The organism is Flavimaribacter sediminis, assembly GCF_019492055.1.
GTDB lineage: Bacteria > Pseudomonadota > Alphaproteobacteria > Rhizobiales > Rhizobiaceae > Flavimaribacter > Flavimaribacter sediminis.
This window is the reverse complement of the sequence record NZ_JAICBX010000002.1, coordinates 341,353-398,322: the sequence shown is the minus strand read 5'-3', so window position 1 is coordinate 398,322 and position 56,970 is coordinate 341,353. Positions and strand designations below refer to the sequence as shown.

General features: G+C 59.7%; 52 protein-coding genes and 1 pseudogene (2 of these 53 cut by a window edge). 29 read left to right on the top strand and 24 right to left on the bottom strand.

Going from position 1 to position 56,970, the window contains the following annotated elements:
- The 7 genes in view from K1W69_RS10075 to K1W69_RS10045 are tightly spaced (at most 34 nt apart) and all read left to right on the top strand, a layout consistent with a single transcriptional unit that may run on beyond the window.
- Positions 1-923, top strand: partial view of an ABC transporter ATP-binding protein gene (locus K1W69_RS10075; protein ID WP_220228235.1) — the 3' portion only. The gene continues 166 nt to the left of window position 1, outside the view; only the last 923 of its 1,089 coding nucleotides appear in the window; the start codon falls outside the window, past its left edge; the stop codon is at positions 921-923.
- Positions 920-2,026: an ABC transporter ATP-binding protein gene (locus K1W69_RS10070; protein WP_220228234.1), complete on the top strand. Its 1,107-nt coding sequence runs from the start codon at positions 920-922 to the stop codon at positions 2,024-2,026. Before K1W69_RS10075 ends, K1W69_RS10070 begins: the two co-directional genes overlap by 4 nt.
- A complete protein-coding gene (locus K1W69_RS10065; protein ID WP_220228233.1) occupies positions 2,026-2,226 on the top strand; it encodes a hypothetical protein in 201 nt (66 codons plus the stop codon). Before K1W69_RS10070 ends, K1W69_RS10065 begins: the two co-directional genes overlap by 1 nt.
- Positions 2,219-3,226, top strand: a complete 1,008-nt coding sequence (locus K1W69_RS10060; protein WP_370688225.1) for a dihydroxyacetone kinase subunit DhaK — start codon at positions 2,219-2,221, stop codon at positions 3,224-3,226. Before K1W69_RS10065 ends, K1W69_RS10060 begins: the two co-directional genes overlap by 8 nt.
- Before the next feature lie 10 nt (positions 3,227-3,236).
- Positions 3,237-3,872: a dihydroxyacetone kinase subunit DhaL gene (dhaL, locus tag K1W69_RS10055; RefSeq protein WP_220228232.1), complete on the top strand. Its 636-nt coding sequence runs from the start codon at positions 3,237-3,239 to the stop codon at positions 3,870-3,872.
- A 32-nt stretch (positions 3,873-3,904) separates the two neighbouring features.
- A complete protein-coding gene (gene lsrF / locus K1W69_RS10050; RefSeq protein ID WP_220228231.1) occupies positions 3,905-4,792 on the top strand; it encodes a 3-hydroxy-5-phosphonooxypentane-2,4-dione thiolase in 888 nt (295 codons plus the stop codon).
- Between the two features lie 34 nt (positions 4,793-4,826).
- Complete coding sequence (locus K1W69_RS10045; RefSeq protein WP_220228230.1) at positions 4,827-6,782, top strand: SDR family oxidoreductase; 1,956 nt, start codon at positions 4,827-4,829, stop codon at positions 6,780-6,782.
- Between the two features lie 123 nt (positions 6,783-6,905).
- Here the strand turns inward: K1W69_RS10045 and K1W69_RS10040 are convergent, their stop codons facing one another.
- The 10 genes from K1W69_RS10040 to K1W69_RS09995 all read right to left on the bottom strand — a co-directional run bounded on the left by K1W69_RS10040 (position 6,906) and on the right by K1W69_RS09995 (position 16,407).
- Positions 6,906-7,541 (bottom strand): flavin reductase family protein, encoded by a 636-nt coding sequence (locus tag K1W69_RS10040; protein WP_220228229.1) that lies wholly within the window; start codon positions 7,539-7,541, stop codon positions 6,906-6,908.
- Positions 7,535-8,533, bottom strand: coding sequence for a TIGR03619 family F420-dependent LLM class oxidoreductase (locus K1W69_RS10035; protein ID WP_220228228.1), 999 nt, complete (start codon positions 8,531-8,533; stop codon positions 7,535-7,537). The genes K1W69_RS10040 and K1W69_RS10035 overlap by 7 nt, the downstream gene beginning before the upstream one ends.
- Complete coding sequence (locus tag K1W69_RS10030; RefSeq protein WP_220228227.1) at positions 8,523-9,512, bottom strand: LLM class flavin-dependent oxidoreductase; 990 nt, start codon at positions 9,510-9,512, stop codon at positions 8,523-8,525. The genes K1W69_RS10035 and K1W69_RS10030 overlap by 11 nt, the downstream gene beginning before the upstream one ends.
- Entirely contained in the window at positions 9,496-9,963 is a 468-nt protein-coding gene (locus K1W69_RS10025) for a (2Fe-2S)-binding protein (protein WP_220228226.1), read from the bottom strand. Before K1W69_RS10025 ends, K1W69_RS10030 begins: the two co-directional genes overlap by 17 nt.
- Positions 9,963-10,814, bottom strand: a complete 852-nt coding sequence (locus K1W69_RS10020) for an FAD binding domain-containing protein (protein ID WP_220228225.1) — start codon at positions 10,812-10,814, stop codon at positions 9,963-9,965. The genes K1W69_RS10025 and K1W69_RS10020 overlap by 1 nt, the downstream gene beginning before the upstream one ends.
- On the bottom strand, positions 10,804-13,044 hold the full coding sequence (locus K1W69_RS10015) for a xanthine dehydrogenase family protein molybdopterin-binding subunit (protein ID WP_220228224.1): 2,241 nt from the start codon (positions 13,042-13,044) through the stop codon (positions 10,804-10,806). The genes K1W69_RS10020 and K1W69_RS10015 overlap by 11 nt, the downstream gene beginning before the upstream one ends.
- Before the next feature lie 65 nt (positions 13,045-13,109).
- Entirely contained in the window at positions 13,110-14,057 is a 948-nt protein-coding gene (locus K1W69_RS10010; protein WP_220228223.1) for a Bug family tripartite tricarboxylate transporter substrate binding protein, read from the bottom strand.
- 17 nt (positions 14,058-14,074) lie between these two features.
- On the bottom strand, positions 14,075-14,404 hold the full coding sequence (locus tag K1W69_RS10005; protein WP_220228222.1) for a hypothetical protein: 330 nt from the start codon (positions 14,402-14,404) through the stop codon (positions 14,075-14,077).
- Positions 14,401-15,609, bottom strand: coding sequence for a M24 family metallopeptidase (locus K1W69_RS10000; protein ID WP_220228221.1), 1,209 nt, complete (start codon positions 15,607-15,609; stop codon positions 14,401-14,403). The genes K1W69_RS10005 and K1W69_RS10000 overlap by 4 nt, the downstream gene beginning before the upstream one ends.
- A 3-nt stretch (positions 15,610-15,612) precedes the next feature.
- The gene (locus K1W69_RS09995; RefSeq protein WP_220228220.1) at positions 15,613-16,407 is read right to left on the bottom strand and encodes an IclR family transcriptional regulator; all 795 of its coding nucleotides are present in this window, start codon (positions 16,405-16,407) and stop codon (positions 15,613-15,615) included.
- A 116-nt stretch (positions 16,408-16,523) separates the two neighbouring features.
- On the opposite strand from K1W69_RS09995, the gene K1W69_RS09990 reads away from it, so the two are divergent.
- Complete coding sequence (locus K1W69_RS09990; RefSeq protein WP_258571071.1) at positions 16,524-17,024, top strand: tripartite tricarboxylate transporter TctB family protein; 501 nt, start codon at positions 16,524-16,526, stop codon at positions 17,022-17,024.
- A 34-nt stretch (positions 17,025-17,058) separates the two neighbouring features.
- Positions 17,059-18,570, top strand: coding sequence for a tripartite tricarboxylate transporter permease (locus K1W69_RS09985; protein WP_258570975.1), 1,512 nt, complete (start codon positions 17,059-17,061; stop codon positions 18,568-18,570).
- A gap of 62 nt (positions 18,571-18,632) precedes the next feature.
- Here the strand turns inward: K1W69_RS09985 and K1W69_RS09980 are convergent.
- Positions 18,633-19,642, bottom strand: a pseudogene (locus K1W69_RS09980) (IS3 family transposase).
- A 122-nt stretch (positions 19,643-19,764) separates the two neighbouring features.
- Positions 19,765-21,138, bottom strand: a complete 1,374-nt coding sequence (locus K1W69_RS09975; protein ID WP_220228218.1) for an aspartate aminotransferase family protein — start codon at positions 21,136-21,138, stop codon at positions 19,765-19,767.
- 117 nt (positions 21,139-21,255) lie between these two features.
- Here K1W69_RS09975 and K1W69_RS09970 point away from each other — a divergent pair, with 117 nt between their 5' ends.
- The 10 genes from K1W69_RS09970 to K1W69_RS09925 all read left to right on the top strand — a co-directional run bounded on the left by K1W69_RS09970 (position 21,256) and on the right by K1W69_RS09925 (position 30,211).
- Positions 21,256-22,002 carry an SDR family NAD(P)-dependent oxidoreductase gene (locus tag K1W69_RS09970; protein ID WP_220228217.1) on the top strand — a complete coding sequence of 249 codons (747 nt, stop codon included), beginning with the start codon at positions 21,256-21,258 and terminating at the stop codon, positions 22,000-22,002.
- A gap of 95 nt (positions 22,003-22,097) precedes the next feature.
- A complete protein-coding gene (locus tag K1W69_RS09965) occupies positions 22,098-23,138 on the top strand; it encodes an ABC transporter substrate-binding protein (RefSeq protein ID WP_220228216.1) in 1,041 nt (346 codons plus the stop codon).
- Positions 23,139-23,236: 98 nt separating this feature from the next.
- The gene (locus K1W69_RS09960; RefSeq protein ID WP_220228215.1) at positions 23,237-24,097 is read left to right on the top strand and encodes an ABC transporter permease; all 861 of its coding nucleotides are present in this window, start codon (positions 23,237-23,239) and stop codon (positions 24,095-24,097) included.
- The gene (locus K1W69_RS09955) at positions 24,087-24,923 is read left to right on the top strand and encodes an ABC transporter permease (RefSeq protein ID WP_220228214.1); all 837 of its coding nucleotides are present in this window, start codon (positions 24,087-24,089) and stop codon (positions 24,921-24,923) included. The genes K1W69_RS09960 and K1W69_RS09955 overlap by 11 nt, the downstream gene beginning before the upstream one ends.
- The gene (locus K1W69_RS09950) at positions 24,916-26,022 is read left to right on the top strand and encodes an ABC transporter ATP-binding protein (protein ID WP_220228213.1); all 1,107 of its coding nucleotides are present in this window, start codon (positions 24,916-24,918) and stop codon (positions 26,020-26,022) included. Before K1W69_RS09955 ends, K1W69_RS09950 begins: the two co-directional genes overlap by 8 nt.
- Positions 26,023-26,024: 2 nt before the next feature.
- Positions 26,025-26,780, top strand: coding sequence for an SDR family NAD(P)-dependent oxidoreductase (locus K1W69_RS09945; RefSeq protein WP_220228212.1), 756 nt, complete (start codon positions 26,025-26,027; stop codon positions 26,778-26,780).
- A 10-nt stretch (positions 26,781-26,790) separates the two neighbouring features.
- Positions 26,791-27,558, top strand: coding sequence for an SDR family NAD(P)-dependent oxidoreductase (locus K1W69_RS09940; RefSeq protein ID WP_220228211.1), 768 nt, complete (start codon positions 26,791-26,793; stop codon positions 27,556-27,558).
- Positions 27,559-27,584: 26 nt separating this feature from the next.
- Positions 27,585-28,691, top strand: a complete 1,107-nt coding sequence (locus K1W69_RS09935) for an LLM class flavin-dependent oxidoreductase (protein WP_220228210.1) — start codon at positions 27,585-27,587, stop codon at positions 28,689-28,691.
- Positions 28,692-28,694: 3 nt separating this feature from the next.
- Positions 28,695-29,273 carry an NADPH-dependent FMN reductase gene (locus K1W69_RS09930; RefSeq protein WP_220228209.1) on the top strand — a complete coding sequence of 193 codons (579 nt, stop codon included), beginning with the start codon at positions 28,695-28,697 and terminating at the stop codon, positions 29,271-29,273.
- Positions 29,274-29,302: 29 nt separating this feature from the next.
- The gene (locus tag K1W69_RS09925) at positions 29,303-30,211 is read left to right on the top strand and encodes a MurR/RpiR family transcriptional regulator (RefSeq protein WP_220228208.1); all 909 of its coding nucleotides are present in this window, start codon (positions 29,303-29,305) and stop codon (positions 30,209-30,211) included.
- On the opposite strand, the gene K1W69_RS27445 is transcribed toward K1W69_RS09925, so the two are convergent.
- From K1W69_RS27445 to cydD, 6 genes are all read right to left on the bottom strand, one after another.
- Positions 30,192-30,503, bottom strand: coding sequence for an IclR family transcriptional regulator domain-containing protein (locus K1W69_RS27445; protein ID WP_370688253.1), 312 nt, complete (start codon positions 30,501-30,503; stop codon positions 30,192-30,194). The genes K1W69_RS09925 and K1W69_RS27445 overlap by 20 nt on opposite strands.
- 119 nt (positions 30,504-30,622) lie before the next feature.
- Entirely contained in the window at positions 30,623-30,754 is a 132-nt protein-coding gene (gene cydX, locus K1W69_RS09915) for a cytochrome bd-I oxidase subunit CydX (protein WP_220228207.1), read from the bottom strand.
- A 15-nt stretch (positions 30,755-30,769) separates the two neighbouring features.
- Complete coding sequence (cydB, locus tag K1W69_RS09910; protein WP_220228206.1) at positions 30,770-31,933, bottom strand: cytochrome d ubiquinol oxidase subunit II; 1,164 nt, start codon at positions 31,931-31,933, stop codon at positions 30,770-30,772.
- A gap of 5 nt (positions 31,934-31,938) precedes the next feature.
- Entirely contained in the window at positions 31,939-33,549 is a 1,611-nt protein-coding gene (locus K1W69_RS09905; protein WP_220228205.1) for a cytochrome ubiquinol oxidase subunit I, read from the bottom strand.
- A 92-nt stretch (positions 33,550-33,641) separates the two neighbouring features.
- Positions 33,642-35,315: a thiol reductant ABC exporter subunit CydC gene (gene cydC, locus K1W69_RS09900; protein ID WP_220228204.1), complete on the bottom strand. Its 1,674-nt coding sequence runs from the start codon at positions 35,313-35,315 to the stop codon at positions 33,642-33,644.
- Positions 35,312-36,955: a thiol reductant ABC exporter subunit CydD gene (gene cydD / locus K1W69_RS09895; RefSeq protein ID WP_258570973.1), complete on the bottom strand. Its 1,644-nt coding sequence runs from the start codon at positions 36,953-36,955 to the stop codon at positions 35,312-35,314. The genes cydC and cydD overlap by 4 nt, the downstream gene beginning before the upstream one ends.
- 329 nt (positions 36,956-37,284) lie before the next feature.
- Here cydD and K1W69_RS09890 point away from each other — a divergent pair, with 329 nt between their 5' ends.
- A complete protein-coding gene (locus K1W69_RS09890; protein ID WP_220228202.1) occupies positions 37,285-38,958 on the top strand; it encodes a peroxidase family protein in 1,674 nt (557 codons plus the stop codon).
- Positions 38,959-38,976: 18 nt separating this feature from the next.
- Positions 38,977-39,465: a hypothetical protein gene (locus tag K1W69_RS09885; RefSeq protein ID WP_220228201.1), complete on the top strand. Its 489-nt coding sequence runs from the start codon at positions 38,977-38,979 to the stop codon at positions 39,463-39,465.
- A 9-nt stretch (positions 39,466-39,474) separates the two neighbouring features.
- On the opposite strand, the gene K1W69_RS09880 is transcribed toward K1W69_RS09885, so the two are convergent.
- Positions 39,475-41,955 (bottom strand): adenylate/guanylate cyclase domain-containing protein, encoded by a 2,481-nt coding sequence (locus K1W69_RS09880; protein ID WP_220228200.1) that lies wholly within the window; start codon positions 41,953-41,955, stop codon positions 39,475-39,477.
- Between the two features lie 191 nt (positions 41,956-42,146).
- Between K1W69_RS09880 and K1W69_RS09875 the strand changes: the two genes are divergently transcribed.
- Complete coding sequence (locus K1W69_RS09875; RefSeq protein WP_220228199.1) at positions 42,147-43,259, top strand: YcaO-like family protein; 1,113 nt, start codon at positions 42,147-42,149, stop codon at positions 43,257-43,259.
- A gap of 278 nt (positions 43,260-43,537) precedes the next feature.
- On the opposite strand, the gene K1W69_RS09870 is transcribed toward K1W69_RS09875, so the two are convergent.
- Positions 43,538-44,236, bottom strand: coding sequence for a Crp/Fnr family transcriptional regulator (locus K1W69_RS09870; RefSeq protein WP_220228198.1), 699 nt, complete (start codon positions 44,234-44,236; stop codon positions 43,538-43,540).
- 216 nt (positions 44,237-44,452) lie between these two features.
- Here K1W69_RS09870 and K1W69_RS09865 point away from each other — a divergent pair, with 216 nt between their 5' ends.
- Both K1W69_RS09865 and eutB read left to right on the top strand, forming a co-directional pair.
- The gene (locus K1W69_RS09865; protein ID WP_220228197.1) at positions 44,453-45,931 is read left to right on the top strand and encodes an NAD-dependent succinate-semialdehyde dehydrogenase; all 1,479 of its coding nucleotides are present in this window, start codon (positions 44,453-44,455) and stop codon (positions 45,929-45,931) included.
- A 27-nt stretch (positions 45,932-45,958) separates the two neighbouring features.
- A complete protein-coding gene (gene eutB / locus K1W69_RS09860) occupies positions 45,959-46,963 on the top strand; it encodes a hydroxyectoine utilization dehydratase EutB (RefSeq protein ID WP_220228196.1) in 1,005 nt (334 codons plus the stop codon).
- 23 nt (positions 46,964-46,986) lie between these two features.
- Here eutB and asnB read toward each other — a convergent pair whose 3' ends face one another.
- The 3 genes from asnB to K1W69_RS09845 form a co-directional block, all read right to left on the bottom strand.
- Positions 46,987-48,858, bottom strand: a complete 1,872-nt coding sequence (gene asnB, locus K1W69_RS09855; protein ID WP_220228195.1) for an asparagine synthase (glutamine-hydrolyzing) — start codon at positions 48,856-48,858, stop codon at positions 46,987-46,989.
- Between the two features lie 58 nt (positions 48,859-48,916).
- Positions 48,917-49,972 (bottom strand): sugar-transfer associated ATP-grasp domain-containing protein, encoded by a 1,056-nt coding sequence (locus tag K1W69_RS09850; RefSeq protein ID WP_220228194.1) that lies wholly within the window; start codon positions 49,970-49,972, stop codon positions 48,917-48,919.
- 80 nt (positions 49,973-50,052) lie between these two features.
- Positions 50,053-51,063: a glycosyltransferase family 2 protein gene (locus tag K1W69_RS09845; protein ID WP_220228193.1), complete on the bottom strand. Its 1,011-nt coding sequence runs from the start codon at positions 51,061-51,063 to the stop codon at positions 50,053-50,055.
- A 99-nt stretch (positions 51,064-51,162) separates the two neighbouring features.
- Here K1W69_RS09845 and K1W69_RS09840 point away from each other — a divergent pair, with 99 nt between their 5' ends.
- From K1W69_RS09840 to K1W69_RS09830, 3 genes are all read left to right on the top strand, one after another.
- Complete coding sequence (locus K1W69_RS09840) at positions 51,163-52,341, top strand: glycosyltransferase (protein ID WP_220228192.1); 1,179 nt, start codon at positions 51,163-51,165, stop codon at positions 52,339-52,341.
- A gap of 197 nt (positions 52,342-52,538) precedes the next feature.
- Positions 52,539-53,324 (top strand): WecB/TagA/CpsF family glycosyltransferase, encoded by a 786-nt coding sequence (locus K1W69_RS09835; RefSeq protein WP_220228191.1) that lies wholly within the window; start codon positions 52,539-52,541, stop codon positions 53,322-53,324.
- Positions 53,325-53,345: 21 nt separating this feature from the next.
- Positions 53,346-54,251 carry a DUF6492 family protein gene (locus tag K1W69_RS09830; protein ID WP_220228190.1) on the top strand — a complete coding sequence of 302 codons (906 nt, stop codon included), beginning with the start codon at positions 53,346-53,348 and terminating at the stop codon, positions 54,249-54,251.
- Here the strand turns inward: K1W69_RS09830 and K1W69_RS09825 are convergent.
- Complete coding sequence (locus K1W69_RS09825) at positions 54,244-55,521, bottom strand: lipopolysaccharide biosynthesis protein (protein ID WP_258570972.1); 1,278 nt, start codon at positions 55,519-55,521, stop codon at positions 54,244-54,246. The genes K1W69_RS09830 and K1W69_RS09825 overlap by 8 nt on opposite strands.
- 111 nt (positions 55,522-55,632) lie before the next feature.
- Here K1W69_RS09825 and K1W69_RS09820 point away from each other — a divergent pair, with 111 nt between their 5' ends.
- Complete coding sequence (locus K1W69_RS09820) at positions 55,633-56,652, top strand: endo-1,4-beta-xylanase (RefSeq protein WP_220228189.1); 1,020 nt, start codon at positions 55,633-55,635, stop codon at positions 56,650-56,652.
- Between the two features lie 88 nt (positions 56,653-56,740).
- Positions 56,741-56,970, top strand: partial view of a GumC family protein gene (locus K1W69_RS09815; RefSeq protein WP_220228188.1) — the 5' portion only. 1,915 nt of this gene lie beyond the right edge of the window; only the first 230 of its 2,145 coding nucleotides appear in the window; the start codon lies at positions 56,741-56,743; its stop codon lies off the right edge, out of view.

The following is a 56,970-nucleotide window of genomic DNA, read 5'->3' as shown; positions in this document are numbered from 1 at the left end:
CGAATGGCGACATCCTGTTCGACGGCGAGCGCGTCAACGATCTGAAGCCAAGCGAGCGCAACATCGCGATGGTGTTCCAGTTCGTCTCTCTCTATCCGCATCTCAAGGTTCGCGAGAACATTGTCTTCCCCTTGAAGGCGCGCGGTATTCCCTCGTCGGAAATAAAGCGCAAGCTCGATTGGGTGACCGAGGTGTTCGGGCTGGGCGACGAACTGAAGCGCTATCCGGCCGCACTGCCGCCCGGCGCCAAACAAAAAGTATCGCTCGCCCGCGCCGTCATCCGTGATCCGGCCGTGCTCCTGCTCGACGAGCCGCTCTCGGCGATCGACGAACAGTTCCGCGAGGAGATGCGCTGGGAGCTCGGCCACCTGCAGCGCGAACTCGGCGTGACAACCATCTATGTGACACATGACCAGCGAGAGGCGATGTCGCTCGCCGATCGCATCGTGCTCATGAACAACTCGAAGATCGTCCAGGTCGCCGAGCCGGACCGCATCTTCCATAAGCCAGATAATGTCTTCGCCGGCCAGTTCATTGGTTCGCCGAGTATGAACCTGATCGATCTCGTGCCGGCGCCTGGCGGCCTGCGGCTTGGCGACAGCGCCATCGTCCTGCCGGAGGCCGCCATTCCGGCTGACGTTGCGAGCAGCCGCCAAAAACTGCGCCTGGGTGTGCGCCCGCGCGACATCCGGCTTGTCAACGAAGAAGTTGCCGACGGTTTTCCGGTCGAGGTTGAGGATGTCTATTCTGTCGGACGGGAACGCTATTTCCTGTTCCGCATCGGCGACAACGAATATCAGGGCGTCGATCACCGTGTCGAACAGGGAACGGGAGAATCGCGCATCGCCTTCGAGAAGGGCGGGCTGATCTTCTTCAATGCCGAGACTGGGGAGCGTGTAAGCGCAGTGGAGAAGGCGGCATGACCACCCCGATGTTGCAGTTGACGGGTCTGAAGAAATCCTATGCTGGCAAGCGGGCGCTGCGTGGCGTCGATCTGGAGGTTCGCGACAACGAGATCTTCGCGCTGCTCGGCCCCACCGGAGCTGGCAAGAGCTCGACGCTGCTCGCCTCCGCCGGCCTTATCGACCTCGACGAAGGCAAGGTGCATCTCGGCGGCGACGACGTCACCGATATCGAGCCTTCCGGTCGCGACGTCTCGATCGTCTTCGAAGGGTTCAACTTGCTGCCAGTGCTCGATGTTTACGACAATATCGCCTTTGCGCTCCGGTCTCCCGCCTATCGCGAGCCGGAAGACGAGATATCGAAGCGCGTGAAGCGCACCGCCGAACTGTTGCAGATCGATCATCTGCTTGACCGTGATGTTGATACCCTTTCCGGCGGTGAAAAGCAGCGCGTGGCGATCGCCCGCACGCTGGTGCGACGTCCGCGCATGTTTCTGCTCGACGAGCCGCTTTCGGCGCTGGATTTGAAACTGCGCGAAGGCCTGCGCGCCGAACTGCGCCAGATCCACCGCGAACATCGCTCCACGATGCTCTACGCCACGCACGACTATCACGGCGCGATCGCAATCGCTGACCGCATCGGCATCATCAATGAGGGTCGCATCCTGCAGGCCGGTACAATCGAGGAGATCTATGCGCGTCCAGCGAACGCTTTCGTAGGACGGCTCATCGGCAGCCCGTCCATGGCGTTCTTCAACGCTTCGATCGAGGAAGGACAGGTGGCCGTCTGCGGCTTCCTGCAGCGCTTTCCGCTTTCGGATTTCGCGTTCTCGGGCAACAAGGACGGCAAGGTGCTGCTCGGCGTCTGGCCTGAGGACATCGCAATGGTCGACGAAGGCGCCACACAATCAAATCCTGGCCGCATCTACGCCGTCGACAATCGAGGCTACGAAAGCGCTGTCCAGGTCGAGACGGACGCCGGATCATTTCGTAAGGTCCTTGAGGACAAGTTGCACTACAGGCAGGGCGAAACCTGTGCTTTCAGCATCGCCGAAGGCGCGGCCTTCCTTTTTGATCCGGAGAGCGGCGATCTGATCTCGCGCGGGCACGGAGGAGAGGAGTGATGGGCCGTTATCTCACCCGAAACGGGTTCTATCGTTACGCCAGCACGCTGATCATTGCGGGATTTGCGATGCTGTGCCAGCCAATCTCGCACGAAATCTTTGTCTATGGGTTCCCGGTGCTGCTTTCAGGCGTGGTCCTGTTCCTGATACTCGACCATCTGCCAGGCGAAACCGTGAAGGAGGAGGAAAACGGTGTCTAAGCCAACGAAGAAGATTCTCAATGATCCCCGCAAGGCCGTCTCGGAAATGATCGACGGGCTGGTGTTCGCAAATGATGGCGCCGTCGTAAAATTGCCGGATCACGACGCCATCGTCAAAAAGGAAATCCCGGACGGCAAGGTAGCGCTGCTGATCGGCGGCGGAAGCGGCCATGAGCCTATGTTTCATGGCTTCGTCGGGAAAAATCTCGGGGACGGCGCCGCTTGCGGCGAGATCTTCGCCGCCCCTTCTCCGGACACGATCTATGAAGCCGCCAAGGCGGTGGACCGGGGCAACGGCATTCTTTTTCTCTATGGAAATTATGCCGGCGACAACATGAATTTCGACATCGCCGCTGAAATGCTCGAGGACGACGGGATCGATGTGCGCACTGTGCGTGTACGCGACGACGTCGCAGCCGCTCCTCCCGACCGAATGGATGACCGACGCGGCATTGCCGGCGACGTGCTGATGATCAAGATCGCCGGCGGCGCGGCCGCCGAACTCGACAGTCTCGACGAGGTCGAGCGCGTGACAAGAAAGGCCGGCGACAATGTTCGCACCATGGGCGTCGCGGTCTCCGCCGGTTCGATACCCGAGACCGGAAAGCTGACTTTCGAACTCGCCGATGACGAAATCGAGATCGGCATGGGCGCACATGGCGAGGCCGGAATAGCGCGTCAGAAACTGCAGACTGCCGACGAGATAACAGACCAGCTCATCGAAAAGATCCTCTCCGATCTGCCTTTCGGAAAGGGCGACGAGGTGGCTCTGCTGATCAACAATCTCGGCGCAACCACCATGATGGAGATGCTGGTCGTCAATCGCCGCCTGAGGCATGTCTTCGATGAGCAGGGCATTACCGTGCATCGTACCCTCGTGGGAACGTGGCTCACGGTTCAGGAAATGGCCGGCTTCTCGGTCACACTGATGAAACTGGACGACGAACTGAAGCACTATCTCGACATGCCGGCGAGCTCGGTCGGCTTCTCGAACATGTAAGGCGTTGATCATGGTCAAGAAAATCGACAGGGACGCCACCGTTGCTATGCTGAGATCGGTCGCGGACGACGTGATCGCGAATGTCGACCGGTTGACGGACGCCGACCTCGCGACAGGCGACGGTGATCACGGCATCGGCATGCGCCGTGGTTTTGAAGCGGCCCTCGAAAGCCTGGGTTCCAAACCGCCGGAAACCATCGAAGACGCTTTCAAGCAGGTAGGTATGGCGATCATGTCGAAAACAGGCGGCGCGGCTGGGGCTGTTTTTGGCACGGTCTTCCGGTCCGGCGCGAAGGCGTTCGCCGGCGCAGACGCCATCACTGCCGAGAGCTTTGCAGCCTTCCTTGAGGAAGCTCAGGCGGCCGTCGCAAAGCGGGGAGGTGTCGAGGAAGGCCAGAAGACCATGCTCGATGCGGTCGCGCCCGCCGCGCGGGCGGCAAAGGCATTCGGCGGAGACGATGTATCCGCAGTCATCGCCGCGGCGTCGGAAGCGGCCGATAAGGGAGTAGACGCCACGAAAGAGATGCTGGCGACCACCGGCAAGGCGCGGTCGCTTGGCGAACGCAGCATTGGTCATCCCGACCCCGGCGCGATTTCCATATCGATCATCCTCGACGCGATGAAAAACGCGGCGAAGGTGTCCTGAAGAAAAAAATTCCACACAGGAAGGAACACACCATGGCGGATCTCGACGACATCAAGGACGGCAAGGACTGGGGCGAGGATCAGCCCGCCGATACAAGTCGGTTCTATCTCAAGGGGGCCGCGCACTATGACTGGGGCATGAAGGCGCGACTGTCTCGGATTTTCAATCCGCAGTCCGGCCGCACGGTGATGCTCGCATTCGATCACGGTTATTTCCAGGGGCCGACGACCGGTCTCGAGCGCATGGATCTGTCGATCGCGCCGCTCGCCGAGCACGCCGATGTTCTGATGTGCACGCGAGGCGCGCTCCGCACGACGATCCCGCCGGAATCCAACAAGCCGGTGGTGCTGCGCTGCAGCGCCGGAAACAGTATTCTTTCGGAGCTTTCCAACGAGTTGGTTGGCGTAGATATCGACGACGCAGTGCGTCTCGGGGCCTGCGCCATGGCGGCGCAGATTTATGTCGGGGCCGAATACGAACACAAGTCCATCGGTAACGTGGTTAAGCTGATCGACACCGGCGCGCGCTACGGTATTCCGACAATGGCGGTGACCGGCGTCGGCAAGGACATGGTTCGCGACGCACGTTACTTCGGCCTGGCGACCCGCATCGCGGCCGAGATCGGCTCCCAGTTCGTCAAGTCATACTACGTCGACGAGGGATTCGAAAAGATTGTGCTCGGCTGCCCCGTTCCGATCGTTATCGCCGGCGGCAAGAAGCTGCCGGAAAATGAGGCGCTGGAGATGGCCTACCGTGCGGTCGACCAGGGCGCAGCCGGCGTCGACATGGGGCGCAACGTCTTCCAGTCTTCCGATCCAGTGGCGATGCTCAAGTCGCTTGCCGCCGTCGTTCATCATGGAAAGACCGGGGCGCAGGCCTATGAACTGTTCCAGGATCTGCAGCAGAAAGCTGCGGCCTGACCGGGCTATTCCGATCGCCGTGAGGTATGCACTGATGAGGAACAGATGGGATGCAAAAAGGGCATCCAGCCTCGAAACGGATCTGGCGATGCGCGCCTATTCCTCGCGGCTGATCGGCGAGGACACCGCGCTTGTGCTGCATGGCGGCGGCAACACTTCGGTCAAATCGACCACGGTGGACCGCTTCGGCGACAAGCTGGAGATCATCTGGGTCAAGGCGAGCGGTTTCGATCTCGGCGCGATGGGCGAAGAGGGTTTTACGGCGCTTAGCCTGCTGCATCTCCTGCGGCTCGCGGAGCTCGAGAGCCTGAGCGATTCCGACATGGTCAACGAGGTTCGTCGCGCACGGCTCGACAGCAATGCGGCGGCGGCCTCGATAGAGGCGATCGTGCACGCGATCATTCCCTTCAAATATGTCGATCACAGTCATGCCGACGCGGTTCTGACAATCTCCAACACGCCTGAGGGGGCCAGGCTGCTCTCGGAGATTTATGGTGAAAACGTTCTAATCTTGCCTTACGTCAAACCGGGTTTCGATCTGGCTGTGCAATTGAAGCCATACATCACATCCGGCCGGTTGCAGGCGGCCGATGCGGTTATCCTCGAACATCACGGCGTCTTCACCTATGCCGACAATGCGAGGGACAGTTACGAGCGCATGGTGGATATCGCAACGCGGGCCGGAAACTGGCTGGAGCGGCGATACGGTCCGGTTGAGATCGCCGGCGAAGCCGATACGGACCCAGTCCTGGTCGCGCGGACACGGCGCATCGCCAGTGATATAGCCGGCCAACCGCTGATCTCACGAAAGGGGGCGACGTTGCCCGACGGCCAGGTGGAAAAATTTGCCGCCATGCTGCGCAAGGGCACGCTGACGCCGGAGCATGTCATACACAACAAGCCGTTTCCGGCGGTTGTCGCCGATGACCCGCAGTTGGCGATGGAATACTTCGAAGCTGATTATCGGGACTATTTTGATCGGGCGGCCGACGGGACGCTGACGATGTTGCCGCCATACCCGCACTGGGTTCTGTTCGCCGACGGTTCGAGCCGCAGTTTTGGACCGAATCTGAAGCGCGCCATGATATCGTCCGATGTCAGCTTTGCGACGGTCAGGGCGCTTTCGTATGCGAGCGCGATCGGAGACTGGCAGGGGCTAACCGAAGCGGACCTGCGGGATCTTGAATACTGGGAACTCGAACAGGCGAAACTCAAGTCCCAGAAGCCGCCTCTGGAACTGACGGGCAAGATCGCCGTTGTCAGCGGCGCGGCCGCGGGCATCGGAAAAGCCTGCACAGAGGTGCTCGCCGCGAAAGGGGCTGTCGTCGTCGGTCTCGATCTCGATGCCGCCATTCTTCAACGGATGAACCGGCCGGGTTTCGAAAGTCTCGTGCTTGATCTGGTGGACGAGGCCGGCGTGAAAGCGGCGCTTGCCGAAATTGTTGACCGCTACGGAGGGATCGACATCCTGATTTCCAATGCCGGCATCTTTCGGACAGGAGCGCGGATCGAAGCATTGGAGGATGATGACTGGGATGCGGCCATGGCCGTCAATCTGACGTCCCACCGCAAGCTTCTGAAACACAGTATTCCATTTTTGCGTCACGGCGTCGATCCGGCCGTCGTCTTCGTCGGCTCGCGCAACGTGCTTGCTCCCGGCGCCGCTGCGGCGGCCTATTCAGTATCCAAGGCAGGGCTTACACAGCTCGCCCGCGTCGCCGCTCTTGAACTTGCGGAAGAAGGCATCACGGTCAACGTCATCCATCCCGATGCTGTGTTCGACACGAATCTCTGGACGAAGGAAGCCCTGGAAACCTCGGCCAAACGCTACGGGCTGACCGTCGAGCAATACAAGACGCGCAATCTCATGAAGACTGAAATTACTTCCGCCGATGTCGGACGGGCCGCCGTCGCCTTCGTCGACGGCACGTTGCGCCGCACGACAGGTGCTCAGCTGCCGGTCGATGGCGGCAATGAACGTGTGATCTGACGTCATTGGAGGTTTGCCGGTCATCCTTCTGAAATCAATTGAGCTTGTGGAAATTCCAGACCGACAGCCTTGGGACGAGAAGGAATTTCGGATGCGAAGAATTGCCTGGGTCGCGGAACAGCGTCAGACCTCTTTCAACTCGCCAAGCCGCGTATAATTGCGTCCGCCAATGCGGGCGAGTGGATCGAGCGCGGCTGTGTCGATGCGATTGCCGGTCAGAAGCAGGTCTTCGCGCAGGTGCATGAGCCGAACCCGTGCAACGACGATGATGTTTGGCAAGTCGCCGAACTCCACGAATTTCTCTAGTTCGCACTCGAACTGGACCGGGGCGCCAGCGACACGTGGCGGCGCGACCGTTTCCGACGCGACGAGATCGAGGCCGGCATGGCGAGCCTCGCTCTCTCCTTCCGGAAGCTCATCTGCGCACGCCTGGACCTGTTCCGCCATGGAAAAGTTCGGAGTGTTGATGACCAGTTCTCCGCTTTCCCGGATATTGCGCACCGTATGTTTCGGCCCGTCTGCAAGTGGCGACGCCGAGAAACCCAGCAGTCCCGGATTGGCCGCAACGATCATGAACTGGCTGAAGGGCGCCACGTTTACGATCCCCGCTGAAGACACCGTGGAAACGAGCGCAATTGGTCTCGGCGTCACGGTTCCCGTCAGCAGTTTGTAACGTGATTGTGCATCGAACCGGTCGAGGATCAGGCCGTGATAGGCCGGATCATCGTCCGACACAGGCCTGACAGGCGGTTCTAGCATCGCGCCATTACGTCCTTCGAGAACCATTCGATCTGTTCGTTCATTTCTGAAATGGTGTCGACCGGGATCATCAGTGCGCTGCAGTGATCGATGCCCATGGAACGCATTTCATCGATTTTCTGCAGGACCGTGTCGGGAGAGCCGACGAGGTTTGCGATCACCTGATGGCTGAGGTCGCGGCCGGTGTAGGCAAGCGACTGGCGATGCGCGACCAGCCCGCTCTCCATATATTTCTTTTCTGCCTCTTCATCGGTCTTGGCGAGCAGCATGGAAAACTGCGGTGCGATTTCCACGGCGTCTCGTGGTCGTCCCGCTTCCTCCGACAGATCCTTCAACTGGCTGATGCGCTCCTTCATTTCGGCAAACGGGCGCCAGCCTGGAAGCCAACCCTGGCCAACCGCCGCGGCGCGCTTGAGGGCCTGGATGTTGTGGCCGCCGATGAACAACGGAAACGGATCCTGCTTTGGTTTCGGATACATTTCCACGTCGGTGAAATGATAGTATTCGCCATCGAGACTGGCGCTGCGCTCGCTGATCAGTTTCAGGAACGCGTCGATTCCTTCATCCAGCATGTCGCCGCGGCGCGCTTTCTTGTAGACTGGACCCCAGGCCTCGAATTCTTCGCGATAGGCGCCAAGACCGACGGCCAATACCAGACGTCCGCCGGATAGCTGGTCCAGTGTGCTGACCTGTTTGGCGAGGTAGACCGGCTCGCGCATCGGCATGACCAGGAGGGCTGTGCCAACGCGAAGCGTTGTGGTCGCCTGGGCGCACATGGCGAGAGTAATAAGCGGCTCGTAGAAATTGGGTGGCGAATCCGGGAACTTTTCGCGCACGTAGTTCTGGGTTGTGATGTGATCGTTGCCCCAGATGGAATCGTAACCCATGCTCTCGCAGAGCTTCGCCTGTTCGACGAACTGCTCCGGTTTGATGAATGGGACGGGATACATGACCCCTTCGAAACCCGTGCAGAGGGAAATGCTAAACTTCATCTGACAGTCTTTCTGTTGTTTTCATGGCTTTCATGGCGGTTTCGATTTCCGCGACAGATCCGAATGCGGACAGGATCACGCGGTCGAGCCCGGCGTCCCGATAAGTCTGGATCATTGCGGGCAGTTCCGCCGGAGTGCCGGCGGCGGAATGGTTGAGGACCACCTGGTCCGGGACAATATGGGCAGCTTCCGAAATCCGGCCGACGGTGAAGGCGTCACGAAGCGCTGCCTGGTCCAGTTTGCTGCCGGCGGCATCAAGATTGGCGGCGTGATGGGCGCCGCGCAATGTCACCGCCAGTTTCGAGCGGAGACGGTCCCTGGCTGCCGCTCTGTCGTCGTCGACCGATACATAGACCAGTCCGCAATTGTCAAAGGCGGCGCGAGCCGGCTTTCCGGCATGCAGACGTGCGATGGTGGATTTGATGAACTCGCGGGATGTGGCAGCCGACAATAATACGCCATCCGCCTCGCTTCGAGCCAGTTCGAGCATCTTCGGTCCGGACGCCGCCATCAACAGCGGAACCGGATGGTTGCCCGAGCGGAGCGCTCTTCCCGAAACAACAAATCTCTGACCCTCGAGAGTGACCTTGTCCCCGGACAAGAGAGCCCGGCATAGCGCCAGCGCCTCCTTCATGGCCTGCAGCGGTTTGCCCGCGTCGATGCCTGCGCTTCCAAGATCGTCTGGAGAACCAACCCCCAGACACACAGAGATGCGGCCGGGAAACATCTCGTCCAGCGTCGCCGCCGACATGGCGATCTGCACCGGGTGCAGCACCAGCGGGCTGATTGCCATCAACACCATGTCAAGCGATGGAAATCGCTCCAGCATGACAGCGGCGGATGAGACCGGATCCTGTTCGAACAGATGGCTCGCAAGCCAGACGGTCGAAGCGCCATTTTCTGCTGCCGCCCGTGTTTTCTCGAACATATCGGCGACCGGTTCCCGGCCGTCGAAGGAGATTTCAAGCCGAGGCAGCATGCAGGACGGCCTCCACGATCTTCGTATATCCGGTGCACCGGCAAATATTTCCATCGAGCGCAGAAACGATTTCGGCGCGCGTCGGGCTCGGATTGCGAAGCAGCAATGCCTTCGCAGCAAGAATGAAACCCGGAGTACAGAAACCGCACTGCACCGCCCCATGATCGATGAAGGCCTGTTGCAGCGGATCGAGCGCACCGTCGGTGATCAGCCCTTCGACGGTCGTCACTGCTGCGCCGTCGACATCAGCGGCAAGCGTGGTGCAGCTGCTGACAGGCAGATCGTCGACAAGCACAGTGCACGCGCCGCAGATTTCCATGTCGCAGGACAGTTTCACGCTTCGCAGCCCCAAGTCGTCGCGCAGGAAATCGATCAGCAGTGTTTCCGCCGGTACCGACCGGGAAACGGGAACCCCGTTGATCTCGACGCTGATATCGACACACGTGTCCATCAGTGGACTCCCGTCGCTTCGGTTTCATGAAGGGAAACGAGCGCGCGTTTGACCGCCACTGCGATCAGATGCCTGCGATAGGATTCACCAGCTTCGATGTCCGAGGGGATCTCCAGATCGGCAATATCCTCTGCTACGGCGGCATAAAGGGCTTCATCGCTTGTGCGGCCGTTGTCCCTGTCGAGCAGCGCGCCTGTGCCGTCGAGCTGCTTCGGCGGACCGCCGCCATAGCCGATCCAGGTCTGGTGGCAATCGCTTCTGGAGATGGCCGCAGTTGCAAGGCTGTAATTGCCCTGCTTCATGCGTTCCACACTTGCGAATCCGGTCCCCAGAGGTATTTCAATCGTCGTCAGGATCTCGTCCGGCTTCCGGGCGGTTTCGAATGGTCCCAGGAAAAATTCAGACGCCGGAATGACCCGGCTCGCATGCGCTGAAATAAGTCGCAATCCCGCGTCGAGCGCGACCAGCAGAACCGGTGGATCGGCGCGCGGTTCTGCAAAGCAAAGATTGCCGCCGATCGTACCGGCGACGCGCACGCGGATATTTGCGATTTCGCTGCAGAGGCGTGAAAGCGATGGGCAGTGCTTCAAGACGGCCGTGCTGAAGGCGATGTCGTAATGGGTTGCCAGCGCTCCGATGACCAGCCTGTCGTGTTCGACACCGATTGTCTTCAGACCGTCGATATTCTTCAGGTTCACCAGGTGCCTGTACTCGGCCAGCTGCATCTTCATCAGCAGGAGCAGTTCCGTTCCACCGGCATAGAATGCCGCGCCGTCGCCGAGTTCGGCGACGAGAGAGGACGCTTCGGCCAGGCTTTTCGGCTGATGATAGGTGAACGGATCAGGACGCATGCGTCTTCCTTGCCGACAGCGCGGTCCAGATCCGCTCGGGCGTCATCGGAAGATCGCGAAGACGGACGCCATGATCGCGCGCCAGTGCATTGGCGATTGCCGGCGCCATGCCGAGGATGCCGCCTTCGCCCATGCCCTTGGCGCCCATTGGACCAAGGCCGTCGCCGTTCTCGATGAGCACGGTCGTCCAGTCGGCCGGAATGTCGGACAGGCGCGGAACACGGTATAGGAGGGGCATTGCCGTCATCGGCTGCCCCTCGTCGAAGATGAGGTTCTCAAACAGCGCATGGCCGAGGCCCTGGACGGCCGCGCCCTCCTCCTGGCCTTCGGCCGCCGGTCGGTTCAGCGCGCGGCCAATATCGGCGACGCCCGCATAGGTATCGAGCGCGACCACTCCGGTCTCCGGATCGACCGACACGGTACAGGCGGCAGCCGCGGTTTCCCAGAAGAGGGGCGCTTGCGCCAGCTTGCCGTCGAACGAGCGCGGTGTGATCGATGCCTGCCCCATCACATCGCCGGAATCGATGCCATGAGCGGCGTGGAAAAGGTCACGGAAGCTGACCGACCTGTCGCCGATATCGAGCCCACCCGGCGCCAGACTGATCGCCGTGGTCTCAAGTTCAAAGACTTCGGACGCCAGAGCAAAAAGCTTTGAAACCGCGTCCTCGGCGGCTTTTTCGACAGCCAGTCCCATGATCATGCTGGAGCGGCTTGCGCCTGTGCCCCAGTCATAGGGCGCGCTGGCCGTATCCGGATCGAGGATGTGTACGACTTCGAGCGGCTGCGACAGGGTTTCAGCGACGATCCGCTGAAGTACGCCTCTGACGCCCTGTCCGATTTCCACGCTCATGCTGCGCACTTCCACCGATCCGTCGGCGTGGACGCGCACGATCGCGCCTGCGACCGGCAGGATGCCGGGATCGGTGACGGCAAGGGCCAGACCGCGCGAGGCGCGGTTGTGCCCTTTCGTCGTCGCCTCCACCGCCGCATCCATCATGACCGCCGGATCAACGTCGAGAGGACGCAAATTGTCGATCACCGCGTCGCCTCGTTGCAACAGATGCCGGGAGCGGAAATCGACCGGGTCTTCTCCAAGTTCCGCGGCGATCTCGTCCATGTGCGATTCGGTCGCCCAGACCGCCTGCGGTCCGCCGATGGACCGGAAAGCTGCTCCAGGCACCGTATTGGTGTAAACGGCACGCGCCCTGATCCTCAGGTTCGGCAGGCGATAGGGACCGACGAGCCGGTGCGCGGATTTGAGTGCGACGGCCGGTCCGGTATCGGCATAGGCGCCGCCATCCATGACGATGTCGCCGGTGCGCGATAGGATGGCGCCTTGCGCGTCGACGGCGGTGCGGATCGTGATTCTCGCCCCGAGACGCCGGCAGGTCAGCATGGATTCCTCGGCGCTCAGGAGCACCTTGACGGGTCGTCCGGCTTTGCGTGCAGCGGCCGCGACAAGCGGCTCGATCTTGACAGAAGCCTTGCCACCGAAACCTCCGCCGACATAGGGCACAATCACACGTACTCGCGCGATGGGAAGGCCGAATACCCGGGCGAGAACCTTCTGTACGGCCGTTGGAGATTGCGCTCCGGACCAGACCGTGAGTCCGGCATGGTCGAAACGGGCGATCGCGCAATGCGGCTCCATGGCGAAATGTGCGATTCCCGGAAAGGAATAGCTGTGTTCGAAGATCCGGTGAGCGGAGTGCTCCGCACTATCAACGTCGCCGCGCTCCAGCAGATAGTCCTGAAAGACATTCGTCCCGGCTTTACCGCGAGCAGTTCCCTTGAAGTAGAAATCCGATATCGGACGGAAGTCATCGTGCAGCAGAGGCGAATCGCCAGCAAGCGCTTGTTCTGGCGTCGCGCAAATCGGCAGCGGCTCATAGTCGACAGCGACGAGGCGCGATGCGGCTTCGGCGCCGGCTTGCGTATCGGCGACGACAACGGCGACGGGCTCACCCACGTAGCGGACACGGTCACGGGCGATTACCGGGCGGTCTTCGTAAAACAGGCCCCAGTCGGTTTGCGTCAAAAGGTCTATGTCAGCCCCTGTCAGAATGCAGACGACGCCGTCCGCCTGTTCGGCCAGGGACACATCCATTCCTATGATTCGAGCATGCGGCTCTGTGCTGCGCACGACTTTTCCGAAAGCCATGCCGTCAATGCTGACATCGCTGATGAATTCGGCCTTGCCGGAAACCTTTTCGAGAAGATCGGGGCGCATCTGTCACGGTTCGGTTCATTCTGCCGGCGTCCGAACAGGAGGACGCCGGCGAGAAGCGATAAACGTCAGTTCGAAAGTGAATTGACCAGATCGGAAGCCTTGTCGACCTCGGCTTCGATGGCGTCATGCATTTCAGGACCGCTCATTTCGACGATTTCCATTCGCAGCTTGCCCATGGTCTCGACGAATGTCGGATCGGTCAATGCATTGCGGAACGCCGTCTCGAGCTTCATACGGACGTCTTCCGGGATCCCGGCCGGTCCAATGATGCCTTGTACGGAACGCAGCGTCGGATAGCCGAGTTCGGTCAGCGTGGGAACGTCCGGGAAAGCCTTCGCGCGTTCGGGAAGATTGACGGCGAGAACCTTGACTTCGCCGCTATCCACATAGGGCGCCCACACGGAGGTTTCGGTGATGAAGTCGACATGACCGCCCAACAGCGCGGGAAGCGATTCCGCCGAACCGCGATATGGAATGTGGGTCAGACCGGCTCCGGAGTCCTTCTTGACGGCTTCCGTCGTCAGGTGCTGCGTGGTGTTGACGCCGCCCGTTCCGAAATTCAGACCCTTTTCCTTCGAAGCTGCAATCAGCTCTTCCAGCGAATTCCATGGCTTGTCGCTCAGCGCCACGACACCGATGAGATTGTCACCGTAGTAGCTGATGAAACTGAAGTCCTCCATCATGCTGTAAGGCACGTCGTCACGCGTGATCTGAGCCATGTATGTGGTGGTTGACAGGGTGCCGATCGTGTAGCCGTCCGGCTCCGCAGAGGCGAGTTCCGCCATGCCGAGTGTCGTTGACGCGCCGGGTTTGTTGACCACGACGATGGGCTGGCCCAGTTCCTTGGACGCCGCTTCGGAAAGTGCGCGGGCCGTCTGGTCAGTGCTGCCGCCGGCTGACCACGGAACGATCAGGGTGATCGGTTTCTCCGGGAATTCCGCGAGCGCCGGCCCGGATGCGACCAGCACCGCGCCGATGGCGGCGCAGATAGAGGAAAATTTCAGGCTGTTCATGATGAGTCTCCTTCAGGTTAGGTCGGCATGACCGTATGGGCCTGGATCGCCGGGAAAGGGCGATCCAGGTCTGCAGGAACCAGAGGGGATGGATCCTGAGCCGGCCGTATGGCCAAGTCTTCGAGACCGGTTGCGGTCAGTTCATTGAACACGGTCTTGTCGGTTTCGATTTCGCCGTTCTTCTTCGTGGTTTCAGCAGCAGCAAACGAAGTCGGAGCGGAAACCCTTTTGAAAACGCCTTCTTTTCGGGCGATGGTCGCGTACCGGCGGCGCATTGGCGCTTGAGGTATTGTTATGGCTCGATCCAGCCTGGAGCGAACCGCGGCAAGGATTTTTTGCGTGGTCATGCGGACACGATCCGCAGTTCACGATCAGACTTCATGAGGGATTCACATCCGTCTTCCGTCACGTGGATCATGTCCTCGACCTGAAGGCCGCCGAGGCCGAATTCGTAGTAAGGCGTCTCCACGCAGATCACCATTCCGGCTTGCAGGACGTCGGAACTTCCTGGCGCGATGTTAGGCAGATCGTAGCCGTCGATGCCGATGCCGTGGCCAACATGGTTGCGCTTGTAGTCGGGAAGACCGGACTTGCGAACGGCGTCCATCACCTGTTCGAAAAGATCGGACGCCTTCAGACCCGGCCGGATGACGTTGTAGGCATGGTCGACCCCATTTTTCAGCGCGGCGTATTTGTCGACGATTTCACGGCTCGGTTCGCCCATGACCCCAATACGCGATATGTCGGCGCGATAGTGCATGTATCGGCCGCCCACGTCGAAACGGATGATGTCGCCTTCCTTCAGGGCAGCATCGGAAGGCTGCGAGTTGGTAAGCGTGCTCCGCACGCCGAAACCGATGACGCCCAGAACTGGCGTCGCGTCGTTTTCCACCGTGGTTCGATGAAAGATGCGCGCCATTTCCTTTTCAGTCATGCCGACATGGGCCGCCTTCAGGCTGGCGTCGATCGAGGCTTCCGCGATGTTGCAGGCGCGACGAAGTCGTCGAACCTCCTCCGGCGTCTTGATTGTCCGCATTGTCCTGACAAGTTCGAAGGCGGGTTCGATGGTCAGGTCGGGCAGGGCCTCGCGCAGCCTGGCCATAGCCTGGGGCGTCATGCCGATTTCGTCGACGGCGATCTTCCCGCTGGAGAGGCCCGCCTCACGGATCGCATCGACCAGCGCTTCCACGGCGCCAGGAAACTCTTCGCCCATGAGCAGATCGACCTGTGCCTGGTCGAGCGGATCGAGACCGGGTCGGTCCATGCCCTCGAAGACGAAATAACCAAACCGGCGAACGTTGCTAACCCAGGGCTTCTGGTCGGCGACGAGGTCGAGCGTGCTGGTGGTCGTGATGATAGACGCCTCGCTGCGGCGCGCAGTCGGCCAGAACACGTAGGCCTGGGGTCCGCGGCGGATCCAGTGGGTCATTGCCCAGAAGCCGCCGATATAGGTGACATTTTCCGGTGCGGTCGCCACCAGCGCGTCAAAGCCGTTCTTCGACAGTATCGCGTCAACGGCCTGCAGGTCGGAAATCGGTTCTTGTTCTTGCATAAGCTACCTCAGATAACTCACGGACGCCGGCGCACCCAGTCGTCTGGATATGCGTTCCGCGGCTTGCGTGATCTCGTCTTCAATCCGTTTGCGTCCGTCACCGGTCGTCATTTGCACTGCACAGGCGCAACTCACGGCGGCAATAATCTCGCCATCCGTGTCGCGCACCGGCGCGCCGGCGGAGAAGATTCCCGGAATGTTTTCTTCATTCGCGATCGCCACCTCTCCGTCACGGATATGGTGCACGTCCTCGATAAGCTTATCGAGGTCCGTCTCGGTTGCTTCGGTGATACGCGGGAGCGGTTTCGCACCGAGCAATCGCCGGATTTCATCGTCGGTCAAAGCCGAGAGAAGCGCTTTGCCCATGGCCGTCGAATGCAGGGGCATCTGATTGCCAGGAACCGCGTGGACCGAGAGCGCGCCCTGGCTCAGGTGAACGAAGATATAGATGCTGACATCGCCCCGGCGAACGGCGAGATAAGTGTTAACGGAGACGCGGTCGGATACGTCCCGCAGTATTGGAGCGGCGGCGTCTACCAGGCCTGTGTCGGCGAGATAGGCGCGCCCAACCTGAAAGGCGGTCAAACCGACGCGGTATCGGCGAAGGCCCATGTCCTTTTCCACAAAGCCGCAGTCGGACAGGGTGTTGAGAAGACGCTGAACCTGCGCGGGGTTCATACTCATTTCGCGCGAAAGCTCGCGGACGCCCATTGGTTCCGATTTCCGGCTCAGAAACTCCAGAATGGCCAGGCCGCTTGCCAGCGTCTTGCTTATCGAGGCATCGCTACGTTTGACCATAGTGTTTTGATTATCGGAACGCTGTTTTAAAATCATGGACTCAAACTCTCATCGATGCTATGAGGAGTCAAGGGAGAGACAACGGGAAGGACGACGAAAGGATTTCAGCAGTGGTCATGGACGCGGCCAGCCAGAAACGGCGACAGACCACCATCGCGGCGGGCTTCTCCTTATTCTTCCTGGCGATGCTGGTTTTCGGCATACCCTACGGCATTCCCTCCTATGCCAAGCAGGGTCTTTCGCTGACCTCGTCCGCCTTATATCCCTACGTCATCACCATCGCCGGCCTTGTCTTCTCCGTTCTGGCCGTAATCGAAGCGAGAACCGGGTTCGTGGCTGTTTCTTCCGACGACGGAAGCGTCGATAGCCTGTCGGCCCCCTCGATCATTGCCCGTTTTTCATTGGTCGTGATCGTTTTCGCAGCGTTCTATTTGCTGCTTATTCCGCTCGGCGCCCTGCTGAGTTCCGCACTGGTGTTCGGTTTTCTGGTGATCTTCGGTGGTGAGCGACGCCTCTTGGTGCTGGTCGCGACGATTATCGGCGTACCCGTAATCACCTACATACTGTTCGCGAAACTTGCGGCGGTTCCTCTGCCAAGAGGCGACTTGCCATTCTGACCGCGTAGCAATCCCCCGATCACGGAGAGTCCTGTTGCAGGAAATACTGAACGGATTTGATCTGTTTCTTTCAATGCAGAACGTGCTGGCGATCGTCGCAGGCATGTTCATCGGAATAGTGATCGGCGCGATCCCCGGTTTGTCGAGCAGTATGGGCATCGCGCTTGCCCTGCCATTCACCTACGGCATGAATCCGATCAGCGCGATCCTGCTGGTCGTCGGCATCTACAAGGGCGGGATGTTTGCCGGTTCGATTTCCGCAATCCTGATCCGCACGCCTGGGACACCTGGCAATATCTGCACTCTGCTCGACGGCTGGCCGCTGTCTCAGAAGGGACAGAGCCGTAAGGCTCTGGACATCGCCCTCTACAGTTCCGTAGTCGCCGATCTCGCTTCCAATCTCGCGCTGATCCTCTTTGCAGCTATGATCGCCAGCTTCGCTCTGCAATTCGGACCGGCCGAATATTTCTGGCTGATGACCTTCTCCCTCACTATCGTTACGTCCGTCGCTGGCGATTCCCTGTTCAAGGGTCTGGTTTCGGCCGTGCTGGGCCTCCTACTTGCAACAGTGGGGCTGGATCTGATCTACGGCAATCCGCGCTTCACCTTCGGAATGCTCGAGTTTTCCGGCGGTGTCAGCTTCGTGCCGCTGCTTATTGGCCTATTCGCCATCCCGGAAGTGATCGATTTCTACCTTCGCAAACAGTCAGGTCTTATTCATGGCAGCCGTTCGGGCTCGGCACTGACTTTGGCGGAATTCCGCAGCTGCCTGCCAACCATTTTCCGCAGCAGCGCGATCGGTGTCGGGATAGGCGCAATACCGGGTGTCGGCGCGACCGCCGCCTCCTTTCTCAGCTATTCGCTGGCCAAGCGCAGTTCCAAACATCCCGAGACCTATGGCAAGGGGGAGATCGACGGCGTAGCCGCAGCGGAGGCAGGAAACAACGCCGTAGCCGGCGCGACGCTGATTCCGCTCCTGGCGCTTGGCATTCCGGGCGATGTCGTGACCGCCGTCATGATCGGCGCATTCCTGATTCACGGCCTGTCGATCGGACCATCGCTGTTCCAGACCCAGGGCGATACAGTCTATGCCATCTTCTTCGGAATCATGCTCAGTTCGATCGCCATGCTGATCCTTGGCATGCTGTCGATGCGCCTGTTCGCCCGTATATCCGATATACCGAGGCACATTCTGATGCCCGGTCTTCTGATGTTCTGCGTATTCGGAACCTACGCGATCCAGAACAGCCATTTTGACATCCTCGTCATGTTTGCCGCCGGTTTCCTCGGCTTTTTCATGATGAAGATTGATCTGCCCGTACCGCCCTTTCTGATCGCCTTCGTCCTGGGCCCATCGTTCGAGGACAATTTGCGCCGCACCATTCTTGTTGCGCATGGTGACTACAGCGTATTCTTCAACTCCTATATCTGCTGGTTCTTTGCCGCACTTACCGTCCTGTCGGTCGGCTATGGCGTTCTGTCATCGCGCCGTTCCGGTTCCTCCGTTGAAGAAACCGCTGAAAACAATACGGGGCATTCAGCCTGAAGCCTGCGGCGCTCGTACTACGCTGCCCGATGCAGCTTGGCTTCTCTATAAAGATCTACCGGTCAAGACTGGAGTTGCGTGATGTAAGCCCTGGCTCTGTTCACGTTGTGGTCCATTGCGGACCGGGTTGCAAACTCATTCGGCGTAAGCCCGTCGAGGCTGGTGTGTGGTCGGTGCATGTTGTAATTGATCCTCCATTCTTCGATGATCTCCCGGGCGTGGCGGTAGCTGCGGAAAAGGTGCTCGTTCAAGCACTCGTCTCTCAGTCTACCGTTGAAACTTTTCACGAAGCCGTCCTGCATCGGTTTTCCGGGCGCAATATAGTGCCACTCGACGCGACGGTCCTGTTGCCAGGCGAGCATGGCATTTGATGTGAGTCCCGTTCCATTGTCCGAGACTATCATACAGGGATAGCCGCGCCGTTCTGCGATTGCATCCAGTTCGCGAGCGACACGTTCGCCCGAGATCGAGTTGTCAAAGACAGTCGCCAGGCATTCGCGGCTGAAGTCATCGATGACACACAGAATGCGGAAGCGACGTCCATCGACCAGCACATCCGAGACGAAGTCGAGGCTCCAGCGCTGAGTGGATCCTGCGGGATAGCCATGGGCGCGCGTGTGCCCAAAGCCCGCTTGCGGCCGCCACGTTTGCGGACAACAAGCCGATCCTCCTTGTAGAGGCGATACAGCTTCTTCCAGTTCACCATGACGCCTTCGCGCTTCACAACAACAGGTGCAGACGGCGATAGCCGAACCGTCGCCGTTGCGACGAGATTTCCCGCAAGCGCTGTCGCAGGCCGGCGTCGTCGTGCCTGCTCGACTGGTAACGGAAGACGCGCGGCGAAATGCTAACCAGGGCGCAGGCCCGCCGCTGCGAATAGCACTTCATCTCGATTGCCCAACTAACGGCGTTGCTCCTCTGGAGCCGGGCGTCAGAAGCGTTCGCAGGCTCTCTCGAACGCATGGCGTTCGCCGGCTCCCATTATCAGTATTTCTCGGAGCATCGATACATCCATCATCTGCTCCTTCAAAATGCCAATGATTTGTTCTTCCGAGAACCTTGATCGTTTCATTGCCTGTCTCCTTCGCTCTGGAACAGGCTAACCCAAAATCGGGCCCATTTCACGGGAGCACGTCAGCGCCCTTGGTCTTGTATGAAGGCCAGATCCGTCGCGAGCGGCCGATCGGTATTTGCTTATTGTCGCGCAGCGCCCAATGCTGCGTCGATCGCCCTGTCGAGTTTGTCGACGATCTCCTCGATGTGGCTTTCGTTGACGATAAAGGGCGGAGCGAGCATGGCGTGGTCGCCTGATCGTCCGTCGATGACGCCGCCCATGGGGTAGCAAAGCAGACCTTCGGCGAGCCCTGCGGCTTTCAGTTTCGAGGCAAATTTCAATGACGGATCGAGCGGCGCCTTCGATTCGCGATCCGAGACGAATTCCAGCGATTGGAAGAGACCGCGGCCGCGGATGTCGCCGACGTTGGGATGCTGGCCAAACCGGCTCTGCAGCGCCGCTTCCAGATTGGCCGCCTGCTTGCGCACATTCGACAGCAGGTCTTCTTCCGCGATCAGTTTCTGCGCCTCCAGCGCCGTGGCGCAGGCCAGGGGATGGCCCGTATATGTGTGCCCGTGCTGGAAGAAGCCGGAACCCGAGACGATCGTGTCGTAGATTTTTGTGGTAGTGATGGTTGCGCCGATGGATGCGTATCCGGCGCCGAGCCCCTTGGCGAGGGTGACGATATCGGCCGCTATGTTTTCCTGTTCGAAGGCGAAGAGTGTTCCGGTCCGTCCCATTCCACACATGACTTCGTCAAGGATAAGCAGGACGCCGTATTTGTCGCAAATTTCGCGGATCCGCGCGAAGTAGCCCGGGGGCGGAGGCACGGTTCCGATCGTCGCGCCCGCCACCGTCTCCACGATGAAGCACATGACGTTTTCCGGGCCTTCACGAAGGATCGCCGCCTCGAGTTCGTCCGCCACGCGGCGGCCGTAGGCCTCATCGGTCTCGGAATCCTGTTTTTCCCGATAGGGATACACCGCCGGCGTCTGGATCGTTTCAAGCAGCAGCGGCGTATAGGCCTCGCGCCGCCAGAGGTTGCCGCCGGCCGCCAGCGCTCCGAGCGTATTGCCGTGATAGCTCTGGGCTCTCGAAATAATGCGGTGGCGGGAGGTTTCGCCCTTCTCCACGTAATATTGCCGCGCGAGCTTCAGGGCGGCTTCCACCGATTCCGAACCGCCGGAAGTGAAATACACCTTCGAGAGATCGCCAGGCGCCAGGTCCGTCAACAGCGAGGCAAGCTCTTCTGCGGGTTCGCTCGTAAAAAATGACGTATGGGCGAACGTGATGTGATCGATCTGGCGTTTCATCGCTTCCGCTATGCGCGGATGGCCGTGACCGAGTGAACTCACCGCTGCGCCCGACGAACCGTCGATATATCGCTTTCCGGACGTGTCGAAGATATACGGTCCCTCGCCGCCCGCCGCCGTCGCCATGTCGTTTCTTGGAAATCGATGGAAGACATCGGAGCGACCCGCAGGTCGGGCGTTTTTCACTGATCCAGCACTCATTGTTTCACTCCAGCTAAGCCTGTTTCAAATGCACTGTATTAGAGCATATGCTTTATATTTGACAATCTATACCAAATGGTACACACTCGTCAAAGTGCAGTTTTGGAGACCCGCCGAATGACAACGGAATTCGAAGGCAGGACAGCGCTCGTAACCGGCGCCGCAAGGGGGCTCGGTTTGACGACCACGAAATTGCTGCTTGAACGCGGCGGCGCAGTGATCATGGCGGATGTCGATGCCGACGCCGTAATGTCTTCGGCAAAGTCTCTCGAAACCCAAGGATACCGCGTATGCCCCGTCGTCGTCGACCTCGCGCGCGAGGAAGAGGTTACGGCTCTCGCAACGGCGGTCGAAAACTTCTTCGACGGACGGCTTGATCTGCTCGTGAACAATGTGGGCGGCTGGCGTCATGCCCGTTTTGGTGAAATCAGCATGACCGACTGGGACTGGACGCTTCGAACCAATCTCACGGCGCCATTTCTGACGACCCGAGCCTTGATGGATATCATGATCAGGCAGGGCTACGGCCGCATCGTCAACGTAGCGTCCACAGATGCGCACAGGGCGAAGCCCTCGCTGCCTCACTACGCTGCCGCGAAGTCCGCGCTGGTAAGCCTAACACGGTCGCTGGCCGAGGAACTCGCGCCCCACCAAATCTTGGTCAATGCGGTGAGCCCGGGGGCAATCGCCACGGAAACAGCGAAGAAGCAGGACTGGTTCGCCGAGCGGATCAAGATCATTCCGGTCGGACGCGCGGCCGAGCCCGAGGACATCGCCGAAGCAATCCTTTTTCTCGGCTCGGATCGAAACCGTTTCGTTGTCGGTCAGACATTGATGGTGAATGGCGGCCTGTACATGACCTGACCGAATGGCGGTCGACAACTCAAACCGGCCCGAAGCATCCGCCAGTCGGTCCGGAAATCAAAGGCGGGAACAAAACAACTGAGAGGATTATGGGAATGACGAACAAGTACGGAATAAACAGCAATATCTCCAGGCGCACCGCGCTGATTGGTCTCGGCGCCACGGCTACAGCCCTTGGCATGCCGCGCATTGCGAATGCGAAGACGGATCAGATCGTAATGGCGACCGGCGGCGGCAAGCTGGAGGAAGCCTATCGCAAGACTGTCTATGAACCATGGACGGCCAAGACCGGCGTAAACGTCATCAACACCAGCAATGAAGGCGCCCGTCTGAAGGCCATGGTCGAGCAGGGCAATGTTGAATGGGACCTCATCCAGGGACCGGCGGAAGCGCTCGCAGTCTATGCGAAAGAAGGTCTGCTCGAGCCGATCGATTACAGCGTCGTCGACAAGGACGCGATGGTGAAGGGATCGGCGCATGATCATTTCGTCGTCACGGACCTTGCCGCCTACAACATCGCATGGAACACCGACAACGTGACGGGCGAGGGACCGCAGAGCTGGGCGGATCTGTTTGCGCTCGATGGGCGCGTGGGTCTGTGGAAGCGTCCGTTCCAGACGATGGAAGCAGCGTTGCTGGCTGACGGCGTTCCGATCAACGAACTCTATCCGCTCGATGTCGACCGCGCGTTCGCAAGCATGGACAAGATCAAGGACAAGCTGGTCTGGTGGGAAAAGGGCGCTCAGAGCGCGCAGCTTCTGCTCGACGGCGAAGTCGACGCCGGCTCGACCTGGAACGGGCGCGTCTTTGGTCCAAAGAACGATGGAGCTCCGGTTGACTACACCTTCAACCAGGCGATTCTCGTATCTGACGGTTGGGGTGTGCCGAAGGGGGCGCCGAACAAGGCGGAAGCTTTCGACATGATGGCCTATGCGTTGTCGCCGGAAGCCCAGGCCGCTTTTGCCAAGACAATCCCGTACGGACCGGTGAACAAGAACGCCGATGCGTTGCTTGACGATGCGGTGAAGGCCAATCTGCCTACCCTCAACGACAATACGGTCCTTCTCGACGTCAGTTACTGGGCGGACAATTCCGCTGAGGTGGTCGAGCGTTTCAATACCTGGATTCTGGGCTGATAACCCGTATCCGCAAGCCGGGGCGATCGCGTAAGGCGACGCCCCGGACGCTACAACTGTGCCTATTTTGATGGTCAAGCAATTGGTTGGAGACAGGAATGGCATCCGATAAGAGCACCGGCTGGACAGCGACGGCGTTTTATCGCTGGCTGCTTGTTGCGCCGCTGGCTTTTGTCGGCCTGTTCTTCCTGTGGCCAATCCTGAACGTCATTCTGCGCAGCTTCACAGATCCGTCGCCGGGCGTCGCCAACTACGAACGCGTTTTCGGCGGCGGGCCGTATCTCAAAGTTCTTTGGATCACGGTCGAGACGGCCGGGATCGTGACAATCCTGTGCGCGCTCATCGCCTATCCGGTCGCCTACGTCATATCCCGGGTTCGCGGATCGATGATGAGCCTTATGATGGCGTTCGTCGTCGTTTCGCTCTGGACCAGCGTCGTGATCCGATCCTATGCATGGATGGTGGTGTTCCAGCGAAAGGGCGTGCTCAACCAGTTTCTGGTCGTGGCGGATATCGTCGAGCGTCCGATCAGCTTTCTTCCGGGAACGCTGGCGGTCAATGTCGGAATGGTGCACATCATGCTTCCATTCATGCTGTTGCCCATGCTGGCGACAATGCGGACAATCGACCGCACCCTTATTGCCGCGGCTGAAGTCATGGGCGCCAATCCGTTCGTGGCTTTCCGCAAGATCTTCTTTCCGCTGTCGTTGCCAGGGCTTGGCGCCGGATCCGCGCTGGTTTTTATGATGTCGCTCGGCTTCTTCATAACGCCTGCGTTGCTCGGCGGACCTCGCCATATGATGGCGGCGGTTTTGATCGAGCAGCAGGCCAACCGGCTTCTTGACTGGGGACTCGCTTCTGCCCTCTCCACAGTCCTGCTGCTGCTGACAACCTCGATATACCTTGTCTATCTTCGTGTCATGAAAAGCGCCGGGGGAGGTTTTGCCCATGGCCGCTGAAAGCACTGCGAAGCTGCCGCTTGGTTTCCGAGCGGGATGGGTGATCATCTGCTGCTTTACCGCGCTGATCCTGGTTTATCTTGTCCTGCCGCAGTTCATCGTGTTGCCGCTGTCATTCTCAGACCGCAGCTTCTTGTCCTTCCCGCCGTCCGGATGGTCAACCCAATGGTATGAGAAGCTTGTCGCCAATCCCTCCTGGTTCCAGGCGATGATCAATTCGCTTGCCATCGGCGTCCCGACGGCGTTGCTGTCCATGGTCTTCGGCACCATGGCTGCGCTGGCCGTCTCAAGGGGCGGTTTCAAACAGGCTGGCGTGATCTCGGCGCTCGTCGTGGCGCCCATGATGTTGCCCCATGTCATCCTTGCGATCGGTCTCTATCCGCTTATGCTGCAGCTCAACCTGCTTGGATCCTACGCTGCGGCCACGATCGGACATACGGTCATTGGCGTGCCGCTGGTGTTCATAACCGTCACCGCGCAGCTGGCTCGTCATGATTTCACGCTCGAGCTGGCCGCAATGACGCTCGGCGCGCGACCATGGCGCACGTTCAGATCCGTCACCTATCCGACGATCCGCATCGGAATCATCATCGGGGGCATCCTGGCGTTCGCCACTTCGATCGACGAACTCATGCTGGCGCTCTTTCTGACCGGCGCCGGAACCCGAACCCTTCCACGCCTGATCTGGGAACAGATGAACGATTACCTGACCCCCACAATCGCCGCCGTCGCGACACTCGTATTCCTGTTTACGCTCGTCCTGCTTGTCATTGTCGCGCTGATTCAGTCCCGCTCGACGCGTTTGGATGGGTGGAACCATGACTGAGCAAGGCGCGAAACTGAAACTCTCCGGCGTCGAGAAGCGCTATGGCAAGGTCGAAGCGTTGCGACCAACTGATCTGGAGCTTGAGAGGGGAGAATTCTTTTCCCTGATCGGACCGAGCGGTTCCGGAAAGACGACACTGCTCGGCGCTGTCGCCGGATTTACGCCGCCGACGCGCGGGCGCATTGAGGTCGACGGCGTCGATATGGCGGCGTTACCTCCTTACAAGCGTGAAATCGGCATGGTCTTTCAGAACTATGCGCTGTTTCCGCATCTGACTGTGTTCGAGAACATCGCTTTTCCCCTGCGACTGAGGAAACTCCCCGAATCCGAAATACGCAATCGGGTGACGCAGATGCTGGAAACAGTTCGGCTTCCCGATGTCGGTGGGAGAATGCCGACGCAACTTTCCGGTGGACAGCAGCAGCGCATCGCACTTGCGCGCGCGGCGGTCTATGGACCGCGCATCCTGTTGATGGACGAACCGCTCGGCGCTCTGGACAAGAACCTCCGCGAGGAGATGCAGTTCGAAATCAAGGAATTCCACGCAAAGGTGGGCGCCACGGTTCTTTACGTCACCCATGACCAGGACGAGGCCGCGGCCATGTCCGATCGGATCGCCATCATGCGCCAGGGCGGTATTGTGCAACTCGGCACGCCGCGAGAACTCTACGAACATCCCCGCAATGAATTCGCAGCCTGCTTTCTTGGCAACGCCAACATGCTCGACGTTGTGCGGGAGATCGGGCGCAGCGGCGACTACGTTGAGATTGAAACCCCTGCAGGCCCGGTGCGCGCTCTCCATGAGGGAAAGGACACAGGAAACGGCAAACAGGTCCTTTGCCTGCGCCCGGAATCAATCAGCATCGAACAGGAGAGCGCGGCGACCGGCGCGGATTCGACGCAATACAATCGCCTGTCGGGCCGTATCGTCGATGCTACCTTCACCGCTGGATCCTTTAGATATGTGGTCGACGTTGAGGGTACCACCCCGATCGCTGTTCGCCTGACCTCCATCCGCCAGTCTGAAATGCTCAAACCCGGCGATCGCGTGGCCCTGCTTTGGGCGGCCGACGCGACGCTTATGATACCCAAGGAGTAAACATGGGAACACTGGACAAAAAGGTTGCGCTGATAACCGGATCGGGGGACGGAATGGGACGGTCCCACGCCATGCTGATGGCCGAGCGCGGCGCTGACATCGCCGTCTGCGATATCGACGGCGACAAGGCGCGCGAAACCGCGGAACTCGTGCGGGAACGCGGCCGAAGGGCCTCGGTTCATGTCATCGACATGGCTGACACCGACGCCGTCACAACGATGGTCGCCGATGCTTCGAAGGCACTTGGCCGCATCGACATCCTGGTCAACAATGCCGGCTTCGGGCAACGCGCAACAGTTGACGAAATCTCGGAAGACGATTTCGACCGCATGTTCAATGTGCATGTTCGCGGCAGTTTCTTTTGCACGCAGGCCGTCGTTCCGGCGATGAAAGAAGCCCGTTACGGCAAGATCATCAACATCTCTTCGATTTGGGGCATGGCGGGAGCCCCGGTCGCCTCCCACTATTGTTCGGCCAAGTCGGCGCTGCTTGGTTTTGCAAAGGCCTGGGCCAAGGAATTTGCTCCCTGGAATATTCACGTCAATGCGGTTGCGCCAGGCGGCGTGCGTTCCGGCGGGCCGGTCAAGCTCGACAATCTCGATATCCTGCGCGCCAAGGAAGAGAAGGTGCCGCTGAAGCGTTACTGCGAGCCTATCGAGATGTCCTACGCAGTCGCCTTTCTCGCATCGCCCGAAGCGGACTTCGTGACCGGTCAGGTCCTCAGTCCGAATGGCGGCGAAACCATCGTCGGCTACTAGGGAGAATTCCATGACGAAAGATCCGAACAGTTTGGAAGGCAGGGTCGCCTGGATCACCGGCTCAGGCCGCGGTATGGGCAGCGCCCACGCGAAACTGATGGCCGAACGCGGCGCCGACATCGTCGTTCACGATGTTCTGGAAGACGAAGCGAAAGAGACCGCGGAGGCCATTCAGGCGATGGGCCGCAAGGTTCTTCTGTCCACCGCTGACATCCGCGATGCGGCGGCGATGCGTGACCTTGTCAAGGAGGTGGAAGCCAAGTTGGGTCCGGTTGACATCCTCGTCAACAACGCTGGCATCGGCGAACATGCCGAGATCGAAGAGATCACGCCGGAAAAATACCAGCGCATGTTCGACATCCATGTTCGCGGAAGCTTTTTTTGCGGCCAGGCGGTCATCCCCGGCATGAAAGAGCGCAAATACGGTCGGATCGTCAATATTTCCTCGATCTGGGGCATGAACGGCCACCACACGGCGTCACATTATTGCGCTGCCAAGACCGCCGTTCTCGGATTGACCAAGGCCTGGGCCAAGGAACTTGCTCCATGGAACATCCTGGTCAACGCCGTTTGTCCGGGAGGCGTCCTGACCGAAATGCCTATCCGCGTCCAGGGCATGGAGAAGATCCGCGAAAAGGAAAAGAAGGTGCCGCTCGGACGCTGGGCCGCGCCGGAAGAGATTTCATACGCGGTGGTCTATTTCGCAGCGCCCACCGGCGATTTCGTCACCGGACAGGCGATCAGCCCAAATGGCGGCGAAACCATCGTCGGTTTTTGAGACACAGAAAAGTAAAGGATATCCAGATGCATTTCGGCCTGTTTTCCCTGATGACGCAGCGTAACAAGGACAAGGCTGCCGGAGAAATTTACCGGGAAACCGCGGAACATGTGAAACTTGCCGAGGAGATCGGCATGGAGATCGCCTGGTTCGCGGAACATCACTTTTCCAACTATTGCCTGTGTCCGTCGCCCCTTGCGATGGCCAACTTCATGGCCGGGCAGACAAGCCGGATCAAACTTGGCCCGGCCGTCATCGTCGCGCCGCTGTATGAACCGATCCGGCTCGCCGAGGATATCGGAATGACGGATCAGATGAGCGGCGGGCGGCTGGTTCTCGGCTTCGGCACCGGGTATCAGGCCTACGAGTTTCACAAATTCGGCCGTGATCTCAAACAGGCGCGTGACACGCTCTTCGATGTTCTCGACTTCGTGGATAGTTACTTCACGAAAGACGAATTCGCCTATGAAGGCAAAACGATCCGCTTGCCAAAAACCGCGTTTTCGGTGCGGCCTGCGCAGACCCGTCCGGATATCTACGTCGCGGGAATGGGGACCGACGTGGAGGCGCAGAAGCGAGCGGTCGAACGCGGCTACACGCCATTTTTCACGACAGGGTGGAATGACGTGGAGACGATCCGCGGCGTGCGCGACGGGTTGGCCGATACGTGGGGAAAAGCCGGGGGCGACAGCGCCGCCGTGCCCTTCGCGATCCAGCGCTACGTCTTCGTGACGGACGACCCTGAAGATGCGAAGCTGGCGGCAGATGGCGCGCGCTATATCCGCCGTATCGCCATGTCGATGCGCGGCGGTTACGGCGAACTCGACGGGGCATTCCTTAAAGAGATACCGGCGGAGGGAGAGCCGCCGCTCGAGGAAATCGTGTCGCGTCTGCCGGTCGGCACCCCCGAGACGGTTGCCGAGCGGCTTGCGCGCGATATCGAGGTGCTGGGACCCAAGCACATCAGCTGCTTCATGGCGATACCGGGTCTCGAGCAGTCGAAAATCCTCCGTTCCATGGAACGGTTCGGATCGGAGGTGATGCCGCTTCTCGAGAAAAGATTCGGACCGCTCGGAGAACTGGACGCGATGCCGGCGGCCCCGTCTGTCGAAGCCGCGGCCAGCCACGGCTGAGATATGACAAAACCCCTGATACTCGGTTTGGGTGGAACGGCGCGCAGCGGGTCTTCGAGCGAGAAGGCGATGAAGATCGCACTCCGGCATGCGGAAAAACTTGGCGCTCGAACGGCAAGCTTCTGCGGCCGCGATCTCCTGATGCCTGTGTATCTGCCAGGCGACAATGACCGGACCGAGTCGGCGAAAAGGCTTGTCAAACTCTTCCGCGAAGCGGACGGCTTCATCCTTGCCTCGCCATCCTATCACGGCTCCCTGTCCGGTTTGCTGAAAAACGCCATCGACTACACGGAAGATCTGCGCTCTGACCGGCGCATCTATTGGGACGGTCGGGCGGTCGGATGCATCTGTTGCGCCGGCGGATGGCAGGGCGGCAGTCAGACGATTTCTGCTCTTCGCGACATTGCCCATGCCCTTCGCGGTTGGCCGACGCCTTTCGGCGCGGTTCTGAACACCTCTTTGCCGCTATTCGACGCCGATGGCCGATCATTGGATGAGTCAGTGCAAAATCAACTGGAAATAGTTGGCGCGCAGGTCGTTGAGTTCGCCATGATGAGGTATGCTGCCGATTACGTATTTTGAGATCGAGAGACAAACAAGAAAAGCATTTCATGAGTCAGACTGAAATTCGCCAGGATGATCCGAATTCCGGCGCATCCGACGGCATTGTCGACATGCTGAAGTCCCGTTATGCAGCTTTCAGTCCGCAACTCAGGAAGGCAGCCCGCTTCGCGATAGACAATCCTAGCGACGTTGCGATCTATTCGATGCGGACTCTTGCCAAGAAAGCGGGAGTGCAGCACAACGCGATGGTGCGGCTTGCGCGCGAACTGGGTTTTGATGGCTACGACCAGTTCCGCGACCTCTTCAGGGATTACGTTACCCGAGGCAGCGATGCGCGCTGGCTGTCGCGCGCGCAGTCGATACGCGAGCGTTTTCCTGTCGGGTCCAACACCCAGATCCTTGGCGAGCACGTGCTGCAGGAACTCGAAAATCTGCAGCAGACTTTTGGAGAGGGGATTGCCGAGAAGCTGAATAATGCGGTCAGCCGGTTGCGCGGCGCGCGCAAGATCTACGTGCTTGGCCTACGCAGCATGTTTCCGCTTGCTTACTATTTTCACTATACGTGCCGCATGTTCGACGCGCGCACTGTTTTGTTGACCGGTTTGGGTGGGGCGCTCGCCGACGATCTGCGAACAGTGGGCAGCAAGGACGTTTTGCTGGTTTTCAGCTATCGCCCCTATGCGCGGGATGCGATCGCTGCGGTCGAGTTTGTGCGCGAACGCAAGGGGCAGGTCATCGCGATCACCGATAGTGAAGTTTCACCTGTGGTCACCGAGGCGGGCGTCAATCTGATCGTGCGAAACAGCACCATTTCGCTGTTCTCTTCTCTGTTGCCGGCGTTTGCAGTCGCTCAGATCATCGCCACGATGCTGTTGACCGAAGGTGGGCGCGAAGCCATGCAGCGGCTTGAGGAAACCCAGGAGCAACTGGACCAGTTCAACGTTTATCAGGAATAGCGCCAATGGTCGGCGGTGCAAGGCCTGTATCGGTTATCTGATTGCCTCGATCGCGCGCACAGGACTTGACGGCGTCCTGAACGCAAAGACGCGTTTCAAGCTCGTCGAATATCGGCTTCGCCATAACGATGCTGACGGATGCGATGACCGTGTCTCCCCGGAAACCCGGAGCGGCGAGGCCGGTCTGGTCCTCCGAAACTTCCGAAGTCGTAAAACTGTAGCCGTCTTTTCGGATCGCGCGCAGATCCTGCTTGAATTTCTTCCACGTCTGATCCGGGAAACGTTTCCTGATGTCGTTTTCATTGTCCAGCTCGTTGACCGAATATGGAAACTGATCGAGGAAGAGGTCCGGGCGTTCGCGGCGTCATGACGAAATGACGTCGCGCCAGCCCGGCGTCCTCGCGCCGCCGTTCACTGCTTGACGGGTGGAACAGCCTCGTCCTCCATCATCTGGCGATCCTGCTGAATTTCAAGCCACATCGCGTTGACCACCGCAAAGAGAGCCGCGAGAGGCAGACCGAGAATCCAGGCGAAATACCACATCGTGTTGTTCCTTCGTCAGTAGACGCTTTCACTGTTGGAGGTGACGTCGTCGGCGGTGACCTTGCCCCACAGGACGCGGTAGACCCAGGCGGTGTAGGCAAGGATGATCGGCAGAAAGATGATCGTCGAGACCAGCATCACGAACAGTGTGAGTTGCGAAGAAGACGCATCCCATACCGTCAGGGAGGAGGTCGGATGGATCGACGACGGAAGAATGAACGGAAACATCGTCAGTCCGACTGATGAGATGACGCCGAGAATTCCGAGTTTCGACCACAAAAGAGGCGAAATCTCGCCGCCGCTCCTGAGGCCGCGGATGGCCATGATGAGGCCCAGAAAGCCCAGAACCGGCGCAATCGCAATCCACGGGCGCTCGCCGTAGACGGCGAGCCAACTGCCCTCCCGCACAACGTCCGAATGCAACGGGTTCGAGGGGCCGTCGACCACGACTTGTCCAACCATGGCGTATCCATCAATGCCGAAGGCGAGCCAAAGCCCGGCAATGGCGTAACCGGCTAAAGCAACCAGTCCCATCCAGACGCCGATCCTGCGCGCCCGTTCCGCGACGACACCGTCTGTCTTGACGACCAGCCAGGCTGCGCCGTGCATCAGCAACATGCCGAAGGAGACCAGACCCGTCAGTATCGCGAACGGATTGAGAAGGCCGAGAAACTTGCCGTAGAACGTTCCCTCGTAGATGGCGTGCAGATCCTCGGTAAAGCGGAACGGCACGCCCTGAAGCACGTTTCCGACGGCGACTCCGAAAATCAACGCCGGAACGGCTCCGCCGACGAACAGCGCCCAGTCCCAGTTCGATCTCCACCGGGGGCTCTCGTGTTTTGAACGATATTTGAAGGCGACCGGCCTGAGGATCAGCGCCGCGAGCACGGCGAACATGGCCAGGTAGAAGCCGGAGAAGGAGACCGCGTAGAGCGGCGGCCAGGCGGCGAAGATCGCTCCGCCGCCGAGAATGAACCACACCTGGTTGCCTTCCCAGACAGGACCGACGGTATTGATGGCGATACGGCGTTCGACGTCGCTTTTTGCGACGAAAGGCAGCAGCGCGCCGACGCCCATGTCGAAACCGTCGGTCATTGCAAAACCGATCAGCAAAATGCCGAGCAGCAGCCACCAGATAACGCGAAGCAGTTCAATGCTGATGAGTTCGTGCAAGATCATGATCGTTACTCCGCCGGAACCGCGCCTGCGATGGCGCCGTCAGTTTTGCGCAGTTGTTGCCTGTGCTTGTCCATCCATTCGTCGGTCATCTCCACATCCATGTGAGGACCCTTCCTGATGTATTTGATCATCAGTCCCATCTCGATGATGAACAGGATCGAATAGAAGGTCACAAACCCGGCGAGCGTGATCAGAAGGTCGCCAACGCTCAAGTGCGATACCGACAGGGCTGTAGGCAAAACGCTGTCCACAGTCCATGGCTGGCGTCCATACTCTGCCACGAACCAGCCCATTTCTGCGGCGATCCACGGCGTTGGTATGATGATCACTGCAAGCCACAACGCCGGGCGCGGAAACTGCATCCCGCGGAAACTCGCCAGATAAAAGAAGTAGGCCATGACCGCGATGAATGCGAAGCCGAGACCGACCATGACCCGGAAGGCCCAGAACAGCGGCCAAACCGTTGGCACGGTGTCTTGGGCCGCGAGGGTGATCTGCTCCTCCGTGGCCTTGCTCGGGTCATCCGCATAGCGCCGCAACAGAAAGGCGAATCCGAGATCGCCGCTATGCTGTTCGAAAGTGTCGCGCACTTCCTGTGACGCGTCGCCGCGCTCGGAGCGTATGGTCTGCAGCGCGTCATAGGCGATGATTCCAGAGCGAATACGCTTTTCCGCCGTCGCGACGAGTTCGTTGATGCCCGGAATAACGGTGTCGAGCGAACGTGTGCCGATGAGACCCATCATGTACGGAATATGGATCGCGTATTTTGTCTCGTGGTCCTCCTGGTCGGGAATGCCGAACAGTGTGAACGACGCCGGAGCAGGCTCGGTTTCCCACATCGCTTCAATGGCCGCGAGTTTCATCTTTTGCGAATGGGTCGTCGCATATCCGGATTCGTCGCCAAGGACGACCACGGACAGCGCTGACGCAATACCGAAACTCGCTGCAACGGCGATCGAACGCCGCGCCAGTTCGATATGCCGACCCTTCAGCAGATACCAGGCCGACACGCCGAGCACGAAGACGGAAGCGGTCACATAACCCGCTGAAACCGTGTGCACGAATTTTGCCTGCGCAACCTCATTGAAGAGCACGTCGAAGAAACTCGTCATCTCCATGCGCATGGACATCGGGTTGAACTCGGCGCCGACCGGATTCTGCATCCAGCCATTGGCGATCAGGATCCACAGCGCAGAGAAGTTCGAGCCTATTGCGACCAGCCACGCCACGACCAGATGCGCTACCTTCGACAGCTTGTCCCAACCGAAGAAGAACAAACCGACGAATGTCGCCTCAAGAAAGAACGCCATGAGGCCTTCGATGGCGAGGGGCGCGCCGAAGATGTCGCCGACGTAATGGCTGTAGTAGCTCCAGTTCATCCCGAACTGGAACTCCATGGTGATGCCGGTTGCGACGCCGAGGGCGAAATTTATCCCGAAAAGCAGTCCCCAGAATTTCGTCATCTGACGCCAGATGGGCCTGTCGGTCATCACATAGACCGTCTCCATGATGGCGACGATGATGGACAGACCGAGCGTCAGCGGAACGAAAAGGAAATGGTACATTGCTGTCATTGCAAACTGCAAGCGAGACAGCTCGACGACATCGAGTTCCATCTACAAATCCTTTTGGTTTGGACACGCCTTCAGTGCGCATGTCCCAGTATCGCAGGTATTACAACTTATCTGCCTAATGGTATTGATACATATCAAGTCTCGCAGAAGAGTGCGACATCTTGCTGCCGGTCGGAGAAAACCAGTTCCGCCTCTCTGTGTGAAGCAAGCAAAATCCCTGATTCAGGAAGATATTTTCTGATCCCTGCCAGCACCCGCGTCGCAGTGTCGCGGTCAAGGCCTTCCGTCGGTTCGTCCAGGAGCAGCAGCGCCGGCCGGCGAAGCAGGACCCTGGCCAGCGCCAGACGTCGGCTTTCGCCGCCGGAAAGCCCTGTTCCGGATTCTCCCAGCCGGCTGTCGAGTCCCCCGCGCGCTTCTATGACGTCGTCGAGCGCCACCGCCGAGAGCACAGCCCAGGCGTCTTCATCGTTCAGGCCGGGCCTTGCCACCGCCAGTCCGTCCCTGATGGCGCCGCTCAGCAGCGCGCTTCTCTGGGGCAACAGCGAAACGGTTTCACGCAGCCGCGGTTCTTCCCAATCGCAGAGATCCTTGCCCAGTATCGCAACAGTCCCGCGGGTGGGCCGCACCATGGAGGCGGCAAGCTGCATGATGGTAGATTTTCCGCTGCCGCTTGCGCCTGTCAGCGCAACCGTTTCGCCGCTTGCGACCTGGAGATTGAAATCTGCGATCAGTAAAGGACCTTCCTCCCTGTAGGAAAAGCAGGCGTCTTTAAATTGCAGCAGTGGCGCGTTCGACTCTGGATGCGTGAGGGATCGAGCGAACGCCGCTTGTGGCTTTCCGGTGTCCAGCAGGCGATTGACCCGTCTTGCAGCGTCCGTCATTCGGCCGATTTCCGCCAGGCCGCGCCTGAGCGGCCCCAGCGCCTCGGCAATGGCCAGTGTGGCGAAGAAACCGAGAGCGGCCAGCGCCGGATCGATGACGCCGGCCCGGGCGAGCAGGCCGCCGATCAGCAAGGCGCCGGCGGCGGTCAGACTTTCCGCCGATGAAATCAGAAAGCCGCCGGCGCGTTCGATGCGATCATTGCGCTCTAGTTCCTTGCGCATCCGCCGCTCGGCGTCCATGACATATTCCGCGCGTTGGTCGAGCTTCCCGAAAATCGTCAGTTCCGCCCGTGCCTGGATCAAATCCATGAACCGCATGCGAAAGGCGTTGAGCGCCAGTTGCGACAGGCGCGATGGTTTGCGGGACCGCATGGCGACAAGGCCGAGCGCGGGCAGAATGCCGGCGATCGTGCTCGCCAACAGCCAGACGACAAGCGCCGGATCGACCAGTATCCACAGGGCAACGGCGGAAATCATCAAGGTGGCGACTGCTGCGACAAGCGGGATAACCAGGCGCAGCGCAACGCCGTCCAGGGCGTCCACATCCCGCGTCAGGCGGGTCAGCTGCTCCGACGCCCGCAGCGCCGGCAATCGCGCAAACGGCGTCGTCGACAGCGCGGTCAGCAGATCGACGCGCAAACGGGCAAGACCGCGCAAGGTCGCGTCATGGGTCAAAATACGTTCGCCGTAGCGCGCTGCTGTGCGGCCGAGCGCCAGAAAGCGCACGCCGGCGCTCGGTCGAAACACGTCGAAAACGACGCCAGCGCCGGCAAGACCGGCGACGCCGGCGGCTGCGATGAACCACCCTGAAAGCCCAAGCAGCGCGATGCCTGCGACCAGAACTGCCACAGACAGCGCTGCGCCGCGTAGAAGCGACCACCAGTCGTTCGTCCAGATGCGACGAATAATCGGCAGCAGCGATCTCATCCGGCGGTCTCCAGATCGATGATCCGGTCGAGGCGGCGCGCGAGTTGCAGATCGTGGGTTGCGACGATCAGCGTGGCGCCGCGCGCCGATAGCGCCAACAGCCCCTCGGTGACGGCCGACGCCGTATCGCGATCGAGATCTGAGGTCGGTTCGTCCGCCAGAATGATATCGGCGTCGGAATAGAGCGCGCGTGCGATCATCAGTCGCCGGGCCTCGCCACCGGAAACGCCGTGTCCCGTTTCGCCGAGCCTGGTGTCGAGCCCACCCGGCAAAGTTCGGACGATCTGATCTGCGGAGGCGAGCGCAAGTGAATTCGCAAGTCTGTCGTCGTCGCGCGTTTGCCCGGAGATGATCAGGTTGGCCCGCAGGCTGCCGTTGAAAAACTGCGGGGCCTGTCCAATCCAGCCGAGTCTGCCGCGCCAGGCGTCCGCGGTACGGTCGTCAAGCAACTCCCCGGCGACGCGAATGTCGCCGTCGGGGCAGGGCGCAAGTCCCGCCAGTAAAGCAAGCAAGGTTGATTTTCCGCTGCCGCTGCGTCCGGTGATGGCGATCCGTTCGCCGGCCGCGATGGAAAATTCGGGAAATCGTATCAGGCGTCCGGCGGGCGTCGTCCAGGAGAGGGCGCGCGCCTCTACGCTCGCGGGACCAGTGAGCGCCCGCCCGGCGAGCCCGCCTCCCGGAATTTCGAGTTTCGGCGCCGCTTCGAGATCGGCCAATTCGCTGGCGACAGCCTGGGCCGCAGCCCGGTCGTGCCAGGCGGCTGCGAGTTCTCGCATCGGCTGAAAGAAGTCCGGCGCCAACAGCAGCAGAAAAACGCCTTCGGCGACAGTCAGGGGCGTTGTCCAGGCGCCGAAACGCAATTCGCCGAGCAGCGCAAAGCCCACATAGACAGCCGTCATCGCAACGCCGAGCGCTGCAAACAACTCCAGAACGGTCGATGACAGGAATGCGATGCGCAGGACCTCCATGGTCTGTCGGCGCAGACGCTCTGCGGCCGTTGAAAAATCGACGACGGTGCGGTCGACCGCGTCGAGCAGCCGCAAATCTGTGAGCGCTCGTATTCGTTCAGCCAGGAGAGCGTTCATGCCCCCGATTTCCTGCATCTGTTTCTCGCTGGCTGTGCGCGCAGCCATTCCGACGAGAATCATGAAGATGGGTATCAGTGGTCCGGCGATCAGCAGAATGAAGGCTACAGTCCAGGAGAAGACCATGGCGATGGCCAGGATGACGAAAGGAACAGTTCTAGTGCGGGCCATGGCTGGCGCGTAACGCAATATGTAGGGCGCGACGAGCTCGAGCTTGTCTGCGGCAAGCGCTGTGATTTCAGCGGATGAGCGCTGGCTTGTCGCCAGCGGCGACTGGCGGCTTTGCGCAGCGAGGATTTTTTCCCGCTCACGGCTGATGGCCGCCTGCGACGCGGTGAAGGCTATTCTACCTGACACATGCGCAAGTCCGGCCTTCACAAGTCCGAGCGCCGCAAACAGGAGGCTAGCGCTCCATGGACCGAGCAACGCCGGCGAACCTTCGACGAGCGCTGCAATGAGCTGAGCCACGCAGGCGGCTTGCGGAATCCATAACAGGGAAGCCCCGACGCTGAGCCAGGAAGCCAGACGAAGACGGCCTCGTTGAGGCTGAAGCATTTGTTCCAGTCGGCGCGCAGCCTGTGTATTCGCGTCAGGAACGGTATCGCTCATCGGGTTCGGTGAAGCTGTTGCTTGGCTGCTTGTTCATCGAGACGCCGGTATTCGGCGGTCGGTTTTGCGACCTTATTGCACGGATCCTGGCCGATGGCGAGGCGACGATCCGCCCCGGTCGGTCGGTTGCTTCTTGCGTGACCGGCAACGCGTGTCGATCGCAAGGTTTCGTGAACTTCAAACCATCTCCATTTCATCTATTGCGGAAGCCGATGTATTTCTTCTACCATTCATGGAAAGGACAATGGAAATCGTATCCAGCCTTGGGGGGCGACTTGAAGGCGACATGTCACGGAGCAGGCGCGCGTTTCGTCGCCCGGCAATCGGTCGGCGTCAGAAGCGCCAGCAACTCTGATCCTCAGACGTTGGATTTTGATCTGACCGGGATCAATGGTCCTGTCGTTACAGACGCCTCCGACTGTGACGGAGAACAGCACGTGAGCCTTACTCTTCGCCATGACGCCGAAGATGGTGTGTCCGCGGATTACCACGCGGATGTTGGGACGTTCCTGACGTCACATGAAAGTAAACTTGCCGGCTGCGGTTTCTTTCATCGGTTGATTCCGGCGATCGACGATCATCTGCTTCCGGATGAGGGCGCTCTTTGTGCGCTTGCAGCCGCCATGTGTTCGGAGAAACGGTCGATCGAGCATTCGACGATACCTGCGGCCTACACCTATCTGGGACAGTTCCTTGCGCATGACCTGTCCTATACGAGTTTTGACAGCGACCCGCTCAATCCGGTGAATTACCGGACGCATGCATTCGATCTGGACAGTATTTTCGATGCGCGGCCAGAAGGATATCCGGAGAACGGCAAGGCCTATCAGTGTCGCGGCGGTCTCGGCCTCGGCGCGACCAGCGCCGGGCGCTTTACCGATATTCCAAGGGACGCCGAGGGCGTTCCGCTTCTGCCGGACGAAAGAAACGACAACAACGTCATCGTCTCCCAGCTCGTCGCGTCAATCATCAGGTTTCATCACCGGATTTGTGACATCGAACCAGATGAAGCCGCGGCAAAAAGGCTGACGCGCCGGCATATGCAATCGGTGATCCTGCACGATTATCTCGAACGCATCATCGATCGTGACGTCTATCATGAAGTCATGACCCATGGGCGGGGATTTCTGTTTGCCGACGCGTTGCCATATCCGTTCAGGATTCCGGTCGAATTCTCGATCGGATGCTTCCGTTTCGGTCACAGCATGGTCAGGGAACGATACTTCCTGAATGGAATTCTGTCCCGCGAACCGACCCGCCAGGTTCTGGCCCACACCCATCTCGGCAGGGTTATCGACCGCGACCGGCCATTCCTGCAGGATCGCTGGGTCGTCGACTGGTCCTATCTTCTCGACCTCGACGGGTCGCGCGAGCCGGAATACGCAGAGGCCATCGACGCGAAACTTCCGGTTCTGTTTCAGGAACTCGACCGGCGTTGGGTCTACGAAATGCCACGCGGCCAAACATCGAACACCGTGCCCCTCTCGGAACTGACGCTGAAACGCGGGCGATCCGTCGGCCTGTCGCCGGCGCAGGATCTTGTCGCATGCGTCAATACCGAACTGGCGGGACATCCGTTGCCCGCAGGCGGGCAACGCAAGCGCGTCGACGGTATTGCGGACCTGTCGGACAATGCATTTGGCAGCGCCTTGGGAGACGTCCTTTCTCGAGACGACCATCGCATGGCGAAGGCGACGCCGCTCTGGTTCTATACGCTTGCAGAGGCCCAGAGGCTCGGCCGCGACGCCCGCGACGGGTCGACCCGGCTCGGCCCGCTTGCATCCCGCATCATCATGGAAACGGTTCACGCCGCCATTCAGGCGTCACCCGACAGCATTATCGACGATGCGCAGCGCGTTCGCTTTGAGCCGCATCCCGAGCTGGTCGCGACGCGGGGAAATGCTTTTACCCTGCACGATATCTTTCGCAATATTGGAAACCTGAACTAGCAAAGAAAGGGGAATATCATGGGGTCAATCGTCTTCTACAAGCAGGACAAATCCCTGACAGTCGACCAGCAAAGGCGGGAAGGCATGATCTACGCCGGAACCCAGGTCGAGACCAGAATGCAAAGCACGAACAACTATTGGGATGCGGTTCTCGCAACTCTGCATGATGTCATCAGTGCTTCAAACACAGGTTATGATGTCCTGTACGAGTTTCAGAACGAAACAGGCAAGATGAAGCAGAGACGCATCAGCCATTCGGCCAAGAGAAGGAATGTGTTTGATCTGACGCATGTTGATACGGGCCAGCCAGACGGTCATCTCGTGCTCGAGATCAAGCGTGACGAAAGGGTCGCGGACGTCCATTTCATGACGGTTCTGGCGCCACGGCGCTCCAACCAGGCGGACGCCTTCGGATACCTGGCGACGATCGTCGGAGACGTGGCGGAAGTTCCCGGTCGTGAAGAGGACTATCTTAAGGGAACGGTCACCTTCCAGAGGTGCCTGTGAGCTGATCGGTTAGGACTCTTGTTCCTGAGCGGTCTGCTCCATCAGTGAAAGCAGGCGGGCGCGATCCTCGTCCTCACGGATCGGGTAGGCTTCGCTGAACCATCTGGCGATCTCGGTCGGGGTGGGCGCTGTCGCGCCCGCCCAGATGGAGCTGACATCGCCGCACAGGCGCTTGAATTCGGTCGCGGCTTCTTCTCTCCGGCCGACCGCGGCGAGGGCGGCCGCGTGCCAGCCCGGATTATCGATAATGCGATCACTCGAGCGGATCGCGGCTTCGATCGCCTTCTCATGCTCTCCGGCCAGAAAATAGACGCTCGCCGCATAACTCCACTGGTAATCGAGCAGCACCGGCGCGTATTCGATGCTGTGCGCCAGCAATTCCATTGCGCGTTCATGATCACCGAAAAAGGCGAAGCCCATCGCGCATGAGATCAGTGTGCGTGGGCTGTGCGGGTTGAGTTTCGCAGCGAGCTCCATGTGGATCGATGCGTTTTCGAACTTGCCGTCAAGCGATGACGACCACGCCACAGCCAACTGGTTGCGCGCGTCGAGTGGATCGAGCTCTACGGCCATTTGCGCGAGCCGGTAAGCCTGCCGGAGATCCTCCGCATCGCGGGCGAGGCCAGGACGCACGATGTGTCTGACGTTCTTCAGGCTCGCAAGGCTGGCGTAGGCGGGCGCGAAACTGGGAGAATGGTCGATTATGCGCGTGAAGATCGACGCCGCCTCGTCATGGCTCTGCGGCGTCCAGCGCGTCAGGATCTTTTCGCCCTGCAGCCATTGATCGACGCATGCGTCCATCTCCGGCTCTGTTGTGCGCGCCAGCCTGTCCGTCGAAATATAAACCTCGAGGGTGGCGGCTATGCGGCCGATTGCGCGCTGCTTGACGGCCTGAAGGTTTTCCGGCTCGAGCACGAAACGATCAGACCACACAAGCCCGCCGCTGCGCGCCTCTCCAAGGGTCAGGACGATTTCCGGTTTGCCGACAGCCGACGTCAGCGTTGCGCTGAGCTTGTAGTCTGAAACGCCTGCCGAAAGCGACGGCGCCTGCTCTCCTTCGACGGCGGACCAGCCGCGAAAACAGGACAGGCTGGCGAGGAGCTCCTTGCGGAAAGCGTTCGCGATCTCCCGGCCTTCATCGGTCAGCGCTTCGAACTCCGTCACCTGGATCCGCAACGGCGCAGTCGACGCGCGCGTTCGCGCCGGCTGTGCTGCGGTGTTATCTCCACGCAGAGCGGCGACCGTTTCCGGTTTTGGCGAGATGCCGAAATATCTATCCAGATAGTTTTCGAGCTGGGTGTAGACCCGCCGCGCCGCGCCGGGATTGTCCACGGCGTGATAGTACCGGATCAGCATGCGCGCCGCCCGTTCGTGGCCGGGCTCGATACGCACGAGCGCCATGGCCGCGTCGCGGGCGCCGTCGTCGCCGATTTCAAACATGTCGAGGCAGAGTTCGAGCGCGGTGGCGATCCGGTTGCGCCATTCGCTGCGGGCCACCGCGAGCCAGGAGGTGAAAAGCGGGCCGACATCTTCCAGACCGGCAAGAATACGGTCCGGCCATTCGCCGTCGCGGTTCAGCACGGGATCGACGTACCCCTGGCGCAGGTCGTTTTCCATTCTCTCCAGATCGATCTCGAGCCGGCTGTGATTAAGCGCGACCGAACCTTCGGCCCACTCGACCGGCAGACCCGACTGTCTCCGTATTGACGACACCAGCCGGTTCATGGATTTTTTCGCCTCGGCGAATGGGCGATCCGGCCACAACAGCGCATTCAGCCGGCCAACGGTCTCGACGCCATTCGGAGACACGACCAGATAGGCGAGCAGTCCCTTGGTCGATCCCCGGGTGCCGACCGGAAGCGAATGTTCGTCGCGGGACACCGAAAGTCCGCCTATCGTGCGCACGGAGAGTTGTCCGATTTCAGGACTGTCCGCGGCGTCTATTTCCTTCAGAACCTGATAGACCCGCATGTGCTCCGGTATGTTTTTCATGCGGCGACCGCCGATCGCCTCGAAGCCGAAGCGCGATGTCCGCTGAACCAGCATGTAGACTTCCTGGGAGACGCAGGTGCCGCCGCTTCCGGCAAGACCTTCCAGCCGCGCCGCTACGTTGACGGCGTGGCCGTAGGCGTCGCCGCCGCGAAACATCACTTCCCCGATATGAATTCCCGCGCGGAATCTGGCCGTATTCGGAAAGCCATCGCGCAGGTCTGCGACCGCCTCATGCATCGCCATGGCGAACTCGATGGCGTCTGTCGCGCTCTCGAACAGAAGCATCGCTCCGTCCCCGGTTGTCTTGACGAGTTGTCCGCGAAAGTCGGAGCATGTTCTGGTGAAGTGGTCAAAGCAACGCGACAGGAAGGCGATTGTCTCGTCTTGCCGTTCACTCATGAAGCGGCTGGAGCTGGCAAGGTCCAGAAACAGCACGGCTTTCAATGAGGCTTTGGGTGTCCCGGCCTGTCCGGTATTACCCGCATTGGTGCTCGACATCGGTTCCCCTGCACGTCAATGTGCGCAATTGATAGTTAATCTACCAGTTTTTGCAATGTTACATGAAAAGTACATTGGACAACTTGCAGCAGTATTTCTTGCACATTGACGCGACGCCTGAAGGTTGGCCGGCTCATTTCGAGTTTTGCGTGCCGGGAAGCGAGGCGTTTGCACGGTGGCCGGGCTTTCCCATGGCTGCGCGTGTTGAGTCGGGACGCGCAGCCGGCGGCCGCGGTGTTACCAAGGCAAGGTGTCGAGAAAGCGGCCTTGGCGAAGCGATCGAGCTTGCAAGCCTGTGCGTCTGGGGGGATGAAACCCTGCTTCAGGCGCCTTTGGAAACTGTCCGCGATATCGCTGTAGAGCCTGGTCGGCTGGCGGGTCTGACCGTCACGCAGCGTGCTGAAAGACATGATTGGAACAGCGTCTATGGCGCAGTGGACTGGCGCGGACGTAAAGTCGCCGACGCTGAAATCATCGACTGGATGCAGGCGCAGGACCTGTCAGGCGCCGTGCGCCTGGTTCCCGCAGAAGCGGCGCTCATTGGCAAAAGCGCCAAGGGCGATGGCAATGCTGTGATGATCGCGGACACCTGCGGCTGTGCCGCGGGCCCGGACGCGGATTCGGCCAGGCTCGGCGCGGTTCTGGAGCTCATAGAACGCGACGCCGTCGGTCGGTGGTGGCACGGGGCTCGCCAGCGCCCGCAATTCGGATTTGATACCATCTCGCACGAACCGGCGCTGTGTGATTTCCTGGAGCGTCGGGAGAGGCGCACTCGGCTCTTCGATATCACCACGGATATTGAGATCCCGGTTGTCGCCGCAGTCTCCTGGACTGCGAATGGCGGCGATATCGCCATGGGTTTTTCGGCCCGCTTCGACCACGCCGCCGCTGGCGTTCACGCCATTGTCGAAATGTTGCAGGGAGAAATTGCGCTCACCCAGCGCGCTGATGCCGGCGACCGGCTGCTTGCCGAATGGCTTGAAAAGGCGACGGCGCGTCTTCCGATGTTGTCGCCGCCGCCGGTCGCGGCAACGGCGGTGTCTTTGCCGCAAGACAATGCCGGCGACCGGTTGCAGGCCTGTCTCGACAGGTTTGAAGCGCTCGGTCTCGATATCCTGTTCATGGATTTCACGCGCGCCGAATTCGGTATTCCGGTGTTTCGCGCCATTGCGCCGGATCTCTGCCGGGACAAGCCGCGCTGGAACCATGAGCGTCTCTGCGCCGCGGATGAAAGGGATCTGGGCGTGAAGCCAGATCCGGATGAAAATCGGCGGCCGCCTAATCGAATTCCCTTGATGGTGTAGTCGTATTCTGATAATTTTTAAAATTATCTATATTTTTCAATAGTTTAGATTTTGTTTCGGGAATCTGGCTTTGTTTCGGGAATCTGGCTTTGTTTCGGGAATCTGGCTTTGTTTCGGGAATCTGGCTTTGTTTCGGGAATCTGGCTTTGTTTCGGGAATCTGGCTTTTTCGTTGCTGCAGTATCGGGGTCGCAGGCCTCCAGGTCCGAACAGCAACAGTATAACACAAATGCATTGAAAAAGCAGCAACCTTGTCCACGCTTTGGCGGACGGGCGACCCTACACGGACACCTTGGTGATCTGCCGCAGTCGCGGAATATCGATAACGGTAATCTTCCTGCGGCCGACCTCGACGATGCCGAGGGCCGAAAGCGCGGAAAGCTCGCGGCTGACGGCCTCGCGATGGGTGCCGAGCATGGTTGCAAGCTGATAATGCGTCGGCGCAGGAGAAAGCACGACCGGCGGTTCCGCCTCACCGGTTTCGACCGCGCGGCGCAATAATTCCGCGCAGACCCTTTGGCGTACGGCGAGCGTGCTGAATTCGAATATCCGGTGAGTGAGGAAGCGGTTCTTGCGCACCAGAAGTTCAGCAAGCCGGAGTCCGATGCCCGGCATCGTCATCACGAGCTGACGAAACTTCTCCGATGTCATCTGTCCGACGAGGCTTTCCTCCAGGGTCTCGATCGCAGCGGATCGAGGTTTCTGGTCGATCGCTGAAAATTCGCCGAAAACATCGCCGCGCGAAAGCTCTGTATATGTCACTTCCTTGCCGTCTTCGGAATAGCTCTTGGCGACGACGCTGCCTTCGACGATGAAGAAGATGTCGGTAGAACCCTCGCTTTCGCTGATGACCTCTACGCCCTTTTGATAACGCTGCCAGACGCATTGCCGTCCGATCTCGTTGAGTTGTCCGGTGTCGAGATCCGACAACAGGCCAACGAGATGCAGCAGGTTTTCAGCTTGCGCTCGATCACTCATGATAAATTTCGAAAATTCGCCTTTTATCTGCCGGCTATCGTAGCAGAGCCGAACTGGCTTTGTCATGCCATGAGTGCCGTATTGTCTGTCGCGGCAGGATTATTCCTCTCGCCCGACGTCTGCCGCCAGTCGTTTCGTCTGGCCCATAGCGGCAAAAAAGCCTCAAATTCTGGGCATTCGCCCCTATGCTCGTTTCGGCTTTCGAAAGGAGACGAGATGACGGGTAAAACCACGCAATTGATCTTCGACATAGCGTCGGACCGAAATCTGGTCCGTGATCTCTCCTATATTGGCGGTCAGTGGACAGGATCGGCGCGCGGCGAAACAATGTCGATCTTCAACCCTGCCGATATGTCGGTGATAGCTGCGGTCGCCAGTCTGTCGACGGCGGAGGCTGCAACGGCCGTAGACCACGCCGACAGCGCTTTTTCCTGTTGGTCGGCTCTGCTGCCGCAGGATCGTTCGCGGATCCTGCGCAACTGGTTCGATCTGATTGTCGAAAGCCGCGAAGATCTTGCCCGCATCATGGTGATGGAACAGGGCAAGCCGATCTCCGAAGCCCGCGGAGAGATCGACTATGCAGCCTCTTTCGTCGAGTTCTACGCCGAAGAATCCAAAAGACCCAATATCGAGGGCGTGACATCGCATCTGCGAGACGCGGAAGTCGAGGTCTGGCTTGAACCAGCAGGCGTCGCAGCTCTGATTACGCCCTGGAACTTTCCCTGCGCCATGTTGACGCGCAAGGCCGCCGCCGCCCTTGCCGTGGGTTGCACGGTTGTCGCCCATCCTTCAATGGAGACGCCGCTTTCCGCCCTTGCATTGGCCGAACTTGGCGCCCGCGCGGGCATGCCTGCGGGCGTTTTCAACGTCGTGACGGGTGAGGCCGCCGCCATCGTGGAGCCGTGGACGCGCGATCCACGTGTGCGCGTCCTGTCCTTCACCGGCTCCACGGAGATCGGCAGGCTTCTCTATCGTCAGTCAGCGGACACCATAAAGAAACTCGTGTTGGAACTCGGCGGTCACGCTCCGGTCATCGTGTTCTCGGACGCTGATCTGGACAGCGCTGTGGCCGAAACGATCAAGGCCAAATTCGCCACGTCCGGTCAGGATTGCCTGGGCGCCAACAGGATTATGGTCGAACGCCCCGTATACGAGGAATTTGTCACGCGCTTTACCCAAGCGACGGAGCAACTGACCGTCGGATGCGGTTTCGACGATCCCGACATCGGCCCGCTGATGAACGAGAAGGCCGTGGCCAAACAGGAAGAGCATGTCGCCGATGCGCTCGATAAAGGCGCCACGCTCAAATGCGGTGGACGCCGCCACGATTGCGGGCCCCTGTTCTACGAGCCAACAGTTCTCGCCGACGTATCGTCCGACGCAATGATCATGAAAGAGGAAATCTTCGGACCAGTCGCGGCGATTTGCGCCTTCGATACGGAGGAGGAGGCAATCCGCCGCGCCAACGACACGGAATACGGCCTCGTCGCCTATCTGCATTCGAACGACCCCCGCCGTATCTACCGGGTGAGCCGTGCGTTGCAATTCGGCATGGTCGCCGTAAACCGCACCGAGGTGACGGGCGCGCCGATCCCGTTTGGCGGCGTCAAGCAGTCGGGACTCGGGAGAGAAGGCGCGCGTCTGGGCATGGAAGAATTTGCAGAAGTCAAATATGTTTGCCGCGACTGGGCCTGAGTCCGGCTTCTGGAAATTTGGTGTTTCATGGATCTATCGCTCGCCGACATTCTGGCCGCTCGCAAGACGATAGCTGGCATGGCGGACGCCACGCCGCTGGTTCCCTCGCCGCACATGCGCACGGTTGCAGGGCAGGAATTCCTTTTAAAACTGGAGAATATGCAGCCGATCGGCGCTTTCAAGTTGCGCGGCGCGCTGAACGCGGTGATGAACCTGCCCGAGGGCGTGACGGGCGTGACCTGCTGTTCTACCGGAAATCACGGGAGAGGCGTGGCCTACGCCGCCGGCTTGCGCGGCCTGCGCGCAGTGATCTGTATGTCCGAACTCGTGCCGCAAGCCAAGGTCGAGGGCGTCCGTGCGCTGGGAGCGGAGGTGCGCATCATCGGCCAGAGCCAGGACGATGCACTGGCTGAAAGCCAACGGCTTGTCGCGGAGGAGGGGCTTGTCGAAATATCCCCCTTCGACGATCCATTCGTGATCGCCGGGCAGGGCACGATTGGACTGGAGATCCTGGAGAAACGCCCGGACACGGCAATGATCCTCGCGCCATTGTCAGGCGGTGGTCTTGCCGGCGGCGTGGCGCTTGCCGCCAAATCGATAAATCCGCGCGTCGCCGTCATCGGGGTGTCGATGGACCGGGGAGCGGCCATGTATCAGTCCATTCGGGCAGGAAAGCCGGTGGAAGTTGAAGAAACGCCGAGCCTTGCGGATTCTCTGGGCGGCGGCGTCGGGCTCGAAAACCGTCTCTCCTTTCCTCTTTGCCGGGATTATCTCGACGATGTTGTGCTGGTCACCGAGGAGGAGATCTATCACGCCATGCAGACGCTCTATTACGAGGACAGGATTGTCGCGGAAGGAGCCTGTGTCGTCGGAATTGCGGCCATGCAGGCGGGTCGTTTGCCGAAGCCCAGGGGACCCGCCGCCACCATCGTAACGGGCCGCAATCTGGACATGTCCCAGTTCACAAAGATCATCAATGGCCAGGATATCGCGCTTGGCGACTACCGGATTGCCGGTAAGGCCTATCGATAGGACCTCCACGCAGTCACGGCGGACTATTGGCCGGAATCGCGCTGCATGCCGATCAGCTTTTCGCCTATGGCGTCGACGGTTTCACCCGCGCAGTACAGACGAACAAGAATTTCCATGCCGATCAGGCGGATGTGTGAATTCACGTCCTGTCTGGCCATGTGCGTCACATGATCCGTTTCCGCGCTCGACCATCGCATGACGTCCCGGAAGAGACCGTTTGAAAGTATCGCTTCGCATCCGCGGGTGTAGCTCGTCGTGATCGCAAAACCGATTTTTGGCGCCCGGATGTTTTCCTCCGGAAGGTAATTGCGGGCGACGGTTCTCAGCAGCCATTTCGCCGTCCGCTTTCTGTATTTGAAATCCGGATGCAGGTGCAGGGCGAAGTCGATGATGTCGTTTTCGATGAAGGGCACCCGCAATTCGACAGACGAGGCCATGCTTATCCGGTCGTGCCGGTGCAGGAGGCTCTGGAGGTGACTGTAGACATCGAAAAGACCTCTTGCCGCGAAAACCCGCGCCTGATGATTCCTGATCGGAGCAAGCCGCTCCAGAATTTTCTCCTGCAGTATGAATCGCTGTGGCGAAAGCGCCGAAATAACCGAATTTCTGGTTTCCTGAATTCCCATGCGGAGCGACGTGGTGAAGGGCGACTGACGCAGCTGCTTCAGCAGCTTTTTTCGTTGCGAACTTCTCAGGAGCAGCGATCGCGGCGGATCCAGTTTCCGCCAGAGGCGAGCGCTGTTGTGGTGCCAGTTGTAACCTCCGAAAAGTTCGTCCGCTCCTTCCCCGGTCAATAGCACCTTCACTCCGTCGGCGCGGCACTGTTCGGTCATGGCGAGAAGTGAAGGCGTGCTCACGAAATGCGTGTCGTTCTCAACATGATAGATCGACTTCGGCAGGTTGCGCAGATATTTGTCACGGTTCTCGACGACCCGCCTTATGTCGACTCCACATTTGTCTCCTGTGCGCTGCGCCGCCTCGACTTCGTTGACGCCAACATCCGGATCCATGACATAGCCGTGATAGTCCTGCAGAGCCGATTTCGACATCGCCGTCACGAGACCGGAATCAATGCCGCCGCTGCAGGCGGTCGCCAGGGGAGCGTCGGAAATGCAATGCATCGCGACGCTGCTATTGAGTATAGATTCCAGTTGTTGCGCAAGACCGTCCTTTGTCCGGTTTCCCGCTTCCAGCCGGTCGACGTCAACTGACTCCAGCGCGTCCCAGAACCAGCTCTCCTCCACACCCTTCGCCGATATCTTCCAGCATCCGCCTGGCGGCAGACGTCTGATCCGCCGGAACAGGCTCGACTGGCCATCCGACGTCTGCGCCGCAAGACGCAACGTGATCTCGCGGGCGGAAATCTCGGTCGGAAAGGAATCGAGCGCGAGAATGCCCTTGTCTTCCGAACAGAAGATCAGCCGGTTATCATATTGGGCGACAGAGAGCGACTTGACGCCAATCCGGTCCCGGACCAGCCACAGGACCTTTTCCTGCATGTCGTAAAAAGCGAAGGCGAACATGCCGTTGAAACGGGAGACGGCGCGCTCGACCCCCCAGATGCACAGGGCGTTGAGAACAACTTCCGTGTCGCAGTCACCGGAGAAGGTTGCGCCTTGCTCTGTCAGTTCGTTTCGCAATTCGCGGAAATTGTAGACTTCGCCGTTATACGCGAGCAGCCCGCGGCCGTCGCTGGACTGCATGGGCTGACTGCCTCGATCCGTAGGATCGATGATGGAAAGTCGGCAATGACCCAGAGCGAGACTGTCGACCGCACGATAGCCTTGACCGTCGGGTCCGCGATGCGCAGTCACCTCAATCATCCTGCGGACGTCGGCCATATCCCTTTCGTCGGATAATCCCGAAAAACTCCATATTCCGGCTATTCCACACATGGGCGACGTCTCCTCTTGTCGCGGCGTCTGGCTCTGTTTTGGGCGACGAACATCGTTCTTAATCGAGAGGAATGCCGAATTCGCGCAGATAGGCGCGTTTTTCTTCGGTGTCGGCGATGGGCGTCGTGGCCTGATGAATGTCGATATGCGGCGCGGTGTTGAGTTCGACCACCATCGGTCCGTTGGGGGTGAGCGCTATGTCCCATCCAACAATTCCAGGATGGGGCAAAAGGCCGGCTAATCGGGAAACGGTCTCCTTCACAAAAGGCCAGTCAGGGATGGTCTCGCCTGTGACGCGGGCGCCGGACTCCGGATGCTCATCCGCTTCCACCCGAGCGCCGATGGCATCGTCGTAGTGGACGAGGCGGTCCAGTTCGCCGGTTTCAAGATCGACGCCGCAGGCCCAGCCGCCCCGACCACCTTTGAAATTATCGGTCGGAACGGTTTCCGATACGCCGACCTTGAAGGTCGCGGCGATGAAACAGACCTTGTGTCCGCGCGCCGACGTGCCGGTGGTGATGCGGATCGTGTTGAGGGTTTCGGAGAAGAACTGCGCGCTCCAGTCTCCCTGCGCAATTTTCTCGGAAATCACATATCCTGTCCTGACGCCGTCGCTCAGGTGTTTCAATTCCTCGCTTGTGGATTTTCTCCCGTCGATGAACAGCGTATCTTCACGCCATTCCAGCAAAAAGGCGCCGGCGCCCCCGATCTGGTCTCCCGGTTTGACGAACAGCGATCCGTGGTTCATCACCAATTCCAGAAAGTCCTGCGGACACGCCGCCAAGGGTTCGCCCTTCAGTGGAACGATTGTCGAGCCCGCCACATAGTAGCACACTGGCGGCGCAACCTCGGGCATGACTCGGTCGAGCCAGAGTTTCTGCGAAATCTTGTGAAAAAGCGCATGATGAAGTTGTCTGTTCCGCTGGGCCAGCTTGCGCTTGTAGCGGGCCTCCCGCACGTATTTTCCTGATTTCAGCAACGGCTCGGGAAGGATTGACAGGCGCGCGGCGGAATGGCCGGTGAAAAGCGATTTCAGCTTCCATTTGAAAGGGGCGGACTCTCCAAAGGACCGCTTTACGATTTCGCCGTAATATCTGTACCGCTCAAGCCACATTACCCGGACATTGCATCATTCAAGTAATCTGACAAGTCGACTATTGTCGTCGCAAGCAGCCGCCCAAGGCTAAAAAGACATCACCCGCCGTCCTGGGTGCGGTATTGTTCATTAATACTTCCGAACACTGCGATGAAACGACCAATGGCGACATTGGGATGGTGCATTCCCATCGTCGCCGAACCGGTTTTGCGCCACAACCGCGCCATTCGAAAGGGCGAGACGCCAAGAAGGGCGACAGACTTCAGAAAACTCGTGATGCGCCCGGCGGCGCCGGATTTCCGGCGTGTTTCAAGCATCGCCGAGATGGCGCCTTCGCGGCGGCTGCGCTTCCCAAGCCAGGCCGGCTCGGTGCGATTGTCCGGCACCGTTTCGAACACCGGCGCATCTTCGCACCACGCAAACCGGAACCCCGCCGCGCGGCATCGGCTGTAGAAATCGGAGTCGCCTCCGCCGATGAAATTGAAGAGTGGATCAAGGAACGGCCGCGGCATCGCGTCGAGAACCTTGCGTGCAATCATCACATTGCCCGACGAGTACAGGATCGGCACCGCGCCTGTTGTTTCGTAGGCGGGTTTGAAAACCGGATGTGCTTTCCAGCGGTCGAGACTCCTGTCGGAAAACACGGGCCGTTGCGGTCCGCCGACAATATCTGCGTCCGTCTCCGTCATGGTTTTTTCCATCGAGGCGAGCCAGTCGGGGCCAGCGAGTTCGTCGTCGTCGATCACGGCGATCGCCTGAAGGTTGGGAAAGGTGTCGAGGACGGTGCCCCAGCCGGCATTGTAGGCGTGGCAATTGCCGCGCTCATGGGCCAGCACCACGAGACCCGGCGTTTTGCGCTCTTCGAAGAAACGCTGCGCGACGTCGGCGCCTTGCATGCCTTCGGTGTCATTCTCCATGACGACGATCGCGAATACGTGTTGAAATTTCTGATGTTGCAGCGAGACAAGCGTCTTGTGAAGGTGTTCGGGTCGCCTGAATGTCGGCAACGTAACTGCAAAACGAATCTGGTCCCGCGCGAGGTCGGGCGTCTCATAGCCGACGGAGACCTTGGGACGCTTAGCGCCTTTCTGTATCAAATCTTCGTTCATCGCCCCGCAATCGCGCCATAAAGCTCTTGTTCATCATCTGTGTTATACTTCCTTCGTCCACGGTTGTCTGAAACCCTTTTTCCATAAAGTATACGAAAGATGAAACTGGCTTTCGTAACATCGCTCCTGCCCGTACAGGATCCTGTCACCGGCTTCGACCTGGCGAACCGGGTGATCGTCGACGCCATTCGCGAAAGGGGCGTCGATCTCAAGCTGATCGGTTACAGTTCACCGGGGGCCGAGGTCGCTTATAGCGACGATGCGATCGTTCTCGGAGAGCAGGACATCACCAATGCGCGCGCGAGCGCTGCGCAGAAAGCGCGCTGGTTGCTTCAGGCTGTGGCGAATAATACAACCGTTTCGTCGGCCAAGATGCTTGCCTGTGGACGCGGAAAAATTGAAGAAGCCTTGGCGGCCGCCGGGCCCGTAGACGGCCTGATTTTGAATTCGGTCCAGTTGCCGGCGGCCTATCCCGACATATTCGGCCGCTACAAATCGATCTTCATCGCCCACAACGTCGAGTGGCTTTCCGCTTTCCAGAATTCCGCGCATGCGGCGACAAGGATGGAAAGGCAGCTTTACCGGAGGGAGTCGTCGATACTGAAGCGCCTTGAGGACGAATTGTGCAGACAGGCGCGGTTCGTTTGGACTCTGTCTGAAGAAGACCGGCATTCGCTGGTCGCCGCCGACGCTTCAAGGTCTGCATTCCTGCCGCTGGTGACCCGCTTTGATCCGCCCGACGCACCCGCGGCCGACCGGAAGGTCGAATATGATCTCGGCATGATTGGAAGCTGGAGCTGGCAGTCAAACCGTATCGGCCTGGACTGGTTCCTCGATGAAGTGACGCCGAAATTGCCGCAAACAGTGTCGATCGCGATCGCCGGTCAGATCGGGCAACCGGCGCCGGACGCCGAGCATCCCGGGCTTCGACTGCTGGGTCGGGTTCCGGACGCGCGCGATTTCGTTCGTTCCTGCGCAGTTATCGCGCTGGCAAGCAGAGCCGGAACCGGCGTCCAGCTCAAGACGATCGAAACCTTCGAGATGGGCCTGCCCGCCGTCGCCACGTCGTCCGCGTTGCGGGGGATAGCCGACACACCTTCCAATGTCGTTGCAGCCGACACTGCAGACGCGTTCGCGCAAGCTGTTGCGGAACAGGTGGAGGCATCCCGAAAGGGCGGGTTCAAAACCCTGGACGGACGGGAGTTTCACGCCGACCAGCGTCGGCGTCTGGGCGAAGCAATCGATGTTGGACTGAAGCGGCTCGACAGTAACGAGTGAATAATTACAGTCTCTCAGAAATTTATTCAGAATTCTTTTTGGTTTTTCTTGGTATTTCCACCTAGTATCCAGTAAAACTGCATATTGAACAAATGCTGCATGTTTGTCATTCGCCATACGGCTTTGCGGACTGTATCGTCAGTGACAGTGTTCCGGATTGGAACTGGAGGCGACAGGTGGTTCAGGAGATCGGCGCTATGGCAGACGCCGCGCCGGATACGATCGACATCAATGGCGTCGGGGTCTCACCCTACGACTGGGAAGCAGCCTTGCGTTTTCTCGAAGCCGCGGCCCGTGGCGGCGGACAGACGGTCGTGGAGTTTCTGAACGCCAATAATTCCAATATCGCCACCGCCAATGTCGACTATCGCAGCGCGCTTGGAAACGCCGTCGTGCTCGCCGACGGAATCGGCGTCGACATAGGCGCCTTTGTCCTGCATCGCCGGTCGTTTCCGGGCAATCTCAACGGGACAGACCTTGTTCCGGCGTTTCTTACCTATGTCGAGAAACCCTTGCGCGTCGCGCTGATTGGCGCGCGGCCCGAAGTATTGAAAGAAGCCTGCGCGGCCTTTTCGGCGCATGCGCCCTGGCACGAGTTCATCGCGGTTTCGGATGGCTATTTCGACAAGGCGCAATCGGCGGACGTTCTTGAGCAACTGGAGAAAGTCGACCCGGACTTCGTGCTTGTCGCGCTTGGCAGTCCCGCGCAGGAATTGTGGATCGACCGCAATATCAAGCCGCAGCATGGTCGCCTCGTGATGGGGGTGGGCGCACTGTTCGATTTCATGGCGAACGCGGTGCCCCGCGCGCCGCTCTGGATGCGCCGGATGCGCTGCGAATGGGTTTACCGGCTGGCGAAGGAACCCTCACGCCTTTGGCGTCGCTATCTGCTGGGCAACCCGATGTTCATCTATCATGTTTTGCGTTACAAGTTTGCAACCAGGCCTGACCACGCCGGTCCGGCTGCGCCCGATCAGCCCTGAAGTGCGACCCTCCCAAAGTCCATGAGCGCCAAGAATCCGGAAAAGCGTACAGCCGTCATCACGGCGTCCTATTCGAACGATCTGGAGCGGTGCAGGCTGCTTTGCGAAAGTCTCGACGCCAATCTGCTGGGCAAGTGGCGTCACTACATTCTCGTCGAGAGCGCGGATGTCGAAATGTTCCGTTCGCTGGAATCGCCGCACCGCGAGATCATAAACGAGCGCGATATCCTGCCGCGCTGGATAAGGCCGTTCAACGATCCGGTTTCACGGCGCCACAAGCGCGTTTGGCTCAGCCCGTACACAATGCCGCTTCGCGGTTGGCACATACAGCAATTGCGACGGTTCGGCATCGGGCGGATGATTGACGAGGATCTTCTGTTTTCCGCCGATTCCGACGTGGTTCTGGTCCGTAAATTCGATCCTGTCCTGCTTTGGGCGGGCGACAATATACGCTTCTACCGGCGCGACAACGCGATCGACGCGACCATGCAGGAGCATGTCGACTGGTCGCTTCAGGCGGGCAAGGTCTTGCATCTCGACAAGGCTCGCGAGGCGCCGCCCTTCCATGACTATATCAATACGCTGATCGGCTGGAGGCGCGACACGCTGTTGGGCCTTCTCGATCATGTCGAAAGGGTCAACGGTATGCACTGGGCCCGCGCGATCGCGAGAAACAGGCGGATTTCGGAGTGCACAATCTATGGCCGCTACGTGGATGACGTGCTCGCCGGCGCCGGCCACAATCCCGATCCGAGGCCGCTGTGCCACGTGATGTGGAACGCCGGCGAAGAGGGCGGGAAGCCGGATGATCTTTCGAACTTCGCCGCTGCGCTCGAGCCCGGTCAGGTTGGCGTCGGCATCCAGTCTTTCATCGGGCACGATATCAACGAGATTCGAAAATCGTTGGCGATTGGAACCGTCAGATAGCGCGGGCGGTGTTTTTGCGCAGCGCCGGATAGGTAAGCGCAAAGGACACGACGTAGAGGACCGCGAAGACCGCATTCAGCAAGGGCGCCCAGTGCGCCACATCCTTGTAGAGCGTGAGGATCAGCGCCAGCAACCCGCCCTTCACGATCCCGATGACCGCCATGTTGGATGTGCGCAGGAATGTGTGTCCCGTCGCGTAGAGCAACTCGGATTGATATTCGATCAGATTGCGCAGCGCCGGAACCGCGATTACCAGGATGAGCAAGGGAGCCGCGACCGCGACGTTTTTACCGAGCGCATTCGGAAAAAAGTGCAGAAAGACGACGAAGAAGACGAGCGCCGCCGTCGAGATCGCAGCGACGGCGAGTTCGATGCCGGCGCGCAGCCGCAGGGAGCCAAGGGCCTCCCGCGATCGCATGACCGCCTGCACCAGCATCATGTTGAAAGACCGTATCGGCAGGGCGGTCAGATCGACCAGGCGCATAATGATTGCGTAGAGGCCTGCGATGGTCGGGTCGGTCAGAGACAGCACCAGCAGCTTGTCCAGTTCCGATTGTAGGTAGAACAGGATTTCCGCGCTGGCGACCGCCACCGAGTCGCGCCAGCGGCGCAGATAGAGCGCAGGCTGCCACCGCAAACGTTGCTTCGGATAGAAGACGACGATTGCGATCAGCATGACAAGGCCGTTCGCGGAGAGATAGTACCAGGCCCATACGGACAGCGTGGTCACGCCGCCGAGGGAAAACAGGATCGCGGACGAAGCCCTGAACGCAGAGCCGAGGATCACGAGAATGGCGGCGTGGCCGAACCGTCCCATGCCGTTGCAAACGATCATGACGATCTCGACGGTGCGCCAGAAAAACACTTCGGCGATCATGATGAGGGCGAAGGGCAGCAGCGACATGTCGCTGCGAAAGATCAATACGTACATGACGATGGCCGCCAGCACGATCGCCGGAATCGACAGGGCCAGAGCCGCAAGAATGCCTGTCGTATAGGTCCCGATCATACGCGGTTTCACCGTGGCGACCCGGTAGAGAGGTGAAGTAAAGCCGAAAGCGGCGATGCGGGACAGGACGATGCCGGTCGCCGAGGCGGTCGCGAACAGCCCGAACTCCGCAATTGACAGCGTATTGGCGATGGTGACGAAATAGGCGAGCGAAATGACAAGCCGGCCCGCCGAACCGCCGAGCGCCCAGAAATAGCCGCGAACAATCCCTATATGTCGCTTTAGAAAGTCGATCCAGTTGCTGGGCCAGTTGCTGGGCAAGTCTTCACCGGTCGTATTAATAGCCGTACAGCGCCAATGAACTACAATAGAGATCATTTGTTAACACGTCGTTCTGTCCTGAAGGCGGCGGCCGGAGCGGGAGCGGCGGCAATGGCCCCGTCGACCCTGTTCGCCGGCGCGGCGCACGCCGGCGCCGGAAAGAAACGCAGGGTGCCGTTCGGCGCGGCGCTGGAGTATCTCCCTTTTATCGAGGATTCCGACTATACGGCCTTGTTCGTTCAGCACTGCGACATCATTGTCCCGATGAATTCCCTGAAATGGGACGCGTTGCAGTGGAACAGGGGTGATTTCACCTTTCTGGAGGCCGACGGAATACTGAATTTCTCGGAATCCTTAGAGCGCGGATCTTACGGCCACACATTCGTTTGGTGGAACGGTCTGCCGCCCTGGGTCGAAACCCTGTCGACGCGCAAGGAGGCTGAAGCAGCGCTTATCGAGCACATTCAGACCGTAGGTTCCTATTATTCCGGCCGTGTGCCGGCATGGGACGTCGCGAATGAAGTGGTCGCGCATGATCCGCTGGAAAGCGGCATGTGGCGCGACAGCGTGTGGATGCGGCTGCTCGGCGCCGAGCATGTCGATATCGCCTTTGCCGAGGCCGCCAAGGCTGCGCCGGACGCCGAACTCAACATCAACGACTACGATCTCGAGTTCAAGGGCGCCCGTTATGACGCGCGTCGGAAGGCGATCCTCGATCTGGTGCGTCGACTTCAGGACCGGGGTTTGAAGATCGACGCCGTCGGAATTCAGGGACATCTCTATCCGGAAGTTCCGATCGACTTTGAGGGTCTGGGGCGCTTCATCACTGACCTCGCCGCGCTCGGCGTCGATTACCGCATCACCGAAATCGATGTGATCGACTGGAAACTGCCGGTCGACATCGAGTTGCGTGACGAACGCGCGGCCAGCCATGTCAACGATTTCCTCGACGCTGCGTTTTCAGCTGCGCCTCCGCTTTCGGTGGCCACCTGGGGCCTCAGCGATCGCTATTCCTGGATATCCGACGCCATGCCGCATCGCCGCGGCGCCAGAAACCGGCCTTTGCCCTTCGATGAAAATCTCAAACCCAAGCCCATGTTCGACGTCATCATGAAATATGTCGATGCATGAACGAGGCCGTTAACCAATTTTTTTCCAGGTTTTTTTAGAGTATGTTAGCCATGGTTCAAAAAGGGCGTTTGCGCCCGGGTAACAAGCAATGACCGACCCCCAGGAGGGCAAGAGGAAACATTATGCCCGTTCGTTGCTGAACGCGTCGGACGACGATGTTCGTCCTGCGTCGCCGGCGCGATCACGCCTTCCCGACGCCGATCCTGGCGCGCGCAGCCCCGGAGAACCGACTGAAAATGTCGTCAGCCAAAGTGCTGCGCCCGTAGAGAACGCTCCGCGTGTTGACCGCTCGGAGACGATCCTGCAACGCATGCGCCG

Excerpts from the sequence above, each read along its gene's own strand:
- K1W69_RS10070 (WP_220228234.1), top strand. The coding sequence starts at position 920 with ATGACCACCCCGATGTTGCAGTTGACGGGTCTGAAGAAATCCTATGCT.
- K1W69_RS10065 (WP_220228233.1), top strand. The coding sequence starts at position 2,026 with ATGGGCCGTTATCTCACCCGAAACGGGTTCTATCGTTACGCCAGCACG.
- dhaL (WP_220228232.1), top strand. The coding sequence starts at position 3,237 with ATGGTCAAGAAAATCGACAGGGACGCCACCGTTGCTATGCTGAGATCG.
- lsrF (WP_220228231.1), top strand. The coding sequence starts at position 3,905 with ATGGCGGATCTCGACGACATCAAGGACGGCAAGGACTGGGGCGAGGAT.
- K1W69_RS10045 (WP_220228230.1), top strand. The coding sequence starts at position 4,827 with ATGAGGAACAGATGGGATGCAAAAAGGGCATCCAGCCTCGAAACGGAT.
- K1W69_RS10040 (WP_220228229.1), bottom strand. The coding sequence starts at position 7,541 with ATGCTAGAACCGCCTGTCAGGCCTGTGTCGGACGATGATCCGGCCTAT.
- K1W69_RS10035 (WP_220228228.1), bottom strand. The coding sequence starts at position 8,533 with ATGAAGTTTAGCATTTCCCTCTGCACGGGTTTCGAAGGGGTCATGTAT.
- K1W69_RS10030 (WP_220228227.1), bottom strand. The coding sequence starts at position 9,512 with ATGCTGCCTCGGCTTGAAATCTCCTTCGACGGCCGGGAACCGGTCGCC.
- K1W69_RS10025 (WP_220228226.1), bottom strand. The coding sequence starts at position 9,963 with ATGGACACGTGTGTCGATATCAGCGTCGAGATCAACGGGGTTCCCGTT.
- K1W69_RS10020 (WP_220228225.1), bottom strand. The coding sequence starts at position 10,814 with ATGCGTCCTGATCCGTTCACCTATCATCAGCCGAAAAGCCTGGCCGAA.
- K1W69_RS10015 (WP_220228224.1), bottom strand. The coding sequence starts at position 13,044 with ATGCGCCCCGATCTTCTCGAAAAGGTTTCCGGCAAGGCCGAATTCATC.
- K1W69_RS10010 (WP_220228223.1), bottom strand. The coding sequence starts at position 14,057 with ATGAACAGCCTGAAATTTTCCTCTATCTGCGCCGCCATCGGCGCGGTG.
- K1W69_RS10005 (WP_220228222.1), bottom strand. The coding sequence starts at position 14,404 with ATGACCACGCAAAAAATCCTTGCCGCGGTTCGCTCCAGGCTGGATCGA.
- K1W69_RS10000 (WP_220228221.1), bottom strand. The coding sequence starts at position 15,609 with ATGCAAGAACAAGAACCGATTTCCGACCTGCAGGCCGTTGACGCGATA.
- K1W69_RS09995 (WP_220228220.1), bottom strand. The coding sequence starts at position 16,407 with ATGGTCAAACGTAGCGATGCCTCGATAAGCAAGACGCTGGCAAGCGGC.
- K1W69_RS09990 (WP_258571071.1), top strand. The coding sequence starts at position 16,524 with ATGGACGCGGCCAGCCAGAAACGGCGACAGACCACCATCGCGGCGGGC.
- K1W69_RS09975 (WP_220228218.1), bottom strand. The coding sequence starts at position 21,138 with ATGAGTGCTGGATCAGTGAAAAACGCCCGACCTGCGGGTCGCTCCGAT.
- K1W69_RS09970 (WP_220228217.1), top strand. The coding sequence starts at position 21,256 with ATGACAACGGAATTCGAAGGCAGGACAGCGCTCGTAACCGGCGCCGCA.
- K1W69_RS09965 (WP_220228216.1), top strand. The coding sequence starts at position 22,098 with ATGACGAACAAGTACGGAATAAACAGCAATATCTCCAGGCGCACCGCG.
- K1W69_RS09960 (WP_220228215.1), top strand. The coding sequence starts at position 23,237 with ATGGCATCCGATAAGAGCACCGGCTGGACAGCGACGGCGTTTTATCGC.
- K1W69_RS09955 (WP_220228214.1), top strand. The coding sequence starts at position 24,087 with ATGGCCGCTGAAAGCACTGCGAAGCTGCCGCTTGGTTTCCGAGCGGGA.
- K1W69_RS09950 (WP_220228213.1), top strand. The coding sequence starts at position 24,916 with ATGACTGAGCAAGGCGCGAAACTGAAACTCTCCGGCGTCGAGAAGCGC.
- K1W69_RS09945 (WP_220228212.1), top strand. The coding sequence starts at position 26,025 with ATGGGAACACTGGACAAAAAGGTTGCGCTGATAACCGGATCGGGGGAC.
- K1W69_RS09940 (WP_220228211.1), top strand. The coding sequence starts at position 26,791 with ATGACGAAAGATCCGAACAGTTTGGAAGGCAGGGTCGCCTGGATCACC.
- K1W69_RS09935 (WP_220228210.1), top strand. The coding sequence starts at position 27,585 with ATGCATTTCGGCCTGTTTTCCCTGATGACGCAGCGTAACAAGGACAAG.
- K1W69_RS09930 (WP_220228209.1), top strand. The coding sequence starts at position 28,695 with ATGACAAAACCCCTGATACTCGGTTTGGGTGGAACGGCGCGCAGCGGG.
- K1W69_RS09925 (WP_220228208.1), top strand. The coding sequence starts at position 29,303 with ATGAGTCAGACTGAAATTCGCCAGGATGATCCGAATTCCGGCGCATCC.
- cydX (WP_220228207.1), bottom strand. The coding sequence starts at position 30,754 with ATGTGGTATTTCGCCTGGATTCTCGGTCTGCCTCTCGCGGCTCTCTTT.
- cydB (WP_220228206.1), bottom strand. The coding sequence starts at position 31,933 with ATGATCTTGCACGAACTCATCAGCATTGAACTGCTTCGCGTTATCTGG.
- K1W69_RS09905 (WP_220228205.1), bottom strand. The coding sequence starts at position 33,549 with ATGGAACTCGATGTCGTCGAGCTGTCTCGCTTGCAGTTTGCAATGACA.
- cydC (WP_220228204.1), bottom strand. The coding sequence starts at position 35,315 with ATGAGATCGCTGCTGCCGATTATTCGTCGCATCTGGACGAACGACTGG.
- cydD (WP_258570973.1), bottom strand. The coding sequence starts at position 36,955 with ATGCTTCAGCCTCAACGAGGCCGTCTTCGTCTGGCTTCCTGGCTCAGC.
- K1W69_RS09885 (WP_220228201.1), top strand. The coding sequence starts at position 38,977 with ATGGGGTCAATCGTCTTCTACAAGCAGGACAAATCCCTGACAGTCGAC.
- K1W69_RS09880 (WP_220228200.1), bottom strand. The coding sequence starts at position 41,955 with ATGTCGAGCACCAATGCGGGTAATACCGGACAGGCCGGGACACCCAAA.
- K1W69_RS09875 (WP_220228199.1), top strand. The coding sequence starts at position 42,147 with ATGGCTGCGCGTGTTGAGTCGGGACGCGCAGCCGGCGGCCGCGGTGTT.
- K1W69_RS09870 (WP_220228198.1), bottom strand. The coding sequence starts at position 44,236 with ATGAGTGATCGAGCGCAAGCTGAAAACCTGCTGCATCTCGTTGGCCTG.
- K1W69_RS09865 (WP_220228197.1), top strand. The coding sequence starts at position 44,453 with ATGACGGGTAAAACCACGCAATTGATCTTCGACATAGCGTCGGACCGA.
- eutB (WP_220228196.1), top strand. The coding sequence starts at position 45,959 with ATGGATCTATCGCTCGCCGACATTCTGGCCGCTCGCAAGACGATAGCT.
- asnB (WP_220228195.1), bottom strand. The coding sequence starts at position 48,858 with ATGTGTGGAATAGCCGGAATATGGAGTTTTTCGGGATTATCCGACGAA.
- K1W69_RS09850 (WP_220228194.1), bottom strand. The coding sequence starts at position 49,972 with ATGTGGCTTGAGCGGTACAGATATTACGGCGAAATCGTAAAGCGGTCC.
- K1W69_RS09845 (WP_220228193.1), bottom strand. The coding sequence starts at position 51,063 with ATGAACGAAGATTTGATACAGAAAGGCGCTAAGCGTCCCAAGGTCTCC.
- K1W69_RS09840 (WP_220228192.1), top strand. The coding sequence starts at position 51,163 with ATGAAACTGGCTTTCGTAACATCGCTCCTGCCCGTACAGGATCCTGTC.
- K1W69_RS09835 (WP_220228191.1), top strand. The coding sequence starts at position 52,539 with ATGGCAGACGCCGCGCCGGATACGATCGACATCAATGGCGTCGGGGTC.
- K1W69_RS09830 (WP_220228190.1), top strand. The coding sequence starts at position 53,346 with ATGAGCGCCAAGAATCCGGAAAAGCGTACAGCCGTCATCACGGCGTCC.
- K1W69_RS09820 (WP_220228189.1), top strand. The coding sequence starts at position 55,633 with ATGGCCCCGTCGACCCTGTTCGCCGGCGCGGCGCACGCCGGCGCCGGA.